Raw genomic sequence first — 57,671 nt, forward strand, 5'->3', positions numbered from 1 at the left:
ATTATTCACTTTCTTCAGAAGAGGATGTGGAACGTATCGTTACAAATGCGATAAATAAACTACCGGAACGGTGTAAACTTATATTTCTTAAAAGTCGTATTGAAGGTAAAAAGTATAAAGAAATAGCAACAGATTTAGATATCTCGGTTAATACTGTAGAGAATCAAATGGCTATAGCTTTGAGAAAATTACGAGTAGAACTAAAAGACCTTCTTCCTCTGTTTATATTTTTAACAAATTGTTAAATTTTCTGTATTTTATTATTTCGCTTGGTGGTACTTAATCATTGAAACGCTCTTTCAATTATAAACCGAAAGGAATGCATCAACTTATCAATAAATATATCGAAAGAACAATTACACCTGAAGAAAAAGAAGAGTTAAACAAACTTGTTCAGAAAGATGTAAGCGTTAGGGAGGATTTTGCGTATATACAAAATATTTACGCATTATCAGGTCTATTCCCTGCTGATGGTGATGAAAAAGAAGGAATCAACAAACTTCATCAGTTTAAGAAACTACGCAAGAAAAAGAAAATTTTACCTGTATTAAGTACAATTACGAAATACGCAGCAATTGTTTGCCTGACAATTGCTTCAACATGGATATTCATGAATCTGCCTCAAAAAAAGTCAGATTTAGTGATTACCTATGAAGAGTTTAAAACTCCTCCGGGTCAAAGAGCCATTTTAAAATTACATGATGGTACTACTGTATGGTTAAATGCTGCTTCAACCTTACGTTATCCCAATGTGTTCTCTAATAACGTACGTAATGTTGAATTGGATGGTGAAGCTTTTTTTGATGTTAAGCATAATGAAAAGGCGCCATTCATTGTTTCTACAGAAAAATTAAATATAGAAGTTCTGGGTACAAGTTTTAACATCTTTGCTTATCGTGGGAAAAATGAATTCAGCACCTATCTGGAGCGAGGTTCGGTCAAAATATATAGTACCAAAGATAAAACGAACTCATTAGTTTTGAGTCCTAACGAAGTAGTAGAATTAAAAGATAACGTTCTCAGAAAACGAGTGCTGGAAAATAAAGATTTTCTATTATGGAAAGAGGGTATATATGCGTTTGACAATCTTCCTTTTAAAGAAATTGTCAAGAAACTGGAACTATATTATGATATAACAATAGAGATAAACAATACAGATCTGGCAGAATACCCATTCAATGGAAAATTCAGACAACGGGATGGTATCGTCAGTGCACTTAAGACATTTCAGAAAGCATATCCATTTAAATTTTATAAAGATGATGAATTAAATCATATTACTATAAAGTAATTAAAATCTCGAATTTGTAACCTAATAAATAATCGTGCTTATGATGACATAGAATATCAGAAAAACAAAACCGGCAGATGTTGCAGCATCTACCGGCAGAATTGTGCTAACACAAAATTATCTAATTAAGTATTAACAAGAAAATGTAACAAAGTTATGAAAAAAGAACCTTTGTCAAGTCTTTTATTATTTCAAAATGATCACCGATTGAAATTTTTGAATATTATGAGAATCTCAACACTCTTTCTTTTCCTTTGTGTATTTTCATCTTTTGCATCGAAGACTGTTTCGCAGAATGCAAAGGTGAACATTAAAGGAAGTAATCTGACAATAGCCGACTTTATTGATCAGGTAGAAGGCCAGACAGATTATCTGTTTGTCTATAGTAAAAATGAAGTTAATCCGGAAGAAACTTTAGGTATTAACACCGGAGAAAAAACAGTTGCACAGTGTTTAACTGAAGCGTTTAAAGGCTCTGATGTGAAATACGCTTTTGAAAACGATTACATTGTGTTAACTAAAAATGCTATTCCATCAATTGCCCAGCAAGGGAAAAAAGTATCCGGAACTGTCACGGATAGTAATGGCGAACCAGTTATTGGTGCTAACGTCATTATTAAAGGTACAACAACCGGAACTATTACAGACTTTGATGGTAATTTTAGTTTGCAAGTTCCGGACAATGCAATTTTGCATGTTTCCTATATTGGATTTCTCAGTAAAGAGATACCTGTAGGAAACCAGACTACATTCGCAATTAATCTGGTAGAAGATACACAGTTATTGGACGAAGTGGTTGTAGTAGGGTATGGTACTATGCGTAAATCCGATGTAACCGGATCAATAGCAAGTGTTAAATCATCTGACATCTTGAAAACGCAATCGTTCAGTGCATTAGATGGATTGAAAGGTAAAGCTTCGGGTGTGAACATTTTCTCAAACTCAGGTCAACCTGGCGCTGAAATTCGTGTTCTTATTCGTGGTGTGAATACAATTAATGCTTCTACAAACCCTCTTTATGTTGTGGACGGTGTGGTAATGGAAGATTTCCGTCTTCTTAACCCTAATGACATCGAAAATATTGAAGTTTTGAAAGATGCGTCATCTGCTGCTATTTATGGAGCTCGTGGTGCAAATGGTGTAATTATGGTAACTACAAAACGTGGTAAAAAAGACGGAGATGGTGTTACTGTATCTTATCAGGGTTCAGTAACGTTAAGCACTATCGCACGTAAAATGGAAACTTTAAGTGCATCTCAATGGCAAGAAGCATTCATGCAAGGTTTAGCTAACGCAAACACTTATCATGGAACGTCTTATTCACTTAATATGAGTGATCACTTTACAGATTCTCGTTATTTCAATTCCGACGGAACAGCAAAATATAATACAGATTGGCAAGACGAAGCCACTCGTGAAGCGATCTCTCACAATCACCAATTAAGTATCCAACAAGCTGGAAAAAATTCTTCAGTGGGAGCATTCTTAAACTACACTGACCAAGAAGGTATATTGCTGAACTCATTTATGAAGCGTGTAAATGCAAAAATGACGTATGATGCTAAACCGAAAGATTGGTTATCAACTTCAATAAATGTGTTGGTGAATCATTCATGGGGAAATAATACGGATCATGGTGATGGCGGACAGAATGCTCTTCGTACCATGATTGAAATGCCGGCTTGGTATCCGGTTAAAAATGCAGACGGTAGTTGGGCTGATAACAATACCGCGATTTTCCAGGAAGTAGTAAAGCAAGTGGACGATCCGACAACACCGGATGATGAAAGTAAAGTTGCTCGTTTTTCAGCTGAAGACGGCGCTAATCCTGTTCATTTCCTTAAGTCAGTAAAACGTAATCAATATCGTACACAGATATTCGGAAATGCAGCATTAACATTCCATATTCTTCCTGATTTAGACTTAAAAACTCAATTAGGTATCGACAGTCACATAAACACAAACAGAGAATACGGTCCTAGTGATGTGCATGACTTTGGTAAAGGTGATCAGGGAAAAGCTTATCAAAGCAACTCTAACACATTGTACTGGCAGGAAGAAACATATCTTACCTATAAAAAGGTATTAGACGTTCACCGTATCAACGCGATGTTGGGTCTTTCTTGGCAGGAACGTACTTATGAAAGTTTTGATGCAACAGCTAAAACGTTTGCTGATGACTATTATGGCTATTATAATTTAGGAGCAGGAACACAACGTCCTTCTGTTTCTTCTTCACATGACCGTTGGGCAATGAATTCTTATTTCTTACGTCTTGGTTATAGCTATGATGACAAATATATGGCGACTGTAACGGCTCGTTATGATGGTTCTTCTAAATTTGGAAAGAACAATAAATATGCATTTTTCCCTTCTGTAGGTTTGGCATGGAACATCTCAAATGAAGACTTCTTAAAAGATAATACTCTCATTAATACATTAAAGCTTCACACAAGTTATGGTATTATGGGTAATAGTGAAATCGGAACATATGCTTCTTTGGCTACGATTGGTCAGGGAACTACTGTAATCGGTGGAGAAACTGTTACTACAGCTTATCTGAGTAAGATGGCAAATAAAGATTTGAAATGGGAAAAAACAAGCCAATTCGACTTAGGTGTTAATCTTGGTCTGTTCAAAGATCGCTTGTCATTTGATGTTTCTTATTATCGTAAATATACTTCAGACCTATTGTATAGTCGCCCACTACCGTATTCTACCGGTTTCTCTGACATTACAGCAAACATCGGAGAAGTTTCTAACCAGGGGCTTGATGTTATGATTAATGCAATACCTGTTACGTCACGTGATTTTGACTGGACTTCAACTTTGAATATGAACTACAACAAAAATAAAGTTGAAAAATTAGGAGCAAATGACGAAACAATATGGAATAACTGGGGAACATTGAAAGTTGGTGAATCTTTATCTTCTTTCGGTGGATATGAATGGTTGGGTATTTATGATTCCGGTGATCAGATCGGGCGTAGTAAAATTGCAACAGAAAAGACAATTTTAGGTAAAGGTTTGCCTGATCTTACGGGTAGCTTTATCAATAATTTCCGTTATAAAAACTTTGATCTGACATTGGATTTCCAATTTGTCTTAGGTGTAGATGTATTGCAGGATTTCTTGCATTCAACTCAATCTCGTTTCCTAACATCTGGTTTATCAACAATCCTAACTGATGCATGGACACCTCAAAATACAAACACAGATGTACAGATGATCTATAACCGCCAATATGGTGATGGTTATAGCGATCAGAACTTTAACTCATCTTGGTTGGCAGATGGTTCATACTTACGTTTGAATCTTGTTCAGTTAGGTTATTCATTAAAACCTGAAACTGCTAAGAAATTAGGATTGCAAAACATCCGTATCTATGCGAATGTGAATAACGCATTCTTGCTTTGTTCTGATGACTTTAAAGGTTATGATCCTGAAGCTTCTTCAAAAGGGACTTCTCAATGGGGGCAAAACGTGATGTTCTTTGCATATCCAAAGGCTCGTACGTTTTCTTTAGGAGCAAATATTACATTCTAATATTAAAAATACTCTCATGAAAAAAATGAAAAATATAATATTAAGTACAACAGCCATTTTATCTTTGGCGTTTACAGTATCGTGTAGCGATTTTTTGGAAGAAGAGCCGAAAGACGAAAAGACAGACAATCAATTTTGGACTTCCGCTACTGACGCAGAGTCTGCAGTCAATATGATTTACTATGGTGGTGTTCCTTATTTATATGGAGGACGTAATAGTGGATGGCAGCCAACCAGACTTATGTATACTGGATTATTGTCCGGGCTATTTACTGACGATAAGAAGGATGGAGATATTTCTGCAAACATGGAAACACTCAATATCACTTTTCAGACAGTGGCAAGTGATGTAGGTGAACTTTGGCGTGAACCATACGTTTGTATAGGTCGTTGTAACGTGTTAATTTCTCGTCTGCCGGGAATGGTGGAAGTCGGGATTATTTCTGAAAGTAATAAGAATGAACTGTTGGCACAGGCTTATTATTTCCGTGCCTGGTCTTATTATTTCCTGATTAAAGAATTTGGTTGTAAAGACGGTGAAGCGAATGATGGAGGTAACGGAGGTGTTCCTTTGGTATTAGAACCAGTTGAAACTGTTGATCCTTCGGTTATAAACAAGCCACGTGCATCAAGTACTGAAGTTTATGAACAAATCGAATCAGATCTGGTTGAAGCAATCAAGCATTTGCCAAACAAAACATTTTATGACAATGGTTGCAGAATTACCAAGCCTGCTGCCCAGACTCTTTTAGCTACAGTCTATTTACAATGGGCTGGATATCCGTTGCAAAATACAGCAATGTATGCGAAAGCTGCGGAAATGGCGGAAGCAGTCTTAAATGGTGGTGCAGGTCATGAATTAGAATCAAGTGATGACAATGGTGCTGATCAGAAAAGTGCATATAATAAAATAAAAAACAGCAAATCTTCAAAAGAGATTATCTATGCAGTTGAATACGAGCAAGCATTAGAACGTGGAAACGGATATATCAATGCTTGTATGACTAATCAAGCAACAACATGGAGAGAAGATGACGGTACGGCGGTATTCAAAACCAGTGTACTTGCTAATATGTATCATGTTAGTGATCCGGTTATTGACAGTTATGTAAATGGTGATGTTCGTTCAATGGAAAAAAACTATTTCTTCCAGACATATACATCCTCTGAAGGAACAGTATTCAATTGTAACCAGTATGATAACTGGCTTTGGTTTGATGATTATTCAATGATAAACACAGTTGGTTCAAGTCTTAACTTCCCGGTTTTCCGTTTGTCTGAAGTATATTTAATTGCTGCAGAAGCTTTGTTGAAACAATCTTCACCAAATCCTGCTAAAGCAAAAGAATATTTGGAAGTTGTTCGTAAAAGAGCATTTACTGTTAATGGAGTAACTTCTCCTAATTATTCGGTTCCTGTGACTGTTACTATTGATGATGTATTGACAGAACGTTTACACGAATTGCCATTAGAATTAAAAATTTGGGATGACATTCGTCGTAATCGTTTATACCCGCAGGCACAAGCAGATAAATCTCTTAAATGGGTTGATATAAAAACGGCTAATACCTATAACAAACGTGATAACAAATCATTTAAGGATAACGATCATATGTTGTTATGGCCAATACCTCAAGGGGCAATGGAACGTAATCCAAGTTTAAGCCAAAATCCTGGTTATTAATAGAATAACATAAGGCTTTGGTCTATTATAGAAAAGAGCATAGCCAAATTGGTTATGCTCTTTTTGTCTTATATAGTTTCTAAACAGATCGATTATTACAGAAAAATGAAACATTTATATTTTATATTTATCAGTATTATTCTTAGTTCAGGTGTATCACTGAGAGCGCAGAAAAATGATCTGACGCGGTATGTAAACACATTACAGGGAACTAATTCTAAACATGAATTAACGAGAGGAAATACATACCCGACAACAGCTTTGCCATGGGGTATGAATTTTTGGACACCTCAGACAGGGGAAAACGGAAGTGGTTGGATATATCAACATTTCAAAGATTCTATTCGCGGTTTCAGACAGACTCATCAGTGTAGTTCGTGGACAAACGATTATTCTGTTTTTTCGTTAATGCCCGTAACCGGACAGTTGGAAGTAAACCAATTTAAAAGAGCTGCAAAGTTCAACCATAAGAATGAGATTGCATTACCTCATTATTATAAAGTAACTTTTGATAATAAAATTAAAGCAGAAATGTCTCCGACGGAAAGAGGAGTACATATGCGTTTTTCATTCCCCTCTAAAGAATCATATATTGTTCTTGATGCATATGATCGGGGCAGCCTGGTAGAGATATTTCCTGAAGAACGTAAAATTATAGGATACAGCAAGAATGCAAACTTTAGTGTTCCTGAAGGATTTGCCAATTATTTTGTTATCGTTTTTGACAAACCATTTAAATCATATGGTGTATGGAATGGGAAGGATGGCAAAGTTCTTCCTGATCAGAAAATGCTTGAAGAAGACTATGTAGGTGCTTATATCGAATTTGCTAAAGGAAGCAAAGTGCAGGCTAAAGTTGCTTCTTCATTTATTAGTTATGAGCAAGCAGAGTTAAACCTGAAACAAGAACTTGGAAACTATAAATCCTTAGAGCAGACAAAGGTTGCAGCACAGAAAGCATGGAACGAACAACTTAATAAAGTTCAGGTTGAAGGAGGTACGGAAGATGAAAAAGCAACATTTTATTCCTGCTTTTTCCGTTCAATGTTGTTTCCTCGTAAATTTTATGAACAGGATATAAATGGTAATCCGATTTATTACAGTCCGTATGATGGAATGGTTCATGACGGTCTGATGTACACAGACAATGGTTTTTGGGATACTTTCAGAGCACAGTTTCCTCTTAACGAAATTCTGCATCCAAAATTTCATAATAATTATATTACCAGTCTTATCACAGCTTATGACCAAAGCGGATGGTTACCTTCCTGGTCATTCCCTGGTCATCAAGGCGGAATGATTGGTAATCATGCACTTTCGTTAATCGCAGATGCCTGGGTGAAAGGATTTCGTGATTATGACCCTAAAAAAGCGATGAAAGCGATGTTTCATGAAGTAACAAATAAAGGGCCATGGGGACCGGCTAACGGACGTGACGGATGGAAGGATTATTTCACGTTAGGTTATTTATCTTATCCGGATTATGATCAATCTACAGCTAAAACATTAGAGTATTGCTATGATGACTGGTGTGCTATGCAATTTGCATCAATGACTAATCAACCTTTTTATGAAGGTTTGTTTAAGGAGCAGATTTATAACTATAAAAATGTTTTCGATCCTTCTGTTGGCTTTATGCGTGGCAGACAAAATGATGGTACCTGGTATCCTGATTTCGATCCGATAGAGTGGGGAGGTCCTTTTACTGAAGGGGCAGCATGGCATTATGTTTGGTCGGTATTTCATGATGTGAAAGGTTTGATAAACCTGATCGGTGGAGATAAAGCTTTTGTCAATAAATTAGATTCGGTTTTCTCAATGCCAAGTGATTTCAAGGTCGGTTCATATAAACGAGTTATTCATGAAATGGCCGAAATGGAACTGATCAATATGGGGCAATATGCACATGGTAATCAACCTATCCAGCATATGATTTATTTGTATAACTATGCAGGGCAACCTTGGAAAGCACAAAAATGGACGCGTAAAGTGATGGCTGATCTATATGATTCAACGCCGAATGGTTATCCGGGTGATGAAGATCAGGGACAGACTTCTGCCTGGTATGTAATCAGTGCAATGGGACTTTATTCGGTATGTCCGGGGACAACGGAATATGTGATAGGCAGCCCTGTCTTTCCTAAAATGACAATTAATTTAGAGAACGGTAAACAACTGATTATCGAAGCAGTAAATAATAACAGTGAAAATGTCTATATTCAATCAGCTTCACTAAACGGCACCCCATTTACCCGGAATTTTCTCCATTATGATGAGTTAATGAAAGGTGGCGTAATAAAATATGTCATGGGGAATACACCGGCCACACAGAGAGGAATCTTAGAAGAAGACAAACCTTATTCACTATCAAAAGAAGTTAGATGAAGATAGGTGAAGAAAAAAACTTATTTTTGTTCACAAATGATTTTTTGAAACAAAACTATAAATAACTATTCTAATCATGAGAAAAAGAAAAATCTGGAATTTTGTATTGATTCTGGCTGTCATTTTTACGGCTAAACCGGCATTTGCAGTAGGAGAGGAGGGGTTTGATCCGGTGGAGTATGTGAATCCGTTGATGGGGACGCATTCTACATTCGAATTATCCACCGGAAATACGTATCCTGCTATAGCGATGCCTTGGGGAATGAACTTCTGGACTCCTCAAACAGGAAAAATGGGTGATGGCTGGGCTTATATTTATACGGCTAATAAAATCAGAGGGTTTAAACAAACGCATCAGCCAAGTCCATGGATTAACGATTATGGTCAGTTTTCTTTAATGCCGGTTGTTGGTACGCCTGAATTTGATCAGGATAAACGGGCGAGCTGGTTTTCGCATAAAAGCGAAGTTGCCAAACCTTATTATTATAAGGTGTATTTGGCTGAACATGATGTCGTGACTGAAATTGCACCGACCGATCGTGCGGCGATGTTTCGTTTTACATTCCCGGACAATGAACATTCTTATGTTGTTGTGGATGCATTTGATAAAGGTTCGTCAATAAAAATTATTCCGGGGGAAAACAAGATTATCGGTTATACCACGCGGAATAGTGGGGGAGTACCGGAGAATTTCAAGAACTATTTTGTTATTGAATTTGATAAACCATTTACTTACAAAGCTACGGTTGCTGATTCTAACGTAAAGGAAAACGTTTTGGAGCAGACCGTAAACCATGCAGGTGCTATTATCGGTTTTAAGACGAAGAAAGGTGAAATTGTTCACGCCAGAGTAGCCTCTTCTTTTATCAGTCCGGAACAGGCAGCAATCAACTTGAAAGAACTTGGTAATGACAGTTTTGATCAGATTGCTGAAAAAGGGAAAAAGGCATGGAACGATGTACTTGGAAAAATAGAAGTGGAAGGAGGAAATTTAGATCAGTATCGTACCTTCTATTCTTGTCTTTATCGTTCCGTTCTGTTCCCACGCAAATTCCATGAAATCAATGCGGCGGGTGAAGTTGTTCATTACAGTCCATACAATGGCGAAGTTTTGCCGGGCTATATGTTTACCGATACCGGTTTTTGGGATACGTTCCGTTGTTTGTTCCCATTCCTGAATTTGATGTATCCATCAATGAACAAACAAATGCAGGAAGGACTCATCAACACGTACAAAGAAAGCGGATTCTTCCCTGAGTGGGCAAGCCCCGGACATCGTGGCTGTATGGTTGGAAATAACTCTGCATCCGTTTTAGTTGATGCTTATTTTAAAGGAGTTAAAGTAGATGATCTGGAAACACTTTACAAAGGATTGATTCACGGAACTGAAAATGTACATCCGAAAGCGTCTTCAACAGGCCGTTTAGGACATGAATATTATAACAAGTTAGGCTACGTACCATATGATGTAAAGATCAACGAGAATGCAGCCCGTACGTTAGAATATGCTTACGATGACTGGTGTATCTGGAAATTGGCAAAGGATCTGAAACGTCCTAAAAAGGAAATAGACCTGTTTGCAAAACGTGCGATGAATTATAAGAACCTGTTTGATCCGGAATCAAACCTGATGCGTGGAAAGAATGCAGACGGAACATTCCAATCTCCTTTTTCTCCTTTGAAATGGGGGGATGCCTTTACAGAAGGAAACAGTTGGCATTATACCTGGTCAGTATTCCACGACCCACAGGGATTGATTGATTTGATGGGAGGGAAGAAAAACTTTGTAAAAATGCTTGATTCCGTATTTATTGTTCCTCCTTTGTTCGACGACAGTTATTATGGTGGTGTAATTCATGAAATCCGTGAAATGACAATCATGAATATGGGTAACTATGCTCATGGAAACCAGCCTATCCAGCATATGATTTATATGTATAACTATGCCGGTGAACCTTGGAAGGCTCAATATTGGTTGCGTGAGGTAATGAACAGAATGTACACACCCGGACCTGATGGTTATTGTGGGGATGAAGACAACGGACAGACTTCTGCCTGGTACGTATTCTCAGCATTAGGTTTCTATCCTGTTTGTCCGGGTACGGATGAGTACGTGATGGGCGCTCCTTTATTTAAGAAAGCAACGTTACACTTTGAGAATGGAAAAGATTTCGTTATCAATGCTCCGGAAAATAGCAGCAAGAATGTGTATATGGAATCTGTAAAATTAAATGGACAAAATTATACCAAGAACTATCTGAAACATGCCGATTTGTATAAGGGAGGTGTTCTTGATGTAAAAATGTCTGATAAACCAGCCACTAACAGAGGTGTAAATGCGGAAGATTTTCCTTATTCATTTTCGGTGAACGAAAAGAAAAAATAATTATTGAAATGAAAGCGAAGATAATCCAACTATCATTAGCTCTTTTAATACTTGCTTCCTGCGCCCCGCGGGAGGCAAGTATTAATCGTTTAAAAGAGCCTGTAGATTATGTTAATCCTTACATGGGAAACATCAGTCATTTGTTAGTTCCAACTTATCCTACGGTTCATCTGCCCAACAGTATGCTTCGTGTTTATCCTGAACGTGGCGATTTTACGGGCGACCGGTTAAATGGTTTGCCACTTATTGTGACCAGTCACCGTGGTAGTTCGGCATTTAACCTTAGTCCTGTAAGCGGCGATTTATCTGTGGTATCACCTGTTATGCAATATAGCTATGATTTAGAAAAAATTCATCCCTATCGTTATCAGGTCTATTTAGATGAAGCAGGAATAGATATTGATTATGCACCATCTACACAGAGTGCTGTTTACTCCATTGATTTTGAATCGGATGCTACATCCAACATTTTATTCAACTCGAGAAATGGCGCTCTGAAAACAAATGGGAACTCCGTGCAAGGCTATCAGTATGTGGATAATAAAACAAAAGTGTATCTCTATGCAGAGACAGAACAAATACCGGTTAAAACGGGTGTTGTGAAAGATGGTTCTTCTGTTTATGGCGAAACAAGCGTCGAAGGACGTGATGCTGCCGTTGTACTTACTTTTGCACCAGGCACACAACATGTAAACCTGCGTTACGGTATCTCTTTTATCAGCGAAGAACAAGCCCGGAAGAATCTGGAACGGGAGATAAAGAATTATGATATTGATGTTATTGCTCAGACCGGACGCGATGTTTGGAATAAGGCTCTTGGTAAAATAGAAGTAAAGGACGGCAATGAAGAAGATAGGACAGTTTTCTATACTTCTTTGTATCGTTGTTACGAACGTCCTGTTTGCCTGAGTGAAGACGGACAGTATTACAGTGCTTTCGATGGTAATGTTCATAGTGACGAAGGACGTCCGTTCTATACTGACGACTGGATCTGGGATACGTATCGGGCAACGCATCCTCTACGTGTGTTGATCGATAAAGAACGCGAGAGTGATATCATCAACTCATTCTTAGTTATGGCCAAACAAATGGGTAATGACTGGATGCCTACTTTCCCCGAAGTAACCGGTGATTCACGAAGAATGAACTCCAACCATGGCGTAGCAACTGTTATAGATGCTTACCTGAAAGGGGTACGCGGATTTGATCTGGCCTATGCCTACGAAGCTTGCCGTAAGGGTATGGAAGAAAAAACATTGATTCCCTGGACAGGAACTCCTGCCGGTTGGTTAGATACATTTTATAAAGAACACGGTTATTTTCCGTCTCTGAAACCCGGAGAAAAAGAAACGGTAGAGAACGTTTCTGCTTGGGAAAAACGGCAACCGATAGCTGTTACATTAGGTACAGCTTACGACCAATGGTGTCTGTCTCAAATAGCCCGTGAATTGGGTAGGGCAGAGGAGGCTGATTATTATTTGTCCTGTTCTTATAATTACCGTAATGTATTCAATCCTGAAACCAAATTCTTCCATCCGAAAGATAAAGACGGAAAATTTATTGAAGGAATTGATTACCGTTTTTCAGGCGGCTTAGGTGCGCGTGATTATTATGATGAAAATAATGCCTATGTATATCGTTGGGATGTGCAACACAATATTGGTGATCTGGTTTCTCTCGTAGGAGGTAATAAAGCATTCACCGATGCTCTTGACGAGATGTTCAATACCCCTTTAGGCAAATCCAAATGGCAATTCTATGCCACCTTGCCCGATCATACCGGTAATGTAGGACAATTTTCGATGGCTAATGAACCAAGTTTACATATCCCATACTTATATAATTACGCCGGAGCACCATGGAAAACGCAGAAACGGATTCGTACGCTTCTTGACCAATGGTTCCGTAACGACCTGATGGGCGTACCCGGTGATGAAGATGGGGGAGGGATGTCTGCTTTTGTAGCTTTCAGTCAGTTAGGTTTCTATCCCGTAACCCCCGGTTCGCCTACCTATAATATAGGCAGCCCGGTATTCCCGTATGCTAAAATAGATATGGGAGAAGGAAAATTCTTTGAAATCATTGCAAAAAATGCATCCCCTGAAAATAAGTATATCCAATCAGCAAAGCTGAACGGTAAGGAACTTAATCAGGCCTGGTTCAGTCATGCTGACATAGCGACAGGAGGGGTGTTGGAAGTTGTGATGGGAGCAAAGGCTAATCGCAGTTGGGGGATAAATACTCCTCCTCCGTCTGCTGCCGGATTGCAAAAATAAGTGCATTTGCAAACTGCTGTATATCAGCAATATATGGAAGGTGAAAATAAAGGTTATAATTAGAGATATAAAGGTTGTTCTTGGAGACTTGCAAAAAACAGCCCGATGAAATTAAGTTTATCATCGGGCTGTTTTTATTTTGCCTTTAGCAATTAACAATGAATTGCTTCTACCTCTTCTGTATGAATAGGTATTTTCTTACCCAACAAACGAGCTCCGGTTTCAGTAATCAGATAATCTTCTTCATTACGAATTCCACTAAAGTCTTTATATGTCTCAACTTTATCGTAATTAATAAATTCACTAAATTTATTTTCACTTCTCCAAAGATCGATCAACTCAGGAATAAAATAAATGCCCGGTTCAATAGTCAGTACAAAACCCGGTTCAAGTTTTCTACCTAAACGAAGAGACTTACGACCGAATTGAACACTTTTTTCACGACCACCATAGCCTACATATTTTTCACCTAAGTTTTCCATATCGTGAACATCAAGTCCCATCATATGTCCTAATCCACAAGGCATAAACAAAGCACATGCACCCGCTTTCACAGCTTCCATTGAATCACCTTTCATGAATCCCATGCTTTTCAAACCATCAGCTATTGTTTTCAACGACAAGTCATATACATCTTCAAACAAAACACCCGGTTTCAAAGCAGCTACAGCAGCTTCATGGGCGGCCACACTGATATCATAAATCTCTTTCTGACGCGCAGTATATGTTCTATCTGCCGGAATAGTAGAAGACATATCACCGGCATAACCCATTTCAGTTTCAGCACCTGCATCTAAAAGCAGCATATCGCCGCTTTTAATCACATTTCCATGATAATGATTATGAAGAGTCTGCCCGTTGATCGTAGCAATTATGGGGAAAGACAACTGATAATCAAGAGAAAAAGCAGCTTCGGCAACAACTGCAGCCACTTCGCTCTCTTTTATGCCCGGACGTACCATACGCATAGCTGCGAGGTGCATATCGGCAGTTGCAATACAAGCTTTTTCAATTTCAACAATTTCTTCAGCTGATTTGTAATTTCGTTGATTAACAACGCCTAATATGAATTGTACAGAGGGCATTTCGGCTCCGGGATAAATTCCCAGCCATGATTGTAGTTTAATCTGATGTTCAGCTCTGTATGTAGGTAAATAATGTATTTCCTGCTTTTTAGTTTGAGCATTTTTCAGGTAATTTTCAATGTCTTTTGAAGGTAAAACTTCAGAAATACCAACAAGTTCTGAAAGGTTTTTCAAGCTGGGTTGAGTTCCCATCCAAACTATTGCATCAATAGATAGTTCATCACCAAAGATTATCTCACGATCATTGTCAATATCAATAATAGCAGCCAATCCGGCGTGAGCTAATCCAAAGAAATAAAGAAAAGTTGAGTCTTGTCTGAAATGATATGTATTATCTGCATAATTCATTCCGCTTTCTTCATTACCTAAAAAAAGTAAGAGTCCAGAGCCAACTGTCTCTTTTAATTTTGCCCTGCGAGCAATGTAAGTTTCTTTACTAAACATATGTATATGAATTTGTAAGTTTTAATATTGCTATAAAGATAATAAATCAAATAAAACAATGTCCTTGATTTATCTTATACTTATTAAGTATAATCACTATTATGTTTAATAGAATTATGAAATAAAAAATAAAGTTCTGCCCCAAGTCATTAATTTGCCGTATATGCCTGTTGGAAATCAATAGATATAGTAGTTCCTTCGTTCTCTTTAGATCTGATTTCGATTTTAGCTCCATAAAAAGTTAAAATACGAATTGCTAAACTTAATCCGATCCCATTACCTGAAAAATCGCGCGCATTAGTGGCTCTGTAAAATGGTTGGTTGATATTTCTAAGTTCTTCTTCGGGAATTCCGATACCATTATCGATTACTTCTAAAACTGTTCCTCGCAAATCAAGATACACAGGTTTGTTGTTTGAATATTTACAGGCATTTCCAATTAAATTGTCGAGTGCCATCTTTATTAGTTGGCGATTGGCCTCAATGGTTAACGCAAAATTATCCATCGAAAAATGGACTCTTCCCTGTGCATACTCCATCAACATATTAGCAAGTTGAATTGGTTCTGTGGTATTATTAAGCATTTCTTTTTCCCCTTGTGCCAGAAACAACAAATGTTTCATCAGCAATATCATTCGTTTTGTTTCAGCAGCAATGCGTTTCAAAGCAGCCTGATACTCTCCGGGAGTTCTTTCTTTCATCAAACTAATCTCGCATTCACCTTGTATAGCTGTCAGCGGATTGTTTACTTCGTGTGATGCGTTGCTAATAAAGGATTTTTCGCGTTGAAAAGCCTGATTAATACGTTCTGATACGCGATTAAGATAACGTTTACCTATAAAAAATATGCTTATTCCACTGATTAGCAATATAATAAAAGATATAGCTACAAGGAGGAACAAAAGATGAAGATCATGAGTAAAATCAACCTGATAACTAATTATTACTCCAAATAAGATAAAGGAAATCATAATAATTCCCATTATTATTCCGGTGTAAATCAGTACTATCTTATTGTTTGATTTCATCTATTCAATCATATAGCCTATTCCTACTACGGTCTGAATTAGTTTATGTTTGGAGCCTTTATCTATTTTAGTTCTGAGATAGTTAACATAGACATCAACCACGTTCATATTCCGTTCTGGTTCTTTGTCCCATACCTCTCTTAAAATATCGGCACGACTTAATGCTTTTCCTTGATTTTTAATCAAATATTCTAAAAGACGAAACTCTCGTACTGTTAGATTTATCGGTTTTCCTTTTCTGATTGCTCTATGAGAATCTATATCGAGCGTAAGGTCTGCACATGAATAAGAGGTAATATTTCCGGTCTCCAAAGGGGTTGTTTTACGCCTTAGCATCGCATGGATACGTGCTTCAAGTTCCTGAAAACTAAATGGTTTTACTAAATAGTCGTCGGCTCCCGCATCTAAGCCACGAACGATATCCTCTGTCGTTCCCAAAGCCGTCAGGATAATAACAGCCGTGCCATATCCTTTTGTCTTCCTAAAGTCTTTACATAGTTCTAATCCGTTTTTTTTAGGCATCATAATGTCTAAAATCAACAGATCAAAATCGCTGTTTTGTACGATTTCCCAACCAGACTGTCCATCGTAAGTAACAGTTACGTCATGTCCTGATTCTTGTAGCCCCCTTTCAATAAAGGAGGCTATATTTCGTTCATCTTCAACGAGCAGAATCTTTGCCATAAGATGCGCCTCCCCTACTCTGATTAATTATCCCAATAGGGATTATACGCAACGAATTTACTGCTTCCACTTCCTAATCCAATATAGATTTTATTATCGAGCACATACATACAGTGGATATTATTACCCAATACTGTCAGATGAATCTTTTTAGACCAGGTATCATTAGCCGTTGAATATTTCCAGATTTGACCGTTATTATCAATCACATAAATATTATTTTCAAATACAACTCCGCCAATAATCTTAGATGCTTCATCAGGAATCGGTTCACATGTAACCCAAGGGTCGTTTTGCCAGATTTTTTGGATTTTCCATAACTTTTTGTTATTCTCATTTGTATAGCTAAGCCCCAATCCGGCATATATTACATCATTTACAGCAACAGCGATACCTCCATATTGTGCTTCAGGTATATCTGCTCTCGTTGTCCAATTATTATCTAATGAATTGAATTGTTTTACATCTTTACATACAGAGTCCTTACGTATTCCGCCTATATAATAGGCACTTTTCCCTATCAGGCAACCAGCCGATAAACCAATAGGATCAGGAGCACCGGAAACACTTAAATCACTCCACTTATTTTCATAGGTATCATAGGTGAATAATTCATTAATATAATCTCCTGTTCTCATGTTTTTACCTCCGAACACATAAGCTACCCGATCAATTACGACTGGAGTTTGGCCTGAGATAATGTCAAATTCAGGATAAGCTTTCATTGACGACCAGGTACCTTGCGCCAGATTATATCGGTACAGGTCATTCGTATAGGTTGCCCCTTTATCTCCACCAAGAATAAATCCGGCCGTTGTTGTATAAAAGAAACGAGCTGTTCCTTGTATTATCTCTTGATTCAATGGCGTTAAATCGAAATAAATTGCGGGCGTGTCAAAATTAAACACTTCACTATAAGATGTTTTTATCTTATTCTTTGCATAGGCTCTCACATAATATCTGGTATCACCTTTTAAGTTTTCTAATACGCCAGAGAAATTAGTCTTACCGGAACTAAGAATTAATCTATTATCTAATGTATCCGGCGTTAAGTTTGTACTTGACCAACATAATCCGGATTCAATAACTTCACTTTGTCCTTCATCTAAGACGGATGCTGAAATTGTTGCTGTTCCGTATCCAAATTTAACGCTTTTGTCAATCGCAACAGATGGGAAATCACTTTTGGGGAAAAATATCGTATCATTACTATAGGAGATTCCAAACTTGTTCTTCGCAAAGGCACGGATATGATAACTTTTCTGGGGTGATAATCCTTCTATTTTACCTTTAAAGGTACCAATACCAACAGAATCTACAAGAATTGTATCGTTATCTATCGTTGGTAAATCAATTCCTGCATTTTTTTCTTTCCAACAGAATCCTCTTTCATTTATCAATGAACTTCCTTCACTTATCACTTCAGCTTGGAAAATCGCATCGTAAAAGTTTATTTCTATCTTTGTCAATCCAGTTATTGAAGGACGACCATCGGCCATTTCAAAGGACTTCTCAGTACCCGTAAATGTTCCGAAGTTATTCACAACAAATGCTTTTACATAATATGTTGCATTAGGACTTAAATCTGTTACATAACAAACGAACGAGTCTGTTTGCATAGTACTGTAGTATATTGTATCAGGATCAACAAAATCCGCCGTTGCAGATTGATATACTCCCCGTGCTTTTATTTCGCCTTCTCCTCTTACTTCAATTTTACCTCCTATTGTAACAGTTGTTGCCGTAACATCCACCGGATCAAGAGTTTTTACGCTTCCCAACCCACTATTCGTTACACCTTTAAGTGTTTCACCTAATGCAATTCCTTTGCCATTCATTGCATATGGCGCTACGTAGTATTCTGAGTTGTCTTTTAATCCTTCAATTGTTGCGGTAAACTCTCCTTTACCTTCGCCTACAGCAAGGTGATCTGCCTTTGTGGTATCAATAGGAGATGTCGTACTCCAGTACACTCCGTATTCTATAACAGGCATTCCGTTATTTTTTAGAACTTCCGCAGATATTGTTATAGATGTAGCTGTTTGTTTATCTATCTGCAAGGTTTTAATTTCGGGTACTTTAGCATTTACCATCTCCGATGGATAGTCCGGATCTGAAACACAACTATAGCACACAATAATGCTAAGGAGAGTTATTATATATAGAGTATATTTTGATTTCATAAGTTCAAGATTTAAAAATAAACACCAACACCTGCATTCAGGTCAACATATTTAAAATTAACAGAATGTCCACCAACGCTAATAAACATGCTGCCGAAACTCCAGATAACATCTAATTCCGTAACCAATCCTTTATGCGAAGCTTCGACGTTCTTACTCCAACCTTCGCTGGACTTTTTATCATCATCATAGATAGAATAATACCATAATAATTCTCTTACACCATAGCCCAGACCAATGGATGAATGAATCTGATCCGACCATTTAAAAATGACACCGGCAGTACCAATATGAGCATTGATTTTTGATTTCTCAAATCTGAACTGCGAATCAACATCAGATAATCCTTGATTATTCGTATCTCTATCGTATCCCGTAAAAGATAGATTTGATTTTATGCGAGCATACCATCCCATTGTTTTACCAACCGAACCAAATGTCAAACCGAAAGGTGCTTCAACAGAATAGTTATATCCTATAAAAAAATTGGATTCTCTATCCTTTTTGAGTTCAGGTCGTTCATACAAGTCGGTCAAATCCGCATCTTTTGATAAAAAAGCAAGACGTTGTGTCCAATACGATGCTAAAGTTTTATTTTCCGGTACGCCTATACCTTCTTTATGGTAATAAATAAGATTACGGATAGCAGTGGTGTCGTTTTCAGCACTTTTCGTTGTAAGACAGTCATAACATTTAGTTATCAATGACCGCATAGAAACTCGCATAGATGATTGGTTTCTCCATATTTGAGTGATTTTGTCAATACTATACAGGTCACAATTAATAACTCCTTCTTCATACCACATTTTTGCTTCGCGATAATCTTCGCGCGCCATGGCTTCATCTCCTTTTTTATTATAAGTCGTTTGCTGTTGTCCTGTCACAATATGAGAAATCAACACAAAAGCAAATAAAATCCATCCTTTTTTCATTCTGTTAATAATAAGTTAGACCCTCTCCGAGTACTTCTCCATCAGCATTATATATGTCAAATAAATGATCTTCACGTTCAAAAGCTCTACCATTTTCGGCAACCCCTACACCAATATAGATACAAGGTATTTTTTCTATCCCTTTATTATCTATAGCACCATATCTGCCTGTTTCTTTTTTTCTTACAATTTTATAAAAACCAAAAGACATCTTTTCTTCATATAAAGACATCCTTTTAGCTGTTTGTTGTTCAGCCTCTTTTTCTTCACAAGAAGCTAATAATCTCTGAACTTCTGAGTTACCAGGCTTTAATGTTTTTGCTTGTGTTAAAGCAGCTTTTGCCCCTGAAAAGTCAAATATATCCATTTTCTGTTTACCGTCTGTCATAAATTGGATAAATTTTTCTTCACTTTCAGCTAAAGATGTTGATAATGGTTTCTCATGGACTGTTTGCGGTTCGGGTTTGGGTTCCTCTTTTTTTTCTACAGACTGAGAAGACGAAGGCGAAGGGATTTCTTCTGACGCGACAGGTTCAAGAGGGGTGGTCGTTTTTTCTTCTTGTACTGTCTCCTGAATTGTTTCCTCCGGAATAATATCTGACTTTATTTCTTCGGTTTCTTCTTTCGGAATATCAATAACTTTCGGAACATTTGCGATATTATTCTGAGCAACATTTTTTTGTAAAAAGAAAACAGCCGCAGATACCACCAGAAGAAAAACAGTTATAAAAACACTTACCAGAATCCTTTTTTTATTTTTCTCTGTCTTATTTTTTTTCTTCTTTAGAGACAACGCTTTGTCTATTATTTGGTCAGCATTGTCAGACAGGAGTTCTGTTTCATCTCCACCTACCTGATGTATCTCCTGAAGAGTATTTTTTGTCTCTTTCTCCTGTGGAGGCGTATCTAAAGATGATATCATTTCTTTAGCTGATTGAAAACGATTCTCGGGCATGATTTCCATTGCTTTAAGAATCACAGCTTCAGTTTTTGATGCAATTGACGGATTAATTTCGACTGGCTTTATCAATGACCGGGTTGCTCTTAAGATGGATTCTGTCGGAATCTTTCCGGTCAACAGATTGTACATGGTTGCTCCTAAAGAATAAATATCCGGACAGGGAGAAAACGTCTGCATCCCTTCGTCGTCATATTGTTCTATAGAGGCAAACCCTTTTGACAAAGTCAACATTGTTGTACTTGTCTCTTGCGATTCGATATCATAACGCTTACTGACACCAAAGTCAATCAGGCGTGCATTATCATCCTTATCTATCAGAATGTTGCTGGGCTTAATATCTAAATGAAGAATACTCTTTTTATGAACGAATTCTAAAGCCTCCCCTATTTGATGGATATATTTTAATACTTTGTTTTCCGGAAGCACACCGTTTTTATCCAACATGTATTTTAATGAGCATCCGGTAATATACTCCATTACAATATAAGCGGTCTCGTTCTCTTCGAAAACCTCCAGTACTTTTACAACATTAGGGTGAGATACATCAGAAAGGATTTTAGCTTCTTTGATCAGCTTTTCTTTAAATTTCTCGAAAAGTATTTTCCCGGTTTCGGAATGTACTTTAACAATATTAGTCCCTATTTCCCTGAAACAGTAATCTTTAAAGAAATATTCTTTAATGCAAACAGGTACTTCTGTCTCAAGCGCACCTAATGGGCCTTTTACTTCCGTAAACCACACGCCGTTATATGTTATGCCAAAACCACCTTGACCAACGACATGCTTTAATTTATATTTTCCTTTCTGAAGTATATATCCGTTAGGAAGATTCATACCTTTTGCTGACATTTAACAGTCAAAAGTACATTTTTTATACTAAAGAATAAAAGAATGAAAGAATATTTTGTGTTACGGTCTTACTATCACGAACATGATGAATAGGAATTATGTAAAATGAAAAGTTATCTTTTGTGTTTCCATTGCATCTTTCAATAAGAATATCCTTGCAATTTTCCGCTGAATGCGTACCGTCAAACAGGGTACATAGATCTTCGTCCGAGAACATTTCAAACACACCGTCAGTACATATAAACAGATAATCGCCATCACAAACATCAGTTAGCACATTGACATCTGCCTCCGTAGGATTATTGCTGCCTTGTATTGCTTTCAGAATAACATTTTTTTGAGGATGCGACCGCATATCCTCTTTTTTGATAGAATTTAATTTGTAAAGTGAATAAACAAGAGAATGATCCTCTGTTTGATGCAGGATATGACCTTTTCTAAAATGGTAAACACGACTATCGCCTATATGAGCTACAGTTATACCTTTATTTCCCAAATAAACCATGGCCAAAGTAGTTGCCATACCGGAAGCTGAAGGATTCTCTCTTACATACTCGTTAAAATGTACTTCAGTAAACTGCAACGCTTTATTGATGATAGCCGCATCAATTTCACCTTCAGAAAACGAAGCTAAATAAGATTGAAAAAGTTCACAAGCCATAGAACTGGCTATTTCTCCTTTATTAGAACCTCCCACTCCATCACAAACGATAAAAAGTTGTTGGTCTGTGTTTACTGCTTCGGGCAATGGATATATACAATCTTCGTTATTAGCCCTTCCTCCCTTTTCAGAAGCAGCATATGGTTTTCCTATCGTTATATTCATATTAATAACTTTTATGCTTTAAATCGGAGTGTTGTTCTGCCTATTATGATTTCATCATTATCATGCAGGACAACCGTTTCTCCGGCTTCAAGGTAATTGTTATTATATAACGTTCGGTTTTTACTGTTATTGTCGGAAAGGTAATGTTTATATCCTCCTTTTGGATCTTTTTTTACTTCTATACTAATATGGCTGCGACTCATTAATTTATCGGTCGTATCAATACCAAATGTAACCTCAGAAGAAGAAGATTTTCTTCCTAAAGTAATCAATCCTTCGTGTAAGGGAAATGTTTGTTCGGGGGTATTCAATCCTGTTAATACAATAATACATCCTAATTCAGCCTTAACCGGAGTTAACAAGACCGTATCAGATGTATTACTACTTCTTTCCTCTGTAGCAAGAAGAGAGACAGGTATTTGTTTTTTGCATTTAGGGCATTTGAAAGATTTAATCCCTTCAGGCAATTTCGTCTCATCAACTTTCAGGCCAACCTGACAGTGTGGACATTTTAATGAAATCATAGAATCAGAGAAATATCCGTATCATCAATTATATCTGAAGATATGATATCTGTCATATCTGCATCAGAGAACATAATTGTATCGTCTGCCAAGGTTATAAAATCTCCCGATTCCATATCCCCATCTATTGAAACAGCAGCAAGTAAATCTCCATCTTGATCCACATCAATAACAACAGCATCTCTCAGCATATCGTCTGCGTCATTATCAATCGTCACAAAAGTGTATTCAGTATCCTTCCTCATAACAATAAATATTATATCGTTACAAATCTACGAAAAGTTATCCATTAATATAATGGAATATTCTCACTTATAATCAAAGACTTGGAGTTCTTGTACGAAAGTCTTACTTTCCGATACGAAATGACTATTGCTTAATCCATTTTGCTTTGCAGGCAGGACATTCTTTTTTGTTTGCTAAAGATTCCCAGGGTATTTCCCCAAGAAACGCCCCACATTTCGGACAAACATAGTTGATTTTAAAGTTATCTGCTATTTTTTGAAGTAAAGCAGGCGTTTTAGCGGACTGTTTCGCTCCCATATATATACCTACTGTGGGTGCAAGAATAGTAATAAACAAGCTTATTCCTAACAAGGTTGGATTTCCTTTGCCAAGAAAACCTATTGTTACACCAATAATACCCGGCAAAGCAAATGGAAGAGATTGTAAAAGTCTTGTTTTCAACTGATTGGAAGACTGAATCTTGACCTTTTCTTCAATGTATGATTTATATACATTCTTTAATTTGTCAAACTCTTCGCTATAATCATTGCTTGCGTGCAGTAAGTCATTAAGGGTATAAATATCACTATTTGCGAATCGAATCCGATCCGAAGAACCAATCTGTTTTTTTAGTATTTGTATGTCATTAACAAAAGTTCCGTTTGTAGAACCCAAGTCTTCTAACAGGTTGGAAGATTTATCAGACAGCAAGCGGGCATGTTCGCGACTGACAGATGCATTATCTATCACCAAGTCGTTCGTAGTCGCTTTGCCGATTTTAATAATCATTCTTCACTCTCAGTTTTATACATTTCCTGCTCTAAGTGATCTTTTAATACCTTTAGAGGATCTTTTGAAACCACCAATTCACGTGGTTTACCATCCGCAGACAGCAATAATAATTTCTGCTTGGGCAAATTGATTTGTAGAATGTGATTCTTATTGATGATATGGCTTTTCCCCACGCGCATTAAGATACGACTACTTCCTGAAACTTGCTTTTCCAGAATTTCTTCTATTTTCCCAATATTAATAGCGAATGTAAATTGTATCCCATTGGAAAGAAAAAGTTTGGTGTAATTCCGATCTGCCTCAAAAAAAAGTATTTGTCCTATTTTGATCCGTAATAATTCATCTCTCGTTTTAATAATCAAATACCGCTCCATACGTAAGTAATTATTTATCATTCAAACCTAACGCAAAGATAATAAAATAAATTATATTGAACAGTAAACAGAATTTAGGGTAGTAAATAAAAAAGTGCAAGTGGTTTTTGTTTATTCCCTATGTTTTTTCTTTTGATACCCATCAAAAGGAAAAAACATAGGAATGAACTTTTAAAGACTTATTTTAATCCTCTGTTTTCAAGCAGGGCATCTGTTCCCGGCTCTTTACCTCGGAAGTTAACGTACATAACAGAAGCATCGTCAATTCCTCCGGGTGTTAATACATAATTGCGGAATTTAGCGGCAACTTCCTGATTGTAAATATCGCCGGTTTCTTTAAACGCACGGAAAGCATCGCAATCAAGTACTTCAGACCAGATATAACTGTAGTATCCTGCTGTATAACCACCCCCCATGGTGTGATTAAAATAAGTAGTACGATAACGGGATGGTATCTGTTTCAACAATCCGCGTTTATTCAATGTCTGCGCTTCAAAATCCATTACATTCAAATTCTCTGGAACTTCTTTTAATACATGAAAATCCATATCTAAGAATGAAGCTGCAAGGTATTCCGTGGTAGCAAATCCTTGTCCGTATTTGCCGCTTTTGTCTAATTTGTCTATTAATTCGGAAGGAATAACTTCGCCAGTTTTATAATGTTTAGCAAATACCTTCAATACTTCCGGTTCAAATACCCAATGTTCCATTATCTGAGAAGGCAACTCCACAAAATCACGAGGAACTCCGGAGATTCCGTAATAGTGAACATCTTTAAACAGATTATGCAGCGCATGTCCGAATTCATGGAACAATGTATTCGCTTCATCAGCGCTTAGCAGAGCCGGTTCTCCTTCTGCCGGAGGAGTGAAATTACAGACAATCGTTACAACCGGAGCCAATCGTTTTCCGTCTTTATATGTCTGCGAACGATAAGTGCCGCACCAAGCTCCTCCACGTTTACTTTCGCGAGGGAAGAAATCCATATAAAGTACTCCTAAATGTGTACCGTCTTTGTCTTTACACTCAAATGCAACAGCTTCAGGGTGAGGTAATGGAATATCTTTAATCGGTGTAAACGTAATTCCATAAAGTTTATTCGATACATAAAAAACGCCTTCATAAACATTCTCCAACTTCAAATAAGGGCGTACCTGATTTTCATCCAAATCAAATTTTGCTTTTTTCGCTTTTTCAAAATAGTAACGCCAATCCCAACCTTCGGGCTCGAAATTACCACCTTCTTTTTTTATTTCGACCTTGATATCATTCAACTCGTCTTTTGCCTTAGCTAACGCCGGAGTCCAGACCTCATTCAAAAGTTTAAATACATTATCTTCATTTTTGGCCATCCGTTCTTCCAAAACAAAAGATGCATAATCTTCGTATCCCATTAGTTTTGCTTTCTCAAGACGTAACGACACTAACTTTCTTACCACTTCTTTATTGTCGGCATCATTATTATTGTTTCCACGATTAATATATCCATTGAATATTTTTTCGCGCAAAGATCTGTTGTCCGCATATTGAAGGAAAGGCATCACACTGGGATTATGCAAGGTAAATACCCATTTTCCTTCCAGGTTATTCGCTTTTGCAACTGCTGCCCCATTAGCAATAAGACTTTCAGGTAAACCGGCTAAGTCGGCTTCGTTTTCAACTACTAATTTGAAATCATTCGTTTCTTTCAGCATATTCTGACCGAAAGTTAGCTGAAGCATAGATAGTTCACTATTTAATTCGCGCAACTTGGCCTGATCTGTTTCACTTAAATTTGCACCACCACGTACAAATCCTTTATACGTTTCTTCAAGTAATTTGGCTTGTTCTTTATTCAGGCCTAATTGATCTTGCTTGTCATAGACGGCCTTTACACGTGCAAATAATTTTGGATTCAGGCTGATATCATCTCTGTGTTTAGATTGCAATGGAGACAATTCACGACTTAATGCCTGCATTTCGTCATTCGTATTTGCTGAGTTTTGTCCGCTAAACACAATAGCAACTTTGCGATATAACTCACCGCTCTGATCAAGGGCAACAATCGTGTTTTCGAAATCAGGTTCTGCCGTTTGATTAATAATTTTTTCAATTTCTTTCACCTGTTCTTTCATACCCTGAAGGAAAGCAGGTTTATAATGCTCCAACTTTATCTGGTCAAAAGGAGGAACTCCAAATGGTGTCGTGTATTCCGTAAAGAAAGGATTACCTGTATCCACACTGTCCGTCTTACTCCCCGACGAACCACATGCGCTAAGTGCAACAGCAATACTTGCGGCCATGACAAACTTTTTCATTCGTTAATAATTATTACATTAATATTCGTTACTATGCAAATATAGAAGTTTTTGTATTACTTTGAACGTGAAATCAGCTAAATACATATAGAAATATGAATAGAATTTGTGAGTTGTTCAATATTGCCTACCCTATTATTCAAGGTGGTATGGTATGGTGCAGTGGATGGAGATTAGCATCAGCAGTGAGTAATGCCGGAGGATTAGGTCTGATTGGAGCCGGCTCGATGCATCCGGAGGTGTTAAGAGAACATATTCAAAAATGCAAGGAGGCAACAGATAAACCTTTTGGAGTTAATGTTCCCTTAATGTATCCTGAAATTGATTCTATAATGAAAATATTGGTTGAAGAGAAAGTCAAAGTTGTCTTTACTTCTGCCGGGAATCCGAAGATATGGACAAAACATCTGCAAGAAAACGGAATAACCGTAGCACACGTTGTAAGCAGTTCAAAATTCGCCGCGAAATGCGAAGAGGCAGGTGTTAATGCGATTGTTGCCGAAGGCTTTGAAGCAGGAGGACATAATGGTCGCGAAGAGACAACCACTCTTTGCCTTATTCCTGCCGTACGTAAAGCAACGTCTTTACCCTTAATAGCAGCCGGAGGTATAGGAACAGGCGAAGGAATGCTTGCAGCCTTTGCTTTAGGGGCAGAAGGCGTACAGATTGGTACTCGCTTTGCTTTAGCAAAAGAAAGTTCAGCGCACGATAACTTCAAAAACTTATGCCTGAACCTGAATGAAGGAGATACCAAATTATTATTAAAAAAGCTTTCCCCTACCCGTTTAGTTAAAGGAACCTTCGCTTCGGCAGTAGAAGAAGCAGAAGCAAAAGGAGCGTCGGTTGAAGAATTAAAAGAATTGTTGGGAAAAGGAAGAGCAAAAAAAGGAATTTTTGAAGGAAATTTAGACGAAGGAGAATTGGAAATCGGACAGGTTGCCAGTTTGCTTAAAGAAGAACTTTCCGTAAAAGAGATAATGACTGAAATTATAGAAAACTTTCATTCTGCAACAATAAAACTAACATCTACAAGTTTTACATAAAATATAAACAATCAAATGCTTAGTTTTATGAAAAAGATAAATTGGAGTAAATTAAAATCAAATACTCTATCAACAATAAAAGCTTATCCGATAGAGTTTCTACTAAGCATTTGTTTATTTATTACTATTGCTATCGATAAAGAAACAACAAATTGGCATACAGAGAATGTTTACAACGCATTGGCTCTGTTGCCTTTGTTCTGGATAGCCAGCTTTTCCTTAAATCATTTCTTTGCAGCTCCCCGTTTGAGATGGGTCTATTATTCCAGTATTCTTTTAGCATTTATAGCTCCTTTTATTCCAATAGAGAATCCGATTAACCTGCCTTATGGAATAACCTGGATTATTGCTTTTACTGTCTTGTTTGCATGTCGTTCTCAAAAGAACAATCTGCATTTTACGATGGATACATTACGCATCCCCTACCATGTTGCAATAAGCGGAATTCTAACGCTTGCACTATCGGGATTGCTCTTTGGCATTTATGCATCGTTAGTCTATATTTTCGAAATAGAGTTATTCAATCTGGACGATGTGCGTTTTTATCTGTTCCTATTTCCCTTATCAATTATAGCCCCATTTCTTTTTTGTCTGTTTCAAGAGAAAGAACAGGATAATTATCAATGGATACCCGGCCGTTTCTTTGAAATTCTGAATAATTGGATTGTTACCCCTGCCGTGTTGGCCTATACCACTCTCCTATATGTTTATGGATTAAAAATTTTGATTGCTTGGAATCTTCCCAAAGGAATGCTTTCCTACATGATCTCTATTTTTCTTTTTATAGCAGTCATAGCAAGAGCTTGTCAGAAATTACTAAAAAAGGAATATTACGGGTGGTATTACAACCGGTTTCATCTGTTAGTAATTCCGGTTTTGATTCTATTCTGGATTGGAATATTATATAGAATACAAGAGTATGGCTTTACAGAAGAGCGCGTATATCTTTTTATTCTGGCAATACTTATATCCGTTATAGCTCTTCTTTCTTTTAATTCTCCAAAAGTTAAATATCTGTACTTCCTTTACCTCGTTATACTTCTTTTAGCACCAATTACATTTATTCCTGCTTTAAGTGCAAAAAACATAGGTATATTATCTCAGGAAAGAAGACTTAACAGCGTAATAGAAGAACTTAATCTCAAAGATCCGGAGACAAAACGCATAAGAATGGACAATATCCCGGAAACATTAAGAGAGAAATCCGCCCAACAGGGTTACGAAAGATTAGTTGATATTTTTCAATACATAATGAAAAACACATCAGCAGACTATATGACAAAAAAATACGGATATTCTTCTATAGAAGCATTGAATAAAGGATTGTTTGCTGATCATGTACCGGACTATATTGTAGAGGAAACAAATAATATAAAAAGTTATTACAGGTCTGATTCTTATTCCTATGATATCAAAGGCTATAACCAATTAATGCATTTGGATTTTAGAACTGATCTCCAAAATGATTCTTTGTTTTTGAAAAAGGACTCTATTCTTATTACGGCATTTAGTATAAATGATTTCTTTTTAGAACGTCCGGCTTTACTACAGAAAGAAACGTCGCCTGCAGAAATGGATAGTTTACTCTATTTAAAAAATGATTCTTGCTTCGCCTTTGTTGACTTTCTTTATGTAAGGAATAAGAAAATCGAAACAATATCAATCAGAACGCTACTAAAAAAGTAAATTATCTAATAAAATGTATAGTTTTATATGAGCATTTGGCTTAATTATTTGTTTATTTATTAAGTATGTACAAGAAATAAATGAGATATGATATGGCAACTCAAACATTAAATGAAGCGCTTATTGCTGCAATGCAAAATAAGATATCAGATGGAACGCGATTGGCAAATGTACTTATTGATATACTTTTTATTGGAAAAGAAGCCGTTTATAGAAGGCTGCGTGGAGAAGTTCCCTTTACATTAAACGAGGCTGCAATTATAGCTCGTGAATTGGGGATTTCTTTAGATAATACGGTAGGAACAAAAACGACCGACAATGCTTTGTTTGACTTAAGTATGATTGACACGGCAGAACCGATTAAAGCGTACGAAAAAGTAATTAAGCAGTATTGTCAAATATACAGGTCTTTTAAAGATTTGGACAATACCGAATTAGGCTTAGCTGCAAATCTTATTCCCCAGGTATTCTATCTTAAATATGCGACTCTCTCAAAATTCAGATTATTCAAGTGGATTTATCAGAATGATAAAACGAATACATACAGTACCTTCTCTGATCTTATAATACCCGATCATATACGTGATTTGCAAAAAGAATACGTAAGAGAAACTCAGTTTATCAAAACAACGATCTATATTCTCGATAACCAGATATTTAACAGCTTTGTAAATGATGTCCGTTATTTTATAAATATACATCTAATAAAACAAGAAGAGGTTGAGCAGATTAAAGAAGATTTAATTCACCTTCTGGGTGATCTGGAAGAATATGCAACAAAAGGTAAATTCAAATCGGGAAACAACCTGCAGGTATATATTTCTAATGTCAATTTTGAAGCTACATATACTTATGTAAGTACTCCTATAGGCAATTGGGCTACATTCAGATTGTATTCAATTAATGCAATTTATTCCACAGATCCATTGGTTTATAATTATAACCGGGACTTTATCCTGTCATTAAAAAAATATTCAACCCTCATATCGGAAAGTGCAGAAATGCAACGTATCCAATATTTTAACAAACAGAGAGAGATTATTCAATCATTAACAGAAACCACTTAATCTATCTGTTTTTTCAAAATAAAATCTTTAATATACACAGCCGTTTCTTCTACGCCTAAAATAGAGGAATCAATAGTAAGGTGATAAGACATAGCACTACCCCATTTCTTGTTCGTGTAGTAATTATAGTATGCTGCTCTTTCTTTGTCTTTTTTTGTCATTAACTCAACTGCCTGATCTTCCTTTATTTTAAACTTATCCATAATACGCATCTTCCGAATTCCGGAAGGACAGTGAATAAAGACATTAAAACAGTTCGGATCATCTCTTAAAATGTAATCCGCACAACGTCCTACGATAACGCAAGATTGTTTCTTTGCTAAATTACGGATCGTATCACTTTGAAGTTTAAACAAACCATCGTTGCATAATATATCAGTGTATGGGGTAAACATCCCCATATAAGGTAAGCCAACCGAAAAGGCGTAGGATAAGCCTTGCGTAGAACGTTCATCAGCCTTTTCAAAAAAAGCTTTATTCAAACCACTCTCTTTTGCCGCAAGAACTAAGAGCTCTTTATCATAAAAAGAAATCCCCAATAATTCAGCAAGTTTTTGTCCGATATCGTAACCTCCGCTTCCGAATTGACGACCAATTGTGATTTTGATTTTATTCTTTATGTTCATAGCTTTTCAAGTTTAGTATTTGAAGGCTAAAATACGATTTTACTTATACATTATATATACAATACTTTACTTTATTTCATATATCCATGATATTCCATATCTTCACCTCATTATTTATGAATGAAGTTAGGTATGGCAGAAGATTTAATAATAAGCAAAGGCAGCAAATCCGAAAAGTATGAAGAATTGATTCCTCAAATCAGAGCTTTGATTCTGTATGAATCTGATTCTATTGCCAATATGGCAAATGTGGTGGCGGCATTAAAACAAACTTTTGATTTCTTTTGGGTTGGGTTTTATATTCTACGTGAAGACCAATTGGTACTTGGCCCTTTTCAAGGACCTATAGCATGTACCCGGATCAAAAAAGGCAGAGGGGTCTGTGGTACCGCTTGGGAAAAAGGGGAAACAATCGTTGTCCCCGACGTAGATCAGTTTCCTGGACATATAGCCTGTAGTTCGTTGTCAAAATCAGAAGTTGTAATTCCGTTGTTCGACGACGACGAATTCATTGGTGTCTTAGATATCGACAGCGATAAAGTAAATGATTTCACTCAGGAAGATGTGTTTTATTTAGAGCAGATAGTAGGACTTTTAGAATAAAACTTATTCTTCTTTCAGAAAAGCAGTTTCAACTTTTTCTAAACGGGCTTTTAATCTTTCTGCGCTTCCTTTTCGGATACGGAGCGTCATCTCACAATCCATCTGAAAATTTTGCGATATGATTTCTGGTCCGTCTTCTTTAACGATTCGCATAATACTATTAAGATATGGATATTCAAAGCATACAGTAATATCTTCATCGACTGTTCTTTCCTCTATTTCTGCTGCCGCAATAGCTTCTGCTGCCGCTGTACGATAAGCAACGATAAGACCTCCCGTGCCTAACTCGATACCTCCAAAGTAACGAATAACAACAATAAGAATATAGGTTAGTTGATTTGAATTAATTTGTCCGAGAATGGGTTTGCCGGCAGTTGATGAAGGTTCGCCGTCGTCATTGGCACGAAATTCTTCTCTTTCGGCTCCCAGCATATATGCCCAGCATACATGACGAGCATCATAATACTGTTTTTTATATTTATCCAATGCCTCTTTCACATCCTCTACCGTACGTACAGGTACAGCGTATGATATGAATTTACTTCTTTTTTCGCTATAATAGCCTTCTGATATTTCTTTGATGGTTCTGTAACTATCTTCTGCCATTACAAATTCGTTATCTATTTATTTTTTAATTCTTCTCGTAAAAAGGGAGCTGTGAAACTTTTCGTTTTTGAAGTAACCATTTCTTCCGGAGTTCCCTCAAAAAGTATCTCACCACCTTTTCGTCCGCCTTCAGGACCAATATCAATCAGGTAATCCGCACTCTTAATGACATCTAAGTTGTGTTCAATAACAATAATCGTATTCCCCTTATCAACTAATTTATTCAGAACACCCAATAGTACACGTATATCCTCAAAATGAAGTCCGGTAGTCGGTTCATCAAGGATATATAAGGTTTTCCCGGTATCTCGTTTTGCCAGTTCTGTAGCTAATTTTACCCGCTGACTTTCACCTCCCGAAAGCGTAGTAGAAGGTTGACCCAGTTTAATATATCCCAAGCCTACATCTTGTAAAACCTTGACTTTCGAGAGAATAGAAGGAATATTCTCAAAGAACTCTACCGCCATATTGATCGTCATGTTCAACACATCGGCAATAGATTTACCTCTGAAACGAACCTCCAGCGTCTCTCTGTTATATCTTTTCCCCTGACAATCTTCGCATGGAACAAGTACATCCGGAAGGAGATTCATTTCTATTGTTTTATATCCATTTCCTTTGCATGTTTCACAACGACCACCGGAAACGTTAAATGAAAAACGTCCGGGTTTATAACCCCGCATTTTGGACTCGGGAAGTTCCACAAACAGGTTGCGGATATCCGAAAACACACCGGTATAAGTTGCCGGATTGCTTCGCGGAGATCTTCCAATCGGAGATTGATCTACATTGACAATTTTATCGATATGTTCTACTCCTTCAATTGATTTATAAGGTAACGGCTCTGCCAATGAATTGTAGAACTGTTTGCTGATGATTGGCTGAAGCGTATGATTAATCAGTGTGGACTTGCCACTTCCGGAAACTCCTGTTACACAAATCAAGGTGCCAAGAGGGAATTTTGTCGTAACATTTTTAAGATTATTCCCCGTTGCTCCGATTATTTTAATGAAAGAGCCATTTCCTTTGCGACGTATCTTGGGGATTTCTATTTTCATTTTCCCATTCAGATAAGCAGAGGTCATCGTATCGGATTTAAGCATCTCTTCGGGCGTACCTTCAAAAACAACTTCTCCTCCCAGACGACCGGCTTTAGGTCCCATGTCAACAATATAATCCGCATTCAGCATCATATCCTTATCATGTTCGACAACCACAACCGAATTGCCCGTATCTCGAAGTTCTTTAAGTGAGTCAATCAATCGGACATTATCGCGCTGATGAAGACCGATACTTGGTTCATCAAGGATATATAATACATTCACTAACTGACTGCCAATCTGGGTTGCCAGACGGATACGCTGACTTTCTCCACCGGATAAAGAGGCTGACGCACGATTTAATGCTAAATAATCTAAACCTACATTCAGTAAAAATTTCAGTCTGGAACGTATTTCCTTTAATATTTCAATAGCAATCTGTCGCTGCTTATCATTAATACGTTCTTCAATTCCTTCTAACCATTCATAAAGTTCGGAAACATCTATTTTAGATAACTCCGCTATATTCTTCCCGTCAATCCGGTAATTCAGCGCCTCTTTGTTAAGTCTGTCGCCATTACATTCCGGACAAATCGTTTCTTTGATAAACTGACCAGCCCATTTTTGTGCAGAAGCAGAGGCTTCACTCTCCTGCTGCATCAAAATATACTTGGCAACGCCTTCATAGCTGATGAAATAATTCGAATTACCGAGCGATTCGTTTTTTATGTGCAACCGTTCATCCGTGCCATTCAGAATTTCATCAATAGCTTCTTCGGGAATGTCCTTAATAGGTGTTTTGACCGTTACGCCATGCTTTTCACATATGGCATCGATCTGCCAGAATATCAATGAATTCTTATATTTTCCAAGTGCCACGATACCACCATTATAAATACTCAATGATGAATCCGGTACAATCTTTTCCATATCTAAAAGATTCACAATACCCAGTCCTTTACATTTAGGACAAGCACCGTGTGGCGAATTGAAAGAAAAATTATGGGGTGCAGGCTCACTATAAGATAAGCCGGTCACAGGACACATCAAACGTTTACTATAATGCCTCACCTCGTTACTGTCGGCATCTAAGATAAGAATCAGTCCGTCACCCTGCTTCATCGCTACCCGTACACTTTCCTTCAAGCGTTTCTCGTCAGTAGCCGAAACCACCATCTTATCGATAACCACCTCAATGCTATGCATCTTGTAACGATCTAAGCGCATGCCATGTATGATTTCACGCAGTTCACCGTCCACACGCACATTCAGAAATCCTTTTTTTCGGGTTTGTTCAAACAATTCTTTATAATGTCCCTTACGATTCCTTACCAAGGGAGCCAATATATATGTTTTCTTTCCTTTGTAATGATCAAGAATTAAATCCAATATCTGCTCCTCAGTATATTTGACCATCTTCTCTCCACTCAAATAAGAGTATGCCTCCCCTGCCCTTGCATATAATAAACGCAGGAAATCATAAATTTCGGTAGTTGTCCCCACCGTTGAGCGCGGATTTCTGTTTGTCGTCTTTTGTTCAATAGAAATAACCGGACTTAACCCCGTTATTTTATCCACATCAGGCCGTTCGATATTACCTAAAAAATTACGTGCATAAGCAGAAAAAGTTTCAATATAACGACGTTGTCCCTCGGCAAAGATCGTATCAAATGCCAAAGAAGATTTGCCACTACCACTCATTCCCGTTATCACGGAAAGCTTATTGCGGGGAATCTCAACATCGATGTTTTTTAAATTATGAACACGAGCGCCCAAAACGGATATCAGGCCTTCTTCTAATACAGTACTATCATTCATCTTTTTATATGATTGATGCAAATATACACAATATTTCGGCTCGCTTTTTCAGAAAACAAACAAGATACACCCTCTTCTGTGGAAGGTGTTCTACTACAATGTCACATTGAAATATACGGGCAATTCGAGGCTTGATTTTCTATAAAAACAGCCCATTTTTTACATGTTGAAAATCAAGGAATAAAACCGCCTAAAAATATAAAGGTTATTTTTGGAAAAATAAAGGATATTTTTCCAATTATAAAGGTTATATTTTTTTTTCAAATACTATCAATATTTTTATTGCTCAAAAACCCAACGCGGATCGTGAACAACAGTATTCGGTGTATTATAAAATAAGTCCTTTAATTCGGGAATGTCTATATAATAAGTTCTTCCACCTGTTACTAATTTACGATCCCTTAACCAGGTGTTGAAACGTTTTAGATCGGCATAAGTTATTCCGTTTTCTTGTGCAAATGAAGCCAGATCCTGGATATCCGAAGAAACTTTTACCTGATTTACTCGGATAGGCTTATACAAATCCTTTGCTTTCAGTACAAAGCCATATTTTGAAGGGTTTTCAAAAATTTGTTTTATGGCAATCATCCGATATACATATCTGGAAGTTTCTTCTACTAACCAGAGGTCTAATGCATTATCTGCATTTTGCTTCTGGAGTTCACCGGAAATACGCCCCATTCCGGCATTATAAGATGCCGCAACATCTGCCCAACTGCCGTATTTTGCATATGCTTTCTTTAAATAACTACAGGCAGCCTCTGTTGATTTCTTTACATGTCTGCGTTCATCTACCGTACCCGCAACAACCAGCCCTCCATCCTTTGCCGTACCTTCCAATAATTGCCACATACCGACTGCACGCGCCGGCGAAGAAGCCTGAGGATCCAAATGACTTTCGATTACAGCTAAATATTTAAAATCATCGGGGATACCGTTAGCTTTCAATATTGGTTCGATAACAGGGAAATATCGATTAGCACGTTTGATCAGCAACATCGTAGTAGAATGAAAATACGTAAAACTCGAGAGTTCCCGGTCAAGTCCTTCATGCATATTGTAACGGGTAATATCTATATTTTCACCACAGAATAAAACGGAGGTCGGTATTTCAGGATTCAGTGTGACTGCCTGATGAATATCCTTTCCATCCGGACCTACGCTTTTACTGTTTATTTTACCTGAATCATCTGATCCCAAAGAAATACATGCCGAAAGACAAATAAAAGCTCCGGCTAAATAACTAATCTTTTGTTTACTCAATAATTTCATCTCTTTCTGTTTTAGATCGTAAAATACTGATACTTCCCGTCTTTTTATGGGTTTTACCATCCGATCCTTTGGCCTCTAATACATAGAAATACACTCCGGGAGCAACATACTTTCCTCCCTTTTTTCCATCCCAACCCAAATCCGGGTTTGTCCAATGGAATATTTCATTTCCCCAACGATTAAATATCCATCCTTTAAAAGAAACGATAGACTCGTAGGTAATTTTAAATTCATCGTTTATACCGGGAGAAGCTCCGGGAGAAAACACATTCGGGGCATCCCAGAAAAATTTACTTATTTCAAAGTCATAACTGTAATCCGTGTTTACACAGCTTCCGGTACGATCTAATACCGTTAATTCAGCTTTGTATTTTCCTTCCTTTTCAAAAGTATAGTCAAATTCACTTCCCCGAAAGTTTACAGTGAATTGAGCCGAATCTTCTACCAAGTATATTTTCCATGTAAAGTTGTTCGCTACGGGTTCATTGGCATAAGCCGTAAACCGTATATTTAGAGGGGCTGAGAAAACCCCATCATCAGAAGACTTAGCAACTCTGTCGTCTTCCATAATCAAAGTAGTATCTGCTTTTACTAACAGAGCTACTGCTGTATATAGGTCTGAAGAAACAGATTGTTCTACGCCAAAATGACGGGCAAATAAATCTCCGCTTAGTGTAAAATTGGTATCTGTGTAAGGTGTATTATTCAAAAATTTATCAAAGGGATTTCCCTGAATTGTATCTGTCTGGGGGATAGAATTGAGAAAATAAGAATCTTCCGCCCATTCTAAAGTAGTATATTTCAGTTCGAATTTACGGTCTAATACTGTTTGATTTCCCATCGGTGTAAAATAATGAAGCAAAGCGATATTGCCTTCTCCTTCTAATTTTACACCACTGCAACCGCTAAGTTTTTCGGAGACCTGGAAATTAGTCAATTCAACCTGATATTTGCTATAATCTATAATCCAGATGTATTTTGTAAAACCTGTCGATTCCTTAACAAAATACCCATATCCCTCTTCTACATTTCTCAAAACGGAAGTTGTTCCATTTTGTTCGGCTGTTATTGGCTCTGCATCCAGCGCTTTTGTTTTGTAGCGAAACCATTGGTGGGAAGTGGATGCGGAAGTATAACTAATCTCTACCCCCGACATGCCGTAAACTAAATAAACATCAATATCATTATTGGTGTTTTGTTCTGCTAATAACGGAATGCCAGTTCCTCCTGTTACCGTATATTGGGCACATACATTAAGCGAAACCAGTAATAAAATGATTAAAAAACCTATACTTATTAATCTTTTTTTAAACATATTCAAGCCCTGTAATTAGTTTCCAAAATTAGTATTTTATACGGACTTACACTATCTTTGCCCTAAATATCCTATCAGAACATGAACAAGACACGTATAATTATACTACTGTTTTTATTAAGTTTATCTTTACTTTCCGGCTATTCGCAGCAGAACAACACGGTCATTACTAATAACGTTGCGGGTAGTAATATATTTCATCATACAATCGAGCGAGGACAGACGGTTTATTCCATAGCAACGATGTATGGAGTAAGTGAAAAAGATATTTACAGACTTAACCCGGGCAGCGAAGAGTCTATCAAAGCCGGAGCGATCCTGATCATTCCGCAAAAAGGCACTTCTTCAGATACCGGAGAAGCAAGTGATGCATATACCTACCATACAATCCAACCTAAAGAAACATTATATTCTTTAACGTTGAAATATAATATACCGGCTACGCGAATAGTGGATGCTAATCCCGGATTGTCTGTTGAAACGTTTACAATAGGAAAAACAATCCGAATTCCGGCAACAAATATTGATGACCTGCCGACAACAGAAATAAAGACTGTTACGAAAGAAATTGAATATCGCGTGAAACGTCGTGAAACAATGTATAGTATTTGCAGACGTTTTAATGTTTCAAGTTCTGAATTGATTAAAAGAAATCCGGAACTTAAAAACGGGATGAAAACAGGTATGACAATTAAAATCCCTATTCAGGCTGAGGAAACAGTAACTACGACGGTAGAACAACTTCAGGAAAGAGATGTAAACGCATTGTTGAGTACACCTAAAGAGATAGATAAGGTAAACGTTTTGAAGGTAGCTGTTCTTCTGCCTTTTATGGCTGACGGGAATGCCGGATCTGATGCAGCTCTTCGTACGCTGGAGTACTATGAAGGTTTTCTGCTTGCAATCGACAGTCTTAAAAACCAGGGAATATCTGTTTCTCTTTCGGTCTATGATATCGGGGAAGGAACGAAGAAGACAAAAGATGTTCTTAAGAATAAAGAGCTCAAAGAGGCAAACCTGATTCTTGGAGGTGTCCAGAATGATCAGATAAAATTAATTGCAGATTTTGCAAAAAAACAGGAGATAAAATATGTCATACCTTTCACCTCACGCAATGATGATGTATTATCGAACAATTACGTTTTTCAGGTGAATACTCCTCATTCTTATTTATATGCAAAAGCTGCTCAGGCGGGTTGTCGTCTGTTTGGAGAGTATAATATTATTCTTATAAACACGAATGATTCAAAAAACAAGACTGATTATATCAAAGCGCTTAAAACAGAGATGGAATTACGGAATCTGACTTATACTGATTATAATTTAAAGTCGGAAACGTTTAGCGATGATCTTCTGACTTTATTAGACAGCACTAAACGTAATGTCGTAATTCCTTATTCGGGTACATTGGAGGCCTTGAATAAAATCCGAATACCACTAAAAAGTATATCTGAATCCAATCCCGAATACGGATTAACATTGTATGGTTATCCTGAATGGCAGACTTATATGCGTGAATGCTTAGATGATTTCTTTGCGCTGAACACTTATATTTATTCTAACTTTTACGTAGATAATATATCTAAGGAGGCACGCGATTTCCATTTAAAATACAGAACATGGTTCTCTAAATCTCTTTTTAATTCGTATCCTAAATATGGTATATTGGGATTTGATACGGCAATGTATTTCTTGACTTCATTATATAAGAACGGAACTAATTTTGAAGATAATCCTTCAAAAATCAATTATAATGGAATTCAGACAAGTTTTGACCTGCACCGTGTAAACAACTGGGGAGGTTTTGTTAATACACATTTGTTTTTAGTGCATTATCGAAGCGATTTCACTATAACCCGTGAAGATGTAAACTTATGAAGAAGATAATTATACTTACCCTATTGGGGTTCTTGAGTATTTCTATTGTCAAAGCTCAGAACACATTCAATCAGGAGTTTTTTGTTGGGGCATCTTTTGGAACTAATTTTTCGTCTGTTTCTTTTGCTCCGAAAGTGAAGACTAAACAACTAATGGGTTATATGGGCGGTGCTATCGTTCGTTGGAACACCGAGAATCACATCGGTTTACAGGCTGAACTTAATTATAGTCAAAATGGTTGGGATGAGGATTTTTCAGAGTCATCTAATCCAAACTATAAATATTCAAGAACAATTAATTATCTGGAACTTCCATTCCTCACGCACATCTTTTTTGGAGGCAAAAAAGCTCGTTTTTTTATTAATCTCGGACCAAAGATCGGCTATATGCTTAGCGAAAGTACTTCGCAAAACATAAATGGAGCAGAAATCAGCGATCGTGTGACAGAACAACACAATATGGCTGTTGAGAAAAAATTTGCATGGGGTTTATGCGGCGGTCCGGGTTTTGAACTTAGAACAGGAATAGGATTGTTTAGTCTTGAAGGACGTTATTCCTATGCACTTGGTGATATATATGGTAGCCGGAAAGAGGATTATTTTCCAAAATCTTCGAGTCAGGTTCTTAGCGTAAAGCTTTCTTATATGATTCCCCTTTTTTGAGAATTTAAAAATCACTGCGATATTTATAAAAGTATCGCAGTGATTTTTAAATTATATCAGATCATTAGTCTGATTATTCAATAATTGAAACCCAATTATGTACATCCGGTTCATCTCCGTATTGGATACCTCTGAGTTTGTTGTATAAACGTTCACAAACTTGTCCGGGCTTTCCATCTTTAGAGTAAACATAGGATTTGTTCTCATCCAAATCATCAATACGTGAAATTGGAGCAATAACAGCTGCAGTTCCACATTCAGCTGCTTCGTCGAAAGTTGCCAGTTCTTCAATAGGAACCGGACGGCGTTCTACCGTTAAGCCCATATCCTGAGCAAGTTGAATCAAGCTTTTATTCGTAATTGATGGTAATATGGAATGAGAAGCAGGAGTTATGTAATTGTTGCCACGAATACCGAAGAAGTTAGCCGGACCACATTCATCTATATATTTCTTTTCTCTTGGATCAAGATAGAGTACAGCAGCATAACCTCCTTTATGCGCTTTTTCGCCGGCTACCATACTTGCAGCATAATTACCGCCTACTTTTATAGTTCCGGTTCCATGCGGCGCAGCACGATCATAATCTCTCATGATACATACAGGTGCCGGTTTAAATCCTCCTTTAAAATATGGTCCTACAGGAGTTACAAAAACAAGAAACAGATATTCATCGGCCGGTTTTACTCCGACTTGCGCTCCGATTCCGATTAAAAGCGGACGAATATACAAGGAAGAACCACTCTCATAGGGAGGAATAAAACGTTCATTCAATTTTACAACCTTCCGTACTGCTTCTTCAAATTTCTCGACAGGAAATTCGGCCATCATAATTCCGCGACTGGAAGCCTGCATGCGTTTCGCATTTTCATCCATACGGAACACGCGGGTTTTTCCATCTTTTCCTCTGAAAGCCTTTAATCCCTCAAAAGCTTCCTGTCCGTAATGGAGGCATGTAGCTGCCATATGGATATTGATTATATCGGAAGATGAAACTTCCAATTCACCCCATTTACCATCACGAAAATAACACCGTACATTATAGTCAGTCTTCATATATCCGAATGACAGATCAGACCAGTTAACATTTTCCATATCTCATCGTTCTATGATTTAACAATTACAAAAGTAAGCTATTTAGAAGTATAATCGTTACATTTGCCTGAAAATTTATAGTAATATGAAAGTTATCGATCTTATAAATAACAGTAAAAAAACAGCTTTTTCGTTCGAAATACTTCCCCCTCTGAAAGGAAACAGTATTCAGAAGGTTTATAATGTAATAGATAAGTTACTGGATTTTGATCCTAAGTATGTAAATATCACGTCTCATCATAGTGAAAATATATACAAAACCCTTCCTGACGGAACAATACAAAAGGTTAATGTCAGAAAGCGTCCGGGATCTGTAGCAATCGCATCGGCTATTCAAAACAAATACAAAATCACGGCGGTTCCCCATATTGTATGTAAAGGTTTTACAAAAGATGAAACTGAGTATGCATTGATAGACTTAAACTTCCTTGGAGTATATGATTTGTTGTTATTGCGTGGTGATATAAAAAAACTTGATCCGATTACAGATCCGAATGTCTATCACAATTATGCGACTGACCTGCAAGAACAAGTAAATAATTTTAACAAAGGTATTGCTATTGACGGTTCTACCTTTGAAGCAAACGAAACACCGTTTTCTTATGGAATGGCTTGTTATCCCGAAAAACATGAAGAAGCGCCTAATATGGAGTCGGATATTTTCTATGCTAAAGAAAAAGTGAAAAATGGTGCAGACTATTTAGTTACTCAGATGTTTTTCGACAACCAGAAGTATTATGACTTCGTTGGCCGTCTGCGTTTGGAAGGTATAACAGTTCCGATTATCCCCGGAATTAAACCGATCGTTCTGAAAAATCAATTAACAGTACTACCTCGTATTTTCAGATCAGAAATCCCGGAACCTTTGGCTTCCGAACTAAGAAAATGTAAAACAGACAACGATGCTAAAGCCGTCGGAATTGAATGGGGAATACAACAATGTAAGGATCTTATTTCAAAAGGAGTACCAAGTCTGCATTTTTACACTATGATGGCGACAGATAGCGTACAACAAATAGCCCGTCAGGTCTATTGATACAGAATGAACTTATTTACAATGTTCACGGATTAGGCGATTCGCTAATGGATCGCCTAATTCTTTTGCCTTATTGAAAGCCTCACAAGCCTCATTTTTCTTGTTCTGACGAATCAGGCAAATACCTTTCAGGCGATAACATGAAGCAAAATCCGGTGCTTTATCTAATGCTTTATCTAAACTGACCATTGCTTTTGTGTAGTCTTCAAGACGAATATAAACAGAGGCTTCCTCTGCTAGATAATCAGGAGTAGAATCCATCGTTATAGCTTGCTGAATATCGGCTAATGCTCCCGTTAAATCTCCTGCACGGAATTTTGCCTGTTCACGATAATAATAAAAAGGGGCTTCTACCCTACCTCCTACTGCATTATAATATAAGTCATAATCTGCAACGGCTTCCGCATACATCATCAGTTTCATTTTCCATTCCACGCGTTCAAGAATATAGGTTGCAGCAGTAGCTCCCGGAGGAGTTCCTGTTTTTTCAATTGCTTTGTCTAATAAAGCAATTACATCTCCAATATTAAATCCGGTTATATTTTCTTTTGCTTTAGCAGCCATATAATAGGTCTCTGCCGTAGCCATATCGGATTCATTTATTTTCATATAAGCGTTATATGCATCTTCAAATTTTTGTTGATAGAAAGAAATATCTCCTTGCAGTTGACGATAAACCGGCTGATCATCTTCCGATATAGCCTGATTAACGGCATTTAATGCATCATCTACACTCCATCCCTGTTGCGTAATTGTCGAATCCGTAGCAGCAATATCAAAAATCAATTTGGCACGATTGTAATTTGCATCGCCCGGTTTATTAGAATAACGAGCAGCCGTATTGATATCCTCCAATGCTTTGTCTAAATAAGTTCTTTCATCTGTCGAAGAAGAAGCCAACGTTTTTCTGTAAACAGCATAATGAGAAGCGCGTGTTGTATAACCATCCGGTGAATTTGGAAACGTCGCTATAAAATCGTTTACAGTTTCCAAATATTGTTGTGGTGTTTGTGTACTTCTTCCGATAAACAAGGCAACAGATGCTTGTTCTGCATCCTCCGGCCAGGCTTTCTTTATTGCAATCGAATTGTACGTTGAACTCAAGAAATCCGTCGAACCGATACGCAGACTATGTGCATATCCTGCAGAAGCAGCATAAGATTGTTCGTTTTTTCCTGATGCGTCTTCTTGCGCAAGACCGATCACTTCTCCTGTAGCTGTAAGTATAGGAGTATTTACATCCTTTGAAGCTAAAGGCATAGAAACTTTATAGTAGCTATATGCTCCGGAAAGTTTACTAACTTCTACAATCTGACCTTCTTTGAAAACAGGCTTCTTGTCGGTTGAGAAAGGCAGGAAATAAACGGGAGAACCTGTTAGCACCGGATCATTGGCTACGGGTAAAAATTCAACTTTTTTGGATACTGAAGCCTGAACCCGGATAATATCATAGACTTCATCTGCTCCCCATATCCGTTCAACTGAATAACTCTTTCCGTCCGGATCTGTTACTTGTGCCCTGGCTGCTCCTTTAAATAATGAATAAGAAGATAATATTTCCCCGTTTTCAGACACAAAAAAAGCTATTCCTGTATGTAACTGCCGGTTGTCTTTATCAAATGTCGTGACCGTAAGAACTGCTTTACGGCTTTTATTCATCCATTTAGGTGCTTTTCCTTGCGCTAAAGCAAGACTATAGCTACATACTATTATCAGGGCAGAAAGGATCAGTTTATTCATGGTAATTAACTTTCATATTTCGTATGCTTGCAAAGTTAATGATTTAATTAAATGAGATGTAACAATAGGTACAAATTCAAGATGTACAAAGAGATTATCTTTAGGGTATCATTAATACTAAAGGGTTAAAAATATGAACGAATTATTTACAAAAGGTACAATCCTGAAAATGGATGAACTGATAGATTACTCTAAAGGTGGTGTGATTAGCAAGCAAGTGCTTAAAAATACGGCAGGAAATATCACATTGTTCTCTTTCGACGAGGGACAAGGCTTAACAGAACACACTGCACCTTTTGATGCAATGGTACAAGTACTTGAAGGAGAAGTGGAAATCCGTATCGGCGGAAATCCAAATCTACTTAAACAAGGGGAATCAATCATTATGCCGGCTAATGTTCCTCATGCTTTACAGGCAGTAAAAGCATTCAAAATGTTGCTGACGATGATTAAAGGGGCATAAATCGACAACAATACAACTTATAAAGCGACATTGCGGCTAAGCAGTCGCTTTGTTTGTTCTATTGTATATCCGCTACGGGATGCGTATTCTGCTATTTGTTCTTCGTCAATTGTTCCGATCATGAAATATTGAGACTCGGGATGCGCAAAATACAACCCGCTCACAGTAGCTGTTGGCAGCATGGCTCCGTTCTCCGTAAGGCTTACTCCTATCTGCGACATACCCAAGAGTTTGTCAAGCATATGATTCTGCAATTGGTCCGGCAAAGATGGATACCCAACAGCCGGACGGATTCCTTGATATCTTACCCGGAAAAGATCGGGGATAGATAAATTTTCATCGGGCGCATATCCCCAATATTCTTTACGGACTTTTTCATGTAAATACTCAGCAACTGCTTCTGCCAGACGGTCTGTCAAACTTTGCAGGAGCATTGCGCTATAGGTATCACCTTCTGCTTCAAACTCGGCATGAAGCTGTTCTGCTCCCGCCCCCGCTGTAACAACAAATGCACCTACGTAATCCTCCCGGCCTTCTGACGCCGGCATAACATAGTCGGCTAACGATTTATAATCCACACGGTCTTTCTTTTTAGCTTGCTGACGCAAAACAGGAATTTCCATATCTTCCAAACGAATAATATCGTTATCACTCGATGCGGGAAAGAATCCGTAAACTGCACGACAATAATCGGCTTTCATCAAAACCAAACGATCCAATAAGTTCTTTACATCCGCAAAAAGCTTCATTCCCTCTTTCGCTTTTTCACGTTCTTCGCCTTCAAACTTATTCAGCCATTCTGCGCGACAAGCATCGCAATCATGCAAGTACGCAAGTTCTGCATATCGTCCACTTAATCTCCATGCACTGAAAAAGAAATTCCAATGCACATAAGGTATAATATCTTCTAATGGAATGTACGGAATAACATGTACTCCCATATTTCTTGGCTTTACAGGAATATAGGAAGCCCAATCTATCTGTTGAGGTTTTCTTCTTGCTTCAGAAAGAGGAATCAATTCCTCTCGTTTATTCTCTAACGAAGCACGAAGCACTTCATATTCTTGACCAATTTGCGTTACGTATTCATCCCGGGTCTCAGGGTTAAGTAATTTAGCCGCGATCAGTGGAGCCTGCGAAGCATCCAGCCCATGAATAACGGGAGAATCATAATAAGGTGCTATCTTGACTGCCGTATGTAATTTAGAAGTCGTTGCCCCGCCTACCATCAAAGGTATTTTGAGACCTGCTTTCTGCATTTCTTTTGCAACAGTAGCCATCTCTTCCAGAGAAGGAGTTATCAGGCCTGAAAGACTTACAAAGTCTGCCTTTTCTTCAATCGCTTTCTTTATAATAGTTTCAGTAGGAACCATTACGCCAAGATCTATGACTTCATAATTGTTGCAGGTTAAGACGATCGACACTATATTTTTTCCAATATCATGTACGTCACCTTTGACAGTTGCAAAGACTGTTTTTCCGGCTTTTGTTGCTCCACCTACCGAATTTTCAGCTTCGATAGTGGGTTGAAGAATAGCTACAGCCTTTTTCATTGTACGAGCAGTCTTAACAACCTGAGGTAAAAACATCTTTCCAGCACCAAACAGATCACCTACTTTATTCATTCCCGACATAAGCGGTCCGTCAATGACATTTACAGCGCGTGGATACGTATCTAATGCTTCCTTTAAATCTTCTTCTAAATGATCTCCGATTCCTTTTATAAGTGCGTGTTCAAGGCGTTCCGCAAGCGGCAGTTCTCTCCATGCTTCATGTCTTTCTTCCTGCGCTCCATTTTTCTCCTGATGAAGATTCTGGGCATACGTAATTAATTCCTCCGCTGCTTCCGGACGACGTGCAAGAATAACATCTTCTACTAATGTCCTGAATTCCGGATCAATATCTTCGTACATAATGGAAGAAGACGGATTCACAATACCCATATCCATACCTTTAGAGATGGCATGATATAGGAATACCGAATGCATCACTTCGCGGACATAATTATTTCCACGAAAAGAGAAGGATAGATTACTTACCCCACCGCTGACTTTTGCTCCCGGTAGGTTTTTCTTTATCCACTCAGTTGCCTGTATAAAGTCCAAGCCATATCCGTTATGCTCTTCTATCCCTGTCGCAATTGCTAATATATTGGGGTCAAAGATTATATCCTGAGGATTAAAACCAACTTTATCTACTAATAAACGATAAGCGCGTTCGCAGACCTTTATCTTACGTTCACAAACATCTGCCTGTCCTACTTCATCAAAGGCCATAACGACTACAGCCGCACCTAATTGTTTTACGCGGGCAGCATGGGCAAGAAACTCTTCCTCTCCTTCCTTCAGACTGATTGAGTTTACAATACTTTTACCCTGAAGGCACATCAGCCCTTGTTCAATGACTGTCCATTTTGAAGAATCCACCATAACCGGAAGACGCGCAATGTCCGGCTCGGAAGCAATCAGATTAAGGAATGTCACCATTTCTTTCTCTGTGTCAAGCATACCGTCGTCCATATTAACGTCGATCACTTGCGCCCCGTCTTCCACTTGTTTACGTGCAATAGTCAGTGCTTCTTCATAATTGCCTTCTTTTATTAACCGAAGGAACTTACGCGAACCTGCTACATTACAGCGCTCCCCGATATTTATAAAATTATTTTCCGGCTTTACTTCTAACAATTCCATTCCGGACAACCAGAGACAGTCCGGTTTCTTTGCAGGAACATGAGGTATAGCTCCTTTGATCATTGCCGGATACCGACCGATATGCTCGGGAGTTGTTCCGCAACACCCACCAATAATATTGATAAGTCTTTCTTCAATAAACGGTTTTATATGACCGGCCATCGTTTCCGGAGTTTCGTCATACTCACCAAAACTATTCGGCAGACCGGCATTTGGATAAGCACTGATATAATAAGGTGCTTTTTGTGCCAACTCCTGTAAATAAGGTTTCATATCAGACGCACCGAACGAACAATTCAAGCCTATGCTAACAATATTTGTATGTTGAACAGATGCCAGGAAAGCCTCTAAAGTCTGCCCCGAGAAAGTACGCCCTCCTTGTGCTGCTAATGTAATAGACAACATAATCGGCAGGTCTCTTCCTTTTTCTTTTAACGTAGTTTCCGCTGCTTCCAATCCGGCCTTTACATTGAGTGTATCAAAGGTCGTTTCAAACAAAACGATGTCCACTCCTCCATCAACCAATGCTTCTACTTGTTCTTTATAAGAATCGTATAAGTCTTTATAAGTTACCGATCTATAGGCCGGATTACTTACATCGGGACTCATAGAAGCTGTCTTGTTAGTAGGCCCGATTGAGCCCGCAACAAAGACCTCCCGCTCCGGATGTTCTTGCATAAAAGAGTCCGCAACTTCTCTGGCTAATGAAGCTGCCGCTATATTAATTTCTCTGACATACTCCTGCATAGAATAGTCAGCCATAGATATTTTTGTGGCATTAAACGTATTTGTAGCAAAAATATCAGCACCGGCATCCAAGTATTGACGATGGATATTCTTAATTACATCAGGACGGGTGATACAAAGTAAGTCGTTGTTTCCTTTTAAGGATGTAGGATAATCAGCAAAACGCTTACCTCTATAATCTTCTTCTTTCAGTTTGAACCCTTGAATCATGGTTCCCATCCCACCATCCAGTATTAAAATACGTTCTTTTAATAACTCTATAAATCTTTTCTTAGTCATAAGAATGTTTAAGCTTACTCAATATAAAATAATCATAGCTTCTACGAAGCCAAACTGCAACGATTGCAAATAAAAGTCGCGTAACAACAATCCACAAAACAGGAATACCTATCGCTACAAAAACCAATGTATCTTCCAAAAGTGAATGCGATACGGCTAAATGTATATTTAAAAGCCTGCCGGATTCACGGGTAAGCTTCTTTTCTTCAATTTGTTCTACCATAATTCCACCTCCATAGGCAAGTCCTACAAGATTACCAACCAACCACGAGAAGGCCGTATCTTTCGGTAATCCGAAAATCGTCATTAACGGAGATAAAAAAGAGGAAACTCTATTCAGCAGATTAAATTCAACCAATATATAATGTAATAACATCAATGCCGAGACAATAACTAAAATAGTCAGTACAACCTGCATTGAGGATGTAAACCACAGTAAGAATACTTGCGCTATGGTATCACAGTTTTCGGCGCTTTGCGTAGTTACAACTGTACCCCATCCATCCTGCGGCATTACAAGATTTAACGTAAATGCAATTACGAAACTCATCAAAATTCGTAAAGTTGTTATTCCCCAAAAGGAAGATCCGGTCTTTGCCTGAATGGAAGATTCAACAATTAAGTTATGGGATAATAAACACATCAATGCAAGGATGGTCGCTTCACGCAATCCTAAAGACATAGACGTAATCAATGCAACCGGAGCATACAAAGGAGTAAATAAACTGGTGATAAATACGATTGCCGTTTCACCCGGTAAGCCGACAAAAGAAAATACCGGATAGAAAAATTCAGAGATGATACCTAAAAAACCGGAATACTGCAATAATCTCACCAATAAGGAAATAGGTAAAATAATCTTAAATAACCAGAGACAGGTTTTACCTGCCTTAGGTAACGCTTTCGTCACACAAGACCAGATTCTATTAATAACCTTATTCATGTATCTATACTACCTTTTAAAAGCCCTGTCCATTTCGCGTTTATCATCACGGGCTTTAATGGAATCTCTTTTATCGTACTCTTTTTTACCTTTTGCAATTGCTACAATTACTTTTGCTAACCCTTTATCATTTATAAACATACGAGTAGGGATTATCGTGAAACCGTTATTTTTGGCCGCAGATTCTATTTTTCGTAGTTCTTTTTTGGTCAACAGCAATTTTCGATCACGGCGTGCGGAATGATTATTGTATGTTCCGTAAAAATACTCGGCTATATACATATTTTTCACCCACAATTCTCCTTTTTCAATAATGCAAAACGTATCAACAAGACTTGCCTTACCTAAACGGATTGATTTTATTTCCGTTCCGGTCAGCACTATTCCGGCTGTAAATGTATCGAGCAACTCAAAATCAAAGGTTGCCCGTTTATTTTTAATCAATATATTATTACTGATCTTTTCTTTCATGATTAATTTTATCAAGAACGAAGACCGGGCATCAACATGACTAAGATTATTTCAATAACTGAAGGAGTTATTAAAACCACAGCCGATGCTATTCCCACAAATTTCATTCGTTCGTCATCTTTGATCTGCATATAGGGTGCAGCTCCTTCCCATATAATATAAACAGTATATAAAACGAATATCTTTAAAAAAAAGAATTCGGGCAACAACGCTAATACAACAGCCAGAACAAATAATAATGCCGAAGAATAGCCCACAAACCGTTGACATAGCTTTATATCTTTCTCACGCTTAAAGACGCTGAACCATAATTCATTCAAAAGATAAGCTCCAAGAAAGAAACCACCTAATGCCGAAACTAAAGAATTAACCGATGCTTTCAACGCCAGTTCTACATCAAATTCTTTTCTGGTAAATAAAACTCCCAGAAATGCACCTATAGAAACAAGTCCAATTAATGGATAAATATAATTAGTCAGATATTTTTCGTTATCCTCTGTATTTTCTTCACTCAATGACTCCCAGGCCTTTGCCGGTTGAGAGATAAGTGCAATCACACATTTAAATACTTCTTTCAACATTCTTTTCCACTAAGTCTTTAATTCTTAATTTCTCGGCAAACTAACACCAAAGTTTTGCGACGTACTCCATGAGGCAGTGGAGTCTGTCTTTATCGCAGAAATATAATTAATTCTAAAATATAAACTGTCTTTCCCTGCTTCTCGTTCCTCATTAGTCTTCTCCGCAACAAAAGAAGTTAAATCAAACACATTATATTTGATCTCTTTTTGAGTACTTATCGTATCCCCTAAATAACGCAGATAAAAATTATAGACCCGTTGTCCTGCACTGGAAACTACAGGCTGAGAGTCTTCTCCATTATAAGACAAGTTAATCGAATCTAAACTAAATTCTATAGTATGATTCGTAAAAAGAAAAAGATTATAGTCCAACAACACACTTTTATCATACATATCGGTAATAACCACCTCTTTAGCATTCACTTTACCGGTATCAGGAAGAATAGTCTCTAACGGATTTTTATCCATAGACGTAAACTGAACATCACTTGCCGTATAATATCCGCTATCTGCAGTATTAATATTCTCTGCATCAGAATAATCCAATACGAAATCAACAAGTCCGCAATCACCTTCTTCCAGATTTGGATTACTTTCCATCTCTGCAGAATGAATCAGGTCTCCACCTTTGATTAAAAGCACTTTTTCCGGAACAAGTTTAACCACTGCCGGTTGGGAGGTCAACATAATTTCATTTCCTCCATCATCCAAACAAGAGGTAATGAAAAAGAATAAAAGAATCAAACCTACCCCCAATATAATTGCTCTGTTTCCCATTATTTCTACAAGTTACAAAATGTAATAATTTTCAAAAGATGAGTACAAAGTTAATAAAAAAGAGAATAACCGGATGATAGGTCATTCTCTTTTCTTCAAATGAGGTTAAATAAGACATCATTCAACCTTCCAATATTATTTTCCGAATTACTCTTCTTCTGTCGGGAAAGTATAAGTAGCTACATCAGAAGAACTCCATTCTGCTTTTGTATTATCATCATTAAGACTACTTATATAGTTTATCTTGAACTTTACATTAGTCTTTCCTGCAGATTGCACTTTAGTTCCGATTGTATATAAGAACGAATTCAGGTTAAATGCATTAACAATACCTCCGCTTTGACTTGGAGAAGTTCCTTCGGTTTCTTTTGTTACACGAAGAAACAGGTTGTAGACGTTTTCGCCATTCACCACTTCAGGTTCCTGATTCGCATCAAATGACAAATCAAATCGTTGTGTTTGTCCTTTTAAGATGCCTTCATGATAGGTTACTAAGAACATATTCTTATCTATCATCGGCCAGATTGTTGAATAAGAACTTAAGCTTTCTATTTTTTGTACAACCAATTCCTGCGGATCTATATTGGCTGTGTCTCTTAATGAGGAACTTGTGTAATAGTTATCAATCAGGCTATAATAACTTGTTGTTACAGTGTAATATCCTGTAGTTGCAACATCTGCATTCTCAGCCAGATCATAATCCAAAACAAAATCAAAAAAGCAACAATCGCCTTCGTTTACGCTAAAGTCAGCCGCAATTGTCGGTGAATAAAAATAAGTGCCACCTCCAACATTTACTAACATTTTTCCATTAACATACTCAATAACACCGTAAGTCTGTCCGGAATTTTGATTACTTCCGCCATCTAAGCAGGAAGTCATTAACAAAGTGCATAAAGCAAATAGACTACCTAAAAAAAGTTTCTTCATGTTTTTCTTTAATTATTATATTAATACTTTCACTATTTATATCAGAATCCGAATCGTAAACCGAAACTTATATTTACATTAAACGGTTTGTCGGAATGTATCGTCTCAATCTTACTACCGTTATCGAAATAATAACCGGCGCCTACTTCTGCAAAAGCATTCAGGTAACGTAATAAAGGATAGCTTACTCCTGTAGCAGCATTGACTGACCAATACCATTCTTTCATTCGCATATTGTTTTTAACAGGATCTCCCATTATTTGTCCATCTGTATATTTTGTTTCTTTCACTCTTCCGGCTACATTGACCTCAGGCATGAAACCTGCAGAAGCGTACCACATAAAATTATTCCATTCGGCTATTTTATAGCCCAAAGATACGGGTAAACCGACAAAGTGCAAGCGTTGTTCGGTTGCGGTGTAGTAACTTCCGTTTGTTTTCCAATCAGATGATAGATAAGAATAATTAAGCCCGGCCATCAAGAACCAGCGAGGCGAAAGCATATAACTTGCCGAAAGCCCGAAAGATATGGGCTGGCGATGCTTAATATCTGTTTTGGGCGCTTCGGAAGAATAGCTTGTAGCAAATGAATTCAAAAAGTCTAACTGAGGATTTTCGAATGTTGTATTTCTGAAAGCATAGATGTTCGCGGCATCGCTTGAACCCGCAGTAATGCTCCCTGCTCCCATTCCGAAACCCCAACGTTTTGTCTTTTTCTTTTCCGTACGATCCGTAAACTCCTGATCGTTACGACTATTTATATTGTTATCAGCCTTCATAGCCTGATCAGACTCTTTTATTATAGCATCCGCATTTTCCACAGTTTCAGTTTTATCGTCTTTATGTACTGTTACTGTCTCTTTTTCAGACAGGGATGATATCTGTTCAACGGTTAAGTCAGCCTGCTTTTCTCTTGCAGGTAAAGACCTTACAACTTGTTTTGAGCCAGTTTCTTTTCTCGTCCTCACTTCCGCAATGACAGCAGCCGGTTTCATCACTTCTGGAACGATTTGTTCTTCTTCACGAAGTGCGGATTTGAGCTCTTCTGTTTTCTGTTCTATTTTATCAGCAACAACAGTTTCAACGGCAGATTCTTGTAAAAAGAAGAAGCTACCGCCCACAATGAGAAGAGCAACAGCGGCAGCAATAGCTCCCCACCATCTCCACCTGTTAACCGAAGCCGGAAAGACAGATCTTTGCGTATTTAAACGCCCTTCTATCTTTTCCCAAACTTCATCAGGTAAAGCATCCGACTCAAAGTCATATAACTTTGAACGGAACAAATCGTCTATTTTATCTCTTTCATCCTTTTTCATGTGTCAATGCAATGCATTAATCTTTTTCTGTAATAACTGTCTTGCCCTTGTATATTGTGAGCGAGATGTACTTTCAGTAATATTCAATAGTTCACCTATCTCTCTATGAGAATAGCCTTCTATAGCAAACAGATTAAAAACCGTCCGGAATCCCGGAGGCAGTTCCTGTACTAATTTCATCAACTCATCTGCTGTCATAGACGAAATCACCGAACTGTCCGGTTGAGATAATTCCACCATGTGATCCAAATCGGTCGCCTCACGCAACACATCTGTTTTTCGTAAATACTCCAGCGCAGAGTTTACAAATATTTTCCGAACCCAACCTTCAAAAGAACCTGTACCGGAGTAAGACTTCAAACTCATAAAGACTTTAATAAAACCTTCCTGCAGCAAGTCTGCGGCAGTTTCCTTATCGTTTACGTAACGATAGCAAACTCCCATCATCTTACGAGAAAACCGGTTATAAAGTTCTTTTTGGCCGATTCTGTCTCCCCTCTTACAACTCTCTATCAGTTGTTCTTCGTTCATCTAGTTTTTTTTCAACTTCCCAACATTATAGAGAAGTATATTTGATAGATGTGAAAAGAGCGCCAAACGCTGCATAAAAAACCAATTTTTGACTGGAAAGTGATGCATGTTCTCTAAAATAACGCAAAGCCCCTGATTTAGAGGCTTTGCAAATATAAATATTATATATAGAAAACGATTCTTCATGTTACTTTTTATCTTTAGATTCCTCATTTCCATCTGCAACTACCGCTTCCATGCCTATCTTTTTAAAGGCTGCAGCTATTTTTTCAGGAGAAGTCTTTGACGTATTATACGTTACTTTAGCTGTGCGGTTAGACAAATCGCAACGGAGATCGGCAACTCCTTTTTCAAAAGCAATGTTCTTTTCTACTTTTTTCACACAATTCTTACATTCCATCTCTTCTACGTAGAATGTTACTGTTTCTTTTTTCTTTTTAGGCTTGTCTTGCGCAAATGCAATCGAGCAAGCACACATAACACAAATAAAGGCTACTACTAATCGTTTCATATTCTTGTAATTTAAAAGGTTATTAATCTCTACTTATATTAAAGCGGAATCCCGCGTATATTTTACGTCCATGCACAGGTCCCCAAACCATAGTTCCATCAAAATTATCTCCTCTTGGATTGGCCGAGTCGATAATTGGATTCTTTTGTTCGAAATCAAACAGGTTCTCGGATCCGATATAGATAGACCAGGTACGGAAAAATTTTGTTACTTGTGCGTTGACAATGGTAAATGCCTTAAAGTTTTCATCCCAGAGTGGGTATGCTTTATCGGCTATAGGCATACGTCCACCACCGTTAAACTGGTTGGTTAAATCAAATTGCCATTTTTTCAAGGGTGTTTGATACGATACAGTCACCAATCCTTTATAATCGCTTGTCAACGCTTTTTTCAAACGATACGTTTCTCCTGCTGCATTCTGATAATCAGTCTTTGCATCCGTATAGCGATATGCTGCCGTTAGAGTAAACCCGCGGAAAAACGGATAGGTAGCTTCTATCTGATAACTATTGGAATACGACCTACCATCTAAGTTATAAAAACGTACAGCATGCGGATCACTATCTACATCGACCACGACCTGCTTCATAAAGTCTGTATAATACCATTCGCCGTTTATGGTCAATTCTTTTCCAAAAAGAGGAATATAAAATGATAAATTAAGACCTGTATTCCAGGCTTCTTCCTGCTCTAAATCATCTGCAATAACCATTTTCCGGCTACTGGACAACAGAAAGTTGTTTTCGGCCAAAACATTAGCTGTACGATATCCTTTTCCTGCTGAAGCCCGCACATGAAACCAGTCGAAAGGATTGTATTTAATATGTACGCGAGGAGTTACAAAGAAATCATATAAAGTACTATAATCACCTCTTATTCCGGCAAGTACAATCAATTTATCATTCAGATTATATGTATATTGCACATAGGCTCCGGGAACCGTTTCCTTTCTGTTATATGGCGTACGAATGCCTGCAAGCGTCACATTCTCATCAAATCCGTCGTAATTCAAGCTTAAACCGGAACTAAGACTGTGCATCTTGGTAAATTCTTTTTCATACAGCAAACTCGCATACAAATTCTTCTGATATACATTGTATGGTGATTTGTCATAATCCGAAAGTTGTTGATGATATGAACCGGATAAAATAAGTGCCACACTCTCTACTTTTTCGGGATCTAAAATATAGGCTTGCTTGGTAAATAGTTCAGCACGGTTTGTGTTAAAATGAATACGATACGGATCGGCTATAACCCCGTGTTCAGAATGATTTGTTTGTCCTCCCGTACGGTTTTCATGTAAATACCGTACGCCATATTGAGACACATAATTGCCTGATTTATAATCCCATCGCTTCATCAGATTAACCTGTTCCTTTAATGGCATATCCAAGAACCCATCCCCATTGCGGTCGTGTTCATTATTGTCTTTTGAATAGTGAACCAGCAGTCCTGTTGATAATTTTTCATTAATATGCCAAGAGGCATCAGCATTTCCCTCGTACCGTTCCGCATCACTGGCAAACAGGTTTACGGAAAAAATATCAGCCGTAGGAGGTTTTTTAAATTCCACATTAATTTGTCCCGCTAACGCTTCATAACCGTTCTTGACGGATGAAGTCCCCTTCGAAACCTGAATACTCTCCATCCAAGTGCCCGGGACGTAATCCAAACCATACAAGGAGGCTGCTCCTCTGAAATTCGGATAATTTTCGGTGAGCATCTGTACATAAGTACCTGATAATCCTAATAGTTTAATCTGCCGCGCTCCGGTTGCCGCATCCGAATAGGACACATCCACTGAAGGATTCGTTTCAAAACTCTCGGCAAGATTACAGCAAGCAGCCCTGCATAATTCATCGTAGGTTATCTTTTGGGTCTGTACTACGCTTGTACGGGAGGCAATTGTTCCGGCTTTTCTTTCACTGATTACCACCTCCTGTAATTCTATTTCTCCTTTTAATTTAATCTCAATGTCTTTATCAGATTGACTCACATCAATAATTCCTGACGTATAGCCAATATAACTGGCTACTAAGCGAGTATCGGAACTTTCTTTTTCCAATTCAAAACGACCGTCTAAATCGGTAGTCGTTCCTTTACGACTTTTTTCCCAATAAACATTGGCCCCTATGATTGGTTGGTTGGATTCATCAATAACACGACCGGTTATCTTTTTCCCAGCAAAAGCCGAAAAAGTGAATAATAATAATAGAATAACAATACTTGATTTTCTTACACTTAACATATATTTCTTTTAAAATGACTGGAATATTCTGACATACAAAGACAAGAGTATAAATATATTACACTCTGAAATCAAAATTCCAAAATCAAATCAAAAGCATTCTGAGTAAGGAAAGGTAATATCTGGGATGTAAAAAAGCCGGAGGATGGTCTTCATTATATAAGAAAGATGAGCAGAGAACGAGTTCCGGTACTAACGAGATAGAAGATGTAGTAAATAAGACATCAGAAAACATCGACGGCATAAATAAAGAATGTTGATTTTCATTCGTAGTCCATTTAAACTCTAAACGTTCAATGCCACAATCATGTATCGCCTTAACAGAGGCTATTTGTATAGAAAGATCAACCTCTTTTTGCTTCTTTTCAAGCCCATCCGGACAAGAGCTACAACAAGATTCAGACATAACAGCCTGAATTCCTGCCTTAAAACAATCATCGCAACAATACGTAACCAAGTTTACTCCCGCCCCACCATAAAAGATTAACGCGGCAAGTAAAGAAAGTATCATATATTTCAGAAACTGTTTCATTTTGAGCAAAAATAATGTTCTTTGATATAAGAATCATACCAAAAACATTATTTAACAAACGGAGGCTAAAAATATCATTTTTTCACATCTCAATATTTCGTTATTACAGCTTTTTACCGCAAACAAGGCCTGCTTTCATCTATTGAAAATCAACGGATAAATCACCTCTAAAAATATAAAGGATATTTTGGAAAAAATAAAGGATATAATTCCAATTATAAAGGTTATATTTTTTCATCAAATACTATGTTATAATTGGCAAAACGAACGGTACACTTTTTTTAAACGAAAAGTGCAAAAAAAACATTTTGATTAAACACCTTTTAAACCAAAATTTCACCCAAACCGGATTTTCACCTAAAAGGTGAAGTAGGTGGGGTGAAATTTGCTGTGTA

At 37.5% G+C, this 57,671-nt stretch carries 46 protein-coding genes (1 of these 46 running past the window's edge); 15 read left to right on the plus strand and 31 right to left on the minus strand.

The annotated features are described in order from the left end of the window. From PHT93_RS05835 to PHT93_RS05865, 7 genes are all read left to right on the plus strand, one after another. Positions 1-245: sigma-70 family RNA polymerase sigma factor (locus tag PHT93_RS05835; RefSeq protein WP_300240615.1), on the plus strand; the 245-nt coding region annotated here is incomplete at its 5' end. Positions 246-319: 74 nt separating this feature from the next. Further along, on the plus strand, positions 320-1,291 hold the full coding sequence (locus PHT93_RS05840) for a FecR domain-containing protein (protein ID WP_300240618.1): 972 nt from the start codon (positions 320-322) through the stop codon (positions 1,289-1,291). Between the two features lie 225 nt (positions 1,292-1,516). Beyond that, on the plus strand, positions 1,517-4,837 hold the full coding sequence (locus tag PHT93_RS05845) for a TonB-dependent receptor (protein WP_300240620.1): 3,321 nt from the start codon (positions 1,517-1,519) through the stop codon (positions 4,835-4,837). Positions 4,838-4,853: 16 nt separating this feature from the next. Next, on the plus strand, positions 4,854-6,521 hold the full coding sequence (locus tag PHT93_RS05850; RefSeq protein ID WP_300240622.1) for a RagB/SusD family nutrient uptake outer membrane protein: 1,668 nt from the start codon (positions 4,854-4,856) through the stop codon (positions 6,519-6,521). 105 nt (positions 6,522-6,626) lie between these two features. Then, positions 6,627-8,906, plus strand: a complete 2,280-nt coding sequence (locus PHT93_RS05855) for a GH92 family glycosyl hydrolase (RefSeq protein ID WP_300240625.1) — start codon at positions 6,627-6,629, stop codon at positions 8,904-8,906. A 76-nt stretch (positions 8,907-8,982) separates the two neighbouring features. Then, complete coding sequence (locus tag PHT93_RS05860) at positions 8,983-11,292, plus strand: GH92 family glycosyl hydrolase (RefSeq protein WP_300240627.1); 2,310 nt, start codon at positions 8,983-8,985, stop codon at positions 11,290-11,292. Between the two features lie 8 nt (positions 11,293-11,300). Further along, positions 11,301-13,568, plus strand: a complete 2,268-nt coding sequence (locus tag PHT93_RS05865; protein ID WP_300240629.1) for a GH92 family glycosyl hydrolase — start codon at positions 11,301-11,303, stop codon at positions 13,566-13,568. Positions 13,569-13,720: 152 nt separating this feature from the next. On the opposite strand, the gene PHT93_RS05870 is transcribed toward PHT93_RS05865, so the two are convergent. The 12 genes from PHT93_RS05870 to PHT93_RS05925 all read right to left on the minus strand — a co-directional run bounded on the left by PHT93_RS05870 (position 13,721) and on the right by PHT93_RS05925 (position 26,772). Continuing rightward, complete coding sequence (locus PHT93_RS05870; RefSeq protein WP_300240632.1) at positions 13,721-15,097, minus strand: aminopeptidase P family protein; 1,377 nt, start codon at positions 15,095-15,097, stop codon at positions 13,721-13,723. A 149-nt stretch (positions 15,098-15,246) separates the two neighbouring features. Next, complete coding sequence (locus PHT93_RS05875; RefSeq protein WP_300240634.1) at positions 15,247-16,125, minus strand: HAMP domain-containing sensor histidine kinase; 879 nt, start codon at positions 16,123-16,125, stop codon at positions 15,247-15,249. Continuing rightward, on the minus strand, positions 16,126-16,809 hold the full coding sequence (locus PHT93_RS05880) for a response regulator transcription factor (RefSeq protein ID WP_300240637.1): 684 nt from the start codon (positions 16,807-16,809) through the stop codon (positions 16,126-16,128). A gap of 23 nt (positions 16,810-16,832) precedes the next feature. Continuing rightward, complete coding sequence (locus PHT93_RS05885; protein WP_300240639.1) at positions 16,833-18,992, minus strand: hypothetical protein; 2,160 nt, start codon at positions 18,990-18,992, stop codon at positions 16,833-16,835. Positions 18,993-19,003: 11 nt separating this feature from the next. Beyond that, positions 19,004-19,924, minus strand: coding sequence for a hypothetical protein (locus PHT93_RS05890; protein WP_300240641.1), 921 nt, complete (start codon positions 19,922-19,924; stop codon positions 19,004-19,006). A gap of 4 nt (positions 19,925-19,928) precedes the next feature. Next, the gene (locus PHT93_RS05895) at positions 19,929-21,719 is read right to left on the minus strand and encodes a serine/threonine-protein kinase (RefSeq protein ID WP_300240645.1); all 1,791 of its coding nucleotides are present in this window, start codon (positions 21,717-21,719) and stop codon (positions 19,929-19,931) included. Between the two features lie 37 nt (positions 21,720-21,756). After that, a complete protein-coding gene (locus PHT93_RS05900) occupies positions 21,757-22,560 on the minus strand; it encodes a protein phosphatase 2C domain-containing protein (protein WP_300240648.1) in 804 nt (267 codons plus the stop codon). 11 nt (positions 22,561-22,571) lie between these two features. Then, on the minus strand, positions 22,572-23,084 hold the full coding sequence (locus tag PHT93_RS05905) for an FHA domain-containing protein (protein WP_300240651.1): 513 nt from the start codon (positions 23,082-23,084) through the stop codon (positions 22,572-22,574). Beyond that, positions 23,081-23,329 carry a hypothetical protein gene (locus PHT93_RS05910; RefSeq protein WP_300240653.1) on the minus strand — a complete coding sequence of 83 codons (249 nt, stop codon included), beginning with the start codon at positions 23,327-23,329 and terminating at the stop codon, positions 23,081-23,083. Before PHT93_RS05910 ends, PHT93_RS05905 begins: the two co-directional genes overlap by 4 nt. A 124-nt stretch (positions 23,330-23,453) precedes the next feature. Then, complete coding sequence (locus tag PHT93_RS05915; protein WP_300240655.1) at positions 23,454-24,098, minus strand: FHA domain-containing protein; 645 nt, start codon at positions 24,096-24,098, stop codon at positions 23,454-23,456. Continuing rightward, entirely contained in the window at positions 24,095-24,475 is a 381-nt protein-coding gene (locus PHT93_RS05920; protein ID WP_300240657.1) for a LytTR family DNA-binding domain-containing protein, read from the minus strand. The genes PHT93_RS05915 and PHT93_RS05920 overlap by 4 nt, the downstream gene beginning before the upstream one ends. Before the next feature lie 179 nt (positions 24,476-24,654). Then, complete coding sequence (locus tag PHT93_RS05925) at positions 24,655-26,772, minus strand: M3 family metallopeptidase (RefSeq protein ID WP_300240659.1); 2,118 nt, start codon at positions 26,770-26,772, stop codon at positions 24,655-24,657. A 95-nt stretch (positions 26,773-26,867) separates the two neighbouring features. Between PHT93_RS05925 and PHT93_RS05930 the strand changes: the two genes are divergently transcribed. The 3 genes from PHT93_RS05930 to PHT93_RS05940 all read left to right on the plus strand — a co-directional run bounded on the left by PHT93_RS05930 (position 26,868) and on the right by PHT93_RS05940 (position 30,568). Next, entirely contained in the window at positions 26,868-27,815 is a 948-nt protein-coding gene (locus PHT93_RS05930) for a nitronate monooxygenase (protein ID WP_300240661.1), read from the plus strand. A gap of 27 nt (positions 27,816-27,842) precedes the next feature. Next, positions 27,843-29,501, plus strand: a complete 1,659-nt coding sequence (locus tag PHT93_RS05935; protein WP_300240663.1) for a DUF4153 domain-containing protein — start codon at positions 27,843-27,845, stop codon at positions 29,499-29,501. 92 nt (positions 29,502-29,593) lie between these two features. Beyond that, positions 29,594-30,568 carry a hypothetical protein gene (locus tag PHT93_RS05940; protein WP_300240666.1) on the plus strand — a complete coding sequence of 325 codons (975 nt, stop codon included), beginning with the start codon at positions 29,594-29,596 and terminating at the stop codon, positions 30,566-30,568. Here the strand turns inward: PHT93_RS05940 and PHT93_RS05945 are convergent. After that, positions 30,565-31,188 carry a cytidylate kinase-like family protein gene (locus PHT93_RS05945; RefSeq protein ID WP_300240722.1) on the minus strand — a complete coding sequence of 208 codons (624 nt, stop codon included), beginning with the start codon at positions 31,186-31,188 and terminating at the stop codon, positions 30,565-30,567. The two genes, PHT93_RS05940 and PHT93_RS05945, sit on opposite strands and share 4 nt — an antisense overlap. A gap of 138 nt (positions 31,189-31,326) precedes the next feature. Between PHT93_RS05945 and PHT93_RS05950 the strand changes: the two genes are divergently transcribed. Next, on the plus strand, positions 31,327-31,797 hold the full coding sequence (locus tag PHT93_RS05950) for a GAF domain-containing protein (protein ID WP_300240668.1): 471 nt from the start codon (positions 31,327-31,329) through the stop codon (positions 31,795-31,797). Between the two features lie 3 nt (positions 31,798-31,800). Here the strand turns inward: PHT93_RS05950 and PHT93_RS05955 are convergent, their stop codons facing one another. The 4 genes from PHT93_RS05955 to PHT93_RS05970 form a co-directional block, all read right to left on the minus strand. Beyond that, positions 31,801-32,403 carry a YigZ family protein gene (locus PHT93_RS05955; protein ID WP_300240670.1) on the minus strand — a complete coding sequence of 201 codons (603 nt, stop codon included), beginning with the start codon at positions 32,401-32,403 and terminating at the stop codon, positions 31,801-31,803. 14 nt (positions 32,404-32,417) lie between these two features. Then, entirely contained in the window at positions 32,418-35,261 is a 2,844-nt protein-coding gene (gene uvrA / locus PHT93_RS05960; protein ID WP_300240672.1) for an excinuclease ABC subunit UvrA, read from the minus strand. Positions 35,262-35,540: 279 nt separating this feature from the next. Continuing rightward, positions 35,541-36,533 carry a lytic transglycosylase domain-containing protein gene (locus tag PHT93_RS05965; RefSeq protein ID WP_300240674.1) on the minus strand — a complete coding sequence of 331 codons (993 nt, stop codon included), beginning with the start codon at positions 36,531-36,533 and terminating at the stop codon, positions 35,541-35,543. Continuing rightward, a complete protein-coding gene (locus PHT93_RS05970) occupies positions 36,517-37,848 on the minus strand; it encodes a gliding motility-associated C-terminal domain-containing protein (protein WP_300240676.1) in 1,332 nt (443 codons plus the stop codon). Before PHT93_RS05970 ends, PHT93_RS05965 begins: the two co-directional genes overlap by 17 nt. Before the next feature lie 81 nt (positions 37,849-37,929). Here PHT93_RS05970 and PHT93_RS05975 point away from each other — a divergent pair, with 81 nt between their 5' ends. Both PHT93_RS05975 and PHT93_RS05980 read left to right on the plus strand, forming a co-directional pair. Beyond that, entirely contained in the window at positions 37,930-39,726 is a 1,797-nt protein-coding gene (locus PHT93_RS05975) for a LysM peptidoglycan-binding domain-containing protein (RefSeq protein WP_300240677.1), read from the plus strand. Continuing rightward, complete coding sequence (locus PHT93_RS05980; RefSeq protein WP_300240679.1) at positions 39,723-40,388, plus strand: porin family protein; 666 nt, start codon at positions 39,723-39,725, stop codon at positions 40,386-40,388. The genes PHT93_RS05975 and PHT93_RS05980 overlap by 4 nt, the downstream gene beginning before the upstream one ends. Positions 40,389-40,461: 73 nt before the next feature. Here the strand turns inward: PHT93_RS05980 and PHT93_RS05985 are convergent, their stop codons facing one another. Then, positions 40,462-41,481, minus strand: coding sequence for a branched-chain amino acid aminotransferase (locus tag PHT93_RS05985; protein WP_300240681.1), 1,020 nt, complete (start codon positions 41,479-41,481; stop codon positions 40,462-40,464). 85 nt (positions 41,482-41,566) lie between these two features. Between PHT93_RS05985 and PHT93_RS05990 the strand changes: the two genes are divergently transcribed. Further along, positions 41,567-42,517 (plus strand): methylenetetrahydrofolate reductase, encoded by a 951-nt coding sequence (locus tag PHT93_RS05990; protein WP_300240683.1) that lies wholly within the window; start codon positions 41,567-41,569, stop codon positions 42,515-42,517. 12 nt (positions 42,518-42,529) lie between these two features. Here the strand turns inward: PHT93_RS05990 and PHT93_RS05995 are convergent, their stop codons facing one another. After that, entirely contained in the window at positions 42,530-44,257 is a 1,728-nt protein-coding gene (locus tag PHT93_RS05995) for a serine protease (RefSeq protein ID WP_300240685.1), read from the minus strand. Between the two features lie 133 nt (positions 44,258-44,390). Here PHT93_RS05995 and PHT93_RS06000 point away from each other — a divergent pair, with 133 nt between their 5' ends. Then, entirely contained in the window at positions 44,391-44,720 is a 330-nt protein-coding gene (locus PHT93_RS06000; RefSeq protein WP_300240687.1) for a cupin domain-containing protein, read from the plus strand. 17 nt (positions 44,721-44,737) lie between these two features. Here the strand turns inward: PHT93_RS06000 and metH are convergent, their stop codons facing one another. The 12 genes from metH to PHT93_RS06060 form a co-directional block, all read right to left on the minus strand. Further along, the gene (gene metH / locus PHT93_RS06005; protein ID WP_300240689.1) at positions 44,738-48,436 is read right to left on the minus strand and encodes a methionine synthase; all 3,699 of its coding nucleotides are present in this window, start codon (positions 48,434-48,436) and stop codon (positions 44,738-44,740) included. Beyond that, a complete protein-coding gene (locus PHT93_RS06010; protein WP_300240691.1) occupies positions 48,429-49,379 on the minus strand; it encodes a nucleoside recognition domain-containing protein in 951 nt (316 codons plus the stop codon). The genes metH and PHT93_RS06010 overlap by 8 nt, the downstream gene beginning before the upstream one ends. 9 nt (positions 49,380-49,388) lie before the next feature. Beyond that, positions 49,389-49,850, minus strand: a complete 462-nt coding sequence (gene smpB / locus PHT93_RS06015; protein WP_300240693.1) for an SsrA-binding protein SmpB — start codon at positions 49,848-49,850, stop codon at positions 49,389-49,391. An 11-nt stretch (positions 49,851-49,861) separates the two neighbouring features. Then, positions 49,862-50,431 carry a Yip1 family protein gene (locus tag PHT93_RS06020; RefSeq protein ID WP_300240696.1) on the minus strand — a complete coding sequence of 190 codons (570 nt, stop codon included), beginning with the start codon at positions 50,429-50,431 and terminating at the stop codon, positions 49,862-49,864. Positions 50,432-50,455: 24 nt separating this feature from the next. Beyond that, positions 50,456-51,208 (minus strand): hypothetical protein, encoded by a 753-nt coding sequence (locus PHT93_RS06025; RefSeq protein WP_300240698.1) that lies wholly within the window; start codon positions 51,206-51,208, stop codon positions 50,456-50,458. Positions 51,209-51,355: 147 nt separating this feature from the next. Further along, the gene (locus PHT93_RS06030; RefSeq protein WP_300240700.1) at positions 51,356-52,138 is read right to left on the minus strand and encodes a hypothetical protein; all 783 of its coding nucleotides are present in this window, start codon (positions 52,136-52,138) and stop codon (positions 51,356-51,358) included. 41 nt (positions 52,139-52,179) lie between these two features. Next, positions 52,180-53,454 carry a porin family protein gene (locus PHT93_RS06035; protein ID WP_300240702.1) on the minus strand — a complete coding sequence of 425 codons (1,275 nt, stop codon included), beginning with the start codon at positions 53,452-53,454 and terminating at the stop codon, positions 52,180-52,182. Between the two features lie 3 nt (positions 53,455-53,457). Then, positions 53,458-53,985 (minus strand): sigma-70 family RNA polymerase sigma factor, encoded by a 528-nt coding sequence (locus PHT93_RS06040; protein WP_300240704.1) that lies wholly within the window; start codon positions 53,983-53,985, stop codon positions 53,458-53,460. Between the two features lie 187 nt (positions 53,986-54,172). Beyond that, the gene (locus PHT93_RS06045; protein WP_300240706.1) at positions 54,173-54,496 is read right to left on the minus strand and encodes a heavy-metal-associated domain-containing protein; all 324 of its coding nucleotides are present in this window, start codon (positions 54,494-54,496) and stop codon (positions 54,173-54,175) included. 22 nt (positions 54,497-54,518) lie between these two features. Further along, positions 54,519-56,744 carry a TonB-dependent receptor gene (locus tag PHT93_RS06050; RefSeq protein ID WP_300240708.1) on the minus strand — a complete coding sequence of 742 codons (2,226 nt, stop codon included), beginning with the start codon at positions 56,742-56,744 and terminating at the stop codon, positions 54,519-54,521. 85 nt (positions 56,745-56,829) lie between these two features. Beyond that, positions 56,830-57,276, minus strand: coding sequence for a hypothetical protein (locus PHT93_RS06055; RefSeq protein ID WP_300240710.1), 447 nt, complete (start codon positions 57,274-57,276; stop codon positions 56,830-56,832). 353 nt (positions 57,277-57,629) lie between these two features. Beyond that, positions 57,630-57,671: the end of a LamG-like jellyroll fold domain-containing protein gene (locus tag PHT93_RS06060; RefSeq protein ID WP_300240712.1), read on the minus strand. The gene runs 618 nt beyond the window's last position; the window shows 42 of its 660 coding nt (coding positions 619-660); its start codon lies off the right edge, out of view — the gene reads right to left on this strand; it ends in the stop codon at positions 57,630-57,632.

The organism is Massilibacteroides sp., assembly GCF_028705895.1.
In the GTDB taxonomy this organism is placed as follows: Bacteria; Bacteroidota; Bacteroidia; order Bacteroidales; family Tannerellaceae; genus Massilibacteroides.

What these genes read in the sequence shown, in the direction of transcription:
- PHT93_RS05840 (WP_300240618.1), top strand. Translation starts at nt 320, where the DNA reads ATGCATCAACTTATCAATAAATATATCGAAAGAACAATTACACCTGAA.
- PHT93_RS05845 (WP_300240620.1), top strand. Translation starts at nt 1,517, where the DNA reads ATGAGAATCTCAACACTCTTTCTTTTCCTTTGTGTATTTTCATCTTTT.
- PHT93_RS05850 (WP_300240622.1), top strand. Translation starts at nt 4,854, where the DNA reads ATGAAAAAAATGAAAAATATAATATTAAGTACAACAGCCATTTTATCT.
- PHT93_RS05855 (WP_300240625.1), top strand. Translation starts at nt 6,627, where the DNA reads ATGAAACATTTATATTTTATATTTATCAGTATTATTCTTAGTTCAGGT.
- PHT93_RS05860 (WP_300240627.1), top strand. Translation starts at nt 8,983, where the DNA reads ATGAGAAAAAGAAAAATCTGGAATTTTGTATTGATTCTGGCTGTCATT.
- PHT93_RS05865 (WP_300240629.1), top strand. Translation starts at nt 11,301, where the DNA reads ATGAAAGCGAAGATAATCCAACTATCATTAGCTCTTTTAATACTTGCT.
- PHT93_RS05870 (WP_300240632.1), bottom strand. Translation starts at nt 15,097, where the DNA reads ATGTTTAGTAAAGAAACTTACATTGCTCGCAGGGCAAAATTAAAAGAG.
- PHT93_RS05875 (WP_300240634.1), bottom strand. Translation starts at nt 16,125, where the DNA reads ATGAAATCAAACAATAAGATAGTACTGATTTACACCGGAATAATAATG.
- PHT93_RS05880 (WP_300240637.1), bottom strand. Translation starts at nt 16,809, where the DNA reads ATGGCAAAGATTCTGCTCGTTGAAGATGAACGAAATATAGCCTCCTTT.
- PHT93_RS05885 (WP_300240639.1), bottom strand. Translation starts at nt 18,992, where the DNA reads ATGAAATCAAAATATACTCTATATATAATAACTCTCCTTAGCATTATT.
- PHT93_RS05890 (WP_300240641.1), bottom strand. Translation starts at nt 19,924, where the DNA reads ATGAAAAAAGGATGGATTTTATTTGCTTTTGTGTTGATTTCTCATATT.
- PHT93_RS05895 (WP_300240645.1), bottom strand. Translation starts at nt 21,719, where the DNA reads ATGAATCTTCCTAACGGATATATACTTCAGAAAGGAAAATATAAATTA.
- PHT93_RS05900 (WP_300240648.1), bottom strand. Translation starts at nt 22,560, where the DNA reads ATGAATATAACGATAGGAAAACCATATGCTGCTTCTGAAAAGGGAGGA.
- PHT93_RS05905 (WP_300240651.1), bottom strand. Translation starts at nt 23,084, where the DNA reads ATGATTTCATTAAAATGTCCACACTGTCAGGTTGGCCTGAAAGTTGAT.
- PHT93_RS05910 (WP_300240653.1), bottom strand. Translation starts at nt 23,329, where the DNA reads ATGAGGAAGGATACTGAATACACTTTTGTGACGATTGATAATGACGCA.
- PHT93_RS05915 (WP_300240655.1), bottom strand. Translation starts at nt 24,098, where the DNA reads ATGATTATTAAAATCGGCAAAGCGACTACGAACGACTTGGTGATAGAT.
- PHT93_RS05920 (WP_300240657.1), bottom strand. Translation starts at nt 24,475, where the DNA reads ATGGAGCGGTATTTGATTATTAAAACGAGAGATGAATTATTACGGATC.
- PHT93_RS05925 (WP_300240659.1), bottom strand. Translation starts at nt 26,772, where the DNA reads ATGAAAAAGTTTGTCATGGCCGCAAGTATTGCTGTTGCACTTAGCGCA.
- PHT93_RS05930 (WP_300240661.1), top strand. Translation starts at nt 26,868, where the DNA reads ATGAATAGAATTTGTGAGTTGTTCAATATTGCCTACCCTATTATTCAA.
- PHT93_RS05935 (WP_300240663.1), top strand. Translation starts at nt 27,843, where the DNA reads ATGAAAAAGATAAATTGGAGTAAATTAAAATCAAATACTCTATCAACA.
- PHT93_RS05940 (WP_300240666.1), top strand. Translation starts at nt 29,594, where the DNA reads ATGGCAACTCAAACATTAAATGAAGCGCTTATTGCTGCAATGCAAAAT.
- PHT93_RS05950 (WP_300240668.1), top strand. Translation starts at nt 31,327, where the DNA reads ATGGCAGAAGATTTAATAATAAGCAAAGGCAGCAAATCCGAAAAGTAT.
- PHT93_RS05955 (WP_300240670.1), bottom strand. Translation starts at nt 32,403, where the DNA reads ATGGCAGAAGATAGTTACAGAACCATCAAAGAAATATCAGAAGGCTAT.
- uvrA (WP_300240672.1), bottom strand. Translation starts at nt 35,261, where the DNA reads ATGAATGATAGTACTGTATTAGAAGAAGGCCTGATATCCGTTTTGGGC.
- PHT93_RS05965 (WP_300240674.1), bottom strand. Translation starts at nt 36,533, where the DNA reads ATGAAATTATTGAGTAAACAAAAGATTAGTTATTTAGCCGGAGCTTTT.
- PHT93_RS05970 (WP_300240676.1), bottom strand. Translation starts at nt 37,848, where the DNA reads ATGTTTAAAAAAAGATTAATAAGTATAGGTTTTTTAATCATTTTATTA.
- PHT93_RS05975 (WP_300240677.1), top strand. Translation starts at nt 37,930, where the DNA reads ATGAACAAGACACGTATAATTATACTACTGTTTTTATTAAGTTTATCT.
- PHT93_RS05980 (WP_300240679.1), top strand. Translation starts at nt 39,723, where the DNA reads ATGAAGAAGATAATTATACTTACCCTATTGGGGTTCTTGAGTATTTCT.
- PHT93_RS05985 (WP_300240681.1), bottom strand. Translation starts at nt 41,481, where the DNA reads ATGGAAAATGTTAACTGGTCTGATCTGTCATTCGGATATATGAAGACT.
- PHT93_RS05990 (WP_300240683.1), top strand. Translation starts at nt 41,567, where the DNA reads ATGAAAGTTATCGATCTTATAAATAACAGTAAAAAAACAGCTTTTTCG.
- PHT93_RS05995 (WP_300240685.1), bottom strand. Translation starts at nt 44,257, where the DNA reads ATGAATAAACTGATCCTTTCTGCCCTGATAATAGTATGTAGCTATAGT.
- PHT93_RS06000 (WP_300240687.1), top strand. Translation starts at nt 44,391, where the DNA reads ATGAACGAATTATTTACAAAAGGTACAATCCTGAAAATGGATGAACTG.
- metH (WP_300240689.1), bottom strand. Translation starts at nt 48,436, where the DNA reads ATGACTAAGAAAAGATTTATAGAGTTATTAAAAGAACGTATTTTAATA.
- PHT93_RS06010 (WP_300240691.1), bottom strand. Translation starts at nt 49,379, where the DNA reads ATGAATAAGGTTATTAATAGAATCTGGTCTTGTGTGACGAAAGCGTTA.
- smpB (WP_300240693.1), bottom strand. Translation starts at nt 49,850, where the DNA reads ATGAAAGAAAAGATCAGTAATAATATATTGATTAAAAATAAACGGGCA.
- PHT93_RS06020 (WP_300240696.1), bottom strand. Translation starts at nt 50,431, where the DNA reads ATGTTGAAAGAAGTATTTAAATGTGTGATTGCACTTATCTCTCAACCG.
- PHT93_RS06025 (WP_300240698.1), bottom strand. Translation starts at nt 51,208, where the DNA reads ATGGGAAACAGAGCAATTATATTGGGGGTAGGTTTGATTCTTTTATTC.
- PHT93_RS06030 (WP_300240700.1), bottom strand. Translation starts at nt 52,138, where the DNA reads ATGAAGAAACTTTTTTTAGGTAGTCTATTTGCTTTATGCACTTTGTTA.
- PHT93_RS06035 (WP_300240702.1), bottom strand. Translation starts at nt 53,454, where the DNA reads ATGAAAAAGGATGAAAGAGATAAAATAGACGATTTGTTCCGTTCAAAG.
- PHT93_RS06040 (WP_300240704.1), bottom strand. Translation starts at nt 53,985, where the DNA reads ATGAACGAAGAACAACTGATAGAGAGTTGTAAGAGGGGAGACAGAATC.
- PHT93_RS06045 (WP_300240706.1), bottom strand. Translation starts at nt 54,496, where the DNA reads ATGAAACGATTAGTAGTAGCCTTTATTTGTGTTATGTGTGCTTGCTCG.
- PHT93_RS06050 (WP_300240708.1), bottom strand. Translation starts at nt 56,744, where the DNA reads ATGTTAAGTGTAAGAAAATCAAGTATTGTTATTCTATTATTATTATTC.
- PHT93_RS06055 (WP_300240710.1), bottom strand. Translation starts at nt 57,276, where the DNA reads ATGAAACAGTTTCTGAAATATATGATACTTTCTTTACTTGCCGCGTTA.